At 73.7% G+C, this 55,238-nt stretch carries 52 protein-coding genes (1 of these 52 running past the window's edge); 27 read left to right on the top strand and 25 right to left on the bottom strand.

What is annotated here, in order from left to right:
* The 3 genes from ACWGH1_RS28295 to ACWGH1_RS28285 all read right to left on the bottom strand — a co-directional run.
* A protein-coding gene (locus ACWGH1_RS28295) for a tellurite resistance/C4-dicarboxylate transporter family protein (protein ID WP_453409119.1) crosses the window boundary here: on the bottom strand, positions 1 to 640 show its 5' portion. The gene continues 314 nt to the left of window position 1, outside the view; 640 of the gene's 954 nt are visible here — the first part of the coding sequence; its start codon is at positions 638 to 640; its stop codon lies off the left edge, out of view.
* Between the two features lie 95 nt (positions 641 to 735).
* Entirely contained in the window at positions 736 to 1,362 is a 627-nt protein-coding gene (locus ACWGH1_RS28290; RefSeq protein WP_453409118.1) for an alpha-ketoglutarate-dependent dioxygenase AlkB, read from the bottom strand.
* A 38-nt stretch (positions 1,363 to 1,400) separates the two neighbouring features.
* Positions 1,401 to 2,177: a LysR substrate-binding domain-containing protein gene (locus tag ACWGH1_RS28285; protein WP_453357792.1), complete on the bottom strand. Its 777-nt coding sequence runs from the start codon at positions 2,175 to 2,177 to the stop codon at positions 1,401 to 1,403.
* A 57-nt stretch (positions 2,178 to 2,234) separates the two neighbouring features.
* On the opposite strand from ACWGH1_RS28285, the gene ACWGH1_RS28280 reads away from it, so the two are divergent.
* On the top strand, positions 2,235 to 2,627 hold the full coding sequence (locus ACWGH1_RS28280; RefSeq protein WP_453357791.1) for a DUF5997 family protein: 393 nt from the start codon (positions 2,235 to 2,237) through the stop codon (positions 2,625 to 2,627).
* A gap of 68 nt (positions 2,628 to 2,695) precedes the next feature.
* Here the strand turns inward: ACWGH1_RS28280 and ACWGH1_RS28275 are convergent, their stop codons facing one another.
* Entirely contained in the window at positions 2,696 to 3,790 is a 1,095-nt protein-coding gene (locus ACWGH1_RS28275; RefSeq protein ID WP_453357365.1) for a carboxylate-amine ligase, read from the bottom strand.
* Between the two features lie 114 nt (positions 3,791 to 3,904).
* On the opposite strand from ACWGH1_RS28275, the gene ACWGH1_RS28270 reads away from it, so the two are divergent.
* Both ACWGH1_RS28270 and ACWGH1_RS28265 read left to right on the top strand, forming a co-directional pair.
* Positions 3,905 to 4,078 (top strand): CsbD family protein, encoded by a 174-nt coding sequence (locus ACWGH1_RS28270; RefSeq protein ID WP_453357364.1) that lies wholly within the window; start codon positions 3,905 to 3,907, stop codon positions 4,076 to 4,078.
* A gap of 81 nt (positions 4,079 to 4,159) precedes the next feature.
* Entirely contained in the window at positions 4,160 to 4,699 is a 540-nt protein-coding gene (locus ACWGH1_RS28265; protein WP_453357363.1) for a DUF6328 family protein, read from the top strand.
* A 458-nt stretch (positions 4,700 to 5,157) separates the two neighbouring features.
* Here ACWGH1_RS28265 and ACWGH1_RS28260 read toward each other — a convergent pair whose 3' ends face one another.
* Positions 5,158 to 6,642, bottom strand: a complete 1,485-nt coding sequence (locus ACWGH1_RS28260; protein ID WP_453357696.1) for an MFS transporter — start codon at positions 6,640 to 6,642, stop codon at positions 5,158 to 5,160.
* 186 nt (positions 6,643 to 6,828) lie between these two features.
* Here ACWGH1_RS28260 and ctaD point away from each other — a divergent pair, with 186 nt between their 5' ends.
* The gene (gene ctaD / locus ACWGH1_RS28255) at positions 6,829 to 8,502 is read left to right on the top strand and encodes an aa3-type cytochrome oxidase subunit I (RefSeq protein WP_453355366.1); all 1,674 of its coding nucleotides are present in this window, start codon (positions 6,829 to 6,831) and stop codon (positions 8,500 to 8,502) included.
* Complete coding sequence (gene ctaF / locus ACWGH1_RS28250; RefSeq protein ID WP_453355365.1) at positions 8,492 to 8,881, top strand: aa3-type cytochrome oxidase subunit IV; 390 nt, start codon at positions 8,492 to 8,494, stop codon at positions 8,879 to 8,881. The genes ctaD and ctaF overlap by 11 nt, the downstream gene beginning before the upstream one ends.
* 7 nt (positions 8,882 to 8,888) lie before the next feature.
* Here the strand turns inward: ctaF and qcrB are convergent, their stop codons facing one another.
* The gene (qcrB, locus tag ACWGH1_RS28245; protein ID WP_453355364.1) at positions 8,889 to 10,547 is read right to left on the bottom strand and encodes a cytochrome bc1 complex cytochrome b subunit; all 1,659 of its coding nucleotides are present in this window, start codon (positions 10,545 to 10,547) and stop codon (positions 8,889 to 8,891) included.
* A 200-nt stretch (positions 10,548 to 10,747) separates the two neighbouring features.
* On the opposite strand from qcrB, the gene ACWGH1_RS28240 reads away from it, so the two are divergent.
* Complete coding sequence (locus tag ACWGH1_RS28240) at positions 10,748 to 11,266, top strand: DUF1360 domain-containing protein (RefSeq protein ID WP_453355363.1); 519 nt, start codon at positions 10,748 to 10,750, stop codon at positions 11,264 to 11,266.
* A 9-nt stretch (positions 11,267 to 11,275) separates the two neighbouring features.
* Here ACWGH1_RS28240 and ACWGH1_RS28235 read toward each other — a convergent pair whose 3' ends face one another.
* Entirely contained in the window at positions 11,276 to 11,821 is a 546-nt protein-coding gene (locus ACWGH1_RS28235) for a cysteine hydrolase family protein (RefSeq protein ID WP_453355362.1), read from the bottom strand.
* A 205-nt stretch (positions 11,822 to 12,026) separates the two neighbouring features.
* On the opposite strand from ACWGH1_RS28235, the gene ACWGH1_RS28230 reads away from it, so the two are divergent.
* Genes ACWGH1_RS28230 through ACWGH1_RS28205 form a run of 6 tightly spaced genes read left to right on the top strand, consistent with a single transcriptional unit; the run spans position 12,027 to position 19,609 of the window.
* The gene (locus ACWGH1_RS28230; RefSeq protein WP_453409117.1) at positions 12,027 to 13,814 is read left to right on the top strand and encodes a thiamine pyrophosphate-requiring protein; all 1,788 of its coding nucleotides are present in this window, start codon (positions 12,027 to 12,029) and stop codon (positions 13,812 to 13,814) included.
* Between the two features lie 6 nt (positions 13,815 to 13,820).
* Positions 13,821 to 14,240 carry a hypothetical protein gene (locus tag ACWGH1_RS28225; RefSeq protein WP_453357569.1) on the top strand — a complete coding sequence of 140 codons (420 nt, stop codon included), beginning with the start codon at positions 13,821 to 13,823 and terminating at the stop codon, positions 14,238 to 14,240.
* A gap of 2 nt (positions 14,241 to 14,242) precedes the next feature.
* The gene (locus tag ACWGH1_RS28220; RefSeq protein ID WP_453357570.1) at positions 14,243 to 14,959 is read left to right on the top strand and encodes a gluconate 2-dehydrogenase subunit 3 family protein; all 717 of its coding nucleotides are present in this window, start codon (positions 14,243 to 14,245) and stop codon (positions 14,957 to 14,959) included.
* Positions 14,956 to 16,719, top strand: coding sequence for a GMC family oxidoreductase (locus tag ACWGH1_RS28215; protein ID WP_453409116.1), 1,764 nt, complete (start codon positions 14,956 to 14,958; stop codon positions 16,717 to 16,719). Before ACWGH1_RS28220 ends, ACWGH1_RS28215 begins: the two co-directional genes overlap by 4 nt.
* Positions 16,716 to 17,822: an enolase C-terminal domain-like protein gene (locus ACWGH1_RS28210; RefSeq protein WP_453356570.1), complete on the top strand. Its 1,107-nt coding sequence runs from the start codon at positions 16,716 to 16,718 to the stop codon at positions 17,820 to 17,822. Before ACWGH1_RS28215 ends, ACWGH1_RS28210 begins: the two co-directional genes overlap by 4 nt.
* Positions 17,823 to 17,833: 11 nt before the next feature.
* Positions 17,834 to 19,609, top strand: coding sequence for a glycoside hydrolase family 15 protein (locus tag ACWGH1_RS28205; protein WP_453409115.1), 1,776 nt, complete (start codon positions 17,834 to 17,836; stop codon positions 19,607 to 19,609).
* Here ACWGH1_RS28205 and ACWGH1_RS28200 read toward each other — a convergent pair.
* The 3 genes from ACWGH1_RS28200 to ACWGH1_RS28190 all read right to left on the bottom strand — a co-directional run bounded on the left by ACWGH1_RS28200 (position 19,590) and on the right by ACWGH1_RS28190 (position 22,247).
* Positions 19,590 to 20,432, bottom strand: a complete 843-nt coding sequence (locus ACWGH1_RS28200) for a class II glutamine amidotransferase (RefSeq protein WP_453353804.1) — start codon at positions 20,430 to 20,432, stop codon at positions 19,590 to 19,592. The two genes, ACWGH1_RS28205 and ACWGH1_RS28200, sit on opposite strands and share 20 nt — an antisense overlap.
* A gap of 64 nt (positions 20,433 to 20,496) precedes the next feature.
* The gene (locus ACWGH1_RS28195; protein ID WP_453353803.1) at positions 20,497 to 21,510 is read right to left on the bottom strand and encodes an iron-containing redox enzyme family protein; all 1,014 of its coding nucleotides are present in this window, start codon (positions 21,508 to 21,510) and stop codon (positions 20,497 to 20,499) included.
* On the bottom strand, positions 21,507 to 22,247 hold the full coding sequence (locus tag ACWGH1_RS28190; protein ID WP_453353802.1) for a HemK2/MTQ2 family protein methyltransferase: 741 nt from the start codon (positions 22,245 to 22,247) through the stop codon (positions 21,507 to 21,509). Before ACWGH1_RS28190 ends, ACWGH1_RS28195 begins: the two co-directional genes overlap by 4 nt.
* Before the next feature lie 137 nt (positions 22,248 to 22,384).
* On the opposite strand from ACWGH1_RS28190, the gene ACWGH1_RS28185 reads away from it, so the two are divergent.
* Entirely contained in the window at positions 22,385 to 23,569 is a 1,185-nt protein-coding gene (locus ACWGH1_RS28185; RefSeq protein WP_453353801.1) for a zinc-dependent alcohol dehydrogenase, read from the top strand.
* 21 nt (positions 23,570 to 23,590) lie between these two features.
* On the opposite strand, the gene ACWGH1_RS28180 is transcribed toward ACWGH1_RS28185, so the two are convergent.
* From ACWGH1_RS28180 to ACWGH1_RS28165, 4 genes are read right to left on the bottom strand one after another with little or no spacing between them, the layout of a single operon-like run.
* On the bottom strand, positions 23,591 to 24,631 hold the full coding sequence (locus ACWGH1_RS28180) for an NAD-dependent epimerase/dehydratase family protein (protein ID WP_453353800.1): 1,041 nt from the start codon (positions 24,629 to 24,631) through the stop codon (positions 23,591 to 23,593).
* Positions 24,628 to 25,350: an HAD family hydrolase gene (locus ACWGH1_RS28175; protein WP_453353799.1), complete on the bottom strand. Its 723-nt coding sequence runs from the start codon at positions 25,348 to 25,350 to the stop codon at positions 24,628 to 24,630. Before ACWGH1_RS28175 ends, ACWGH1_RS28180 begins: the two co-directional genes overlap by 4 nt.
* A gap of 37 nt (positions 25,351 to 25,387) precedes the next feature.
* Positions 25,388 to 25,711: a plasmid stabilization protein gene (locus tag ACWGH1_RS28170; RefSeq protein ID WP_453353798.1), complete on the bottom strand. Its 324-nt coding sequence runs from the start codon at positions 25,709 to 25,711 to the stop codon at positions 25,388 to 25,390.
* Positions 25,712 to 25,764: 53 nt separating this feature from the next.
* Positions 25,765 to 27,045, bottom strand: a complete 1,281-nt coding sequence (locus ACWGH1_RS28165) for a cytochrome P450 (RefSeq protein WP_453353797.1) — start codon at positions 27,043 to 27,045, stop codon at positions 25,765 to 25,767.
* Positions 27,046 to 27,193: 148 nt separating this feature from the next.
* Here ACWGH1_RS28165 and ACWGH1_RS28160 point away from each other — a divergent pair, with 148 nt between their 5' ends.
* Genes ACWGH1_RS28160 through ACWGH1_RS28150 form a run of 3 tightly spaced genes read left to right on the top strand, consistent with a single transcriptional unit; the run spans position 27,194 to position 28,787 of the window.
* Positions 27,194 to 27,460 carry a hypothetical protein gene (locus ACWGH1_RS28160; RefSeq protein ID WP_453353796.1) on the top strand — a complete coding sequence of 89 codons (267 nt, stop codon included), beginning with the start codon at positions 27,194 to 27,196 and terminating at the stop codon, positions 27,458 to 27,460.
* 17 nt (positions 27,461 to 27,477) lie between these two features.
* A complete protein-coding gene (locus ACWGH1_RS28155) occupies positions 27,478 to 27,765 on the top strand; it encodes a CDGSH iron-sulfur domain-containing protein (RefSeq protein ID WP_453353795.1) in 288 nt (95 codons plus the stop codon).
* The gene (locus ACWGH1_RS28150; RefSeq protein WP_453353794.1) at positions 27,762 to 28,787 is read left to right on the top strand and encodes an SDR family oxidoreductase; all 1,026 of its coding nucleotides are present in this window, start codon (positions 27,762 to 27,764) and stop codon (positions 28,785 to 28,787) included. The genes ACWGH1_RS28155 and ACWGH1_RS28150 overlap by 4 nt, the downstream gene beginning before the upstream one ends.
* 31 nt (positions 28,788 to 28,818) lie before the next feature.
* Here the strand turns inward: ACWGH1_RS28150 and ACWGH1_RS28145 are convergent, their stop codons facing one another.
* On the bottom strand, positions 28,819 to 29,469 hold the full coding sequence (locus ACWGH1_RS28145) for an ATP-binding protein (RefSeq protein ID WP_453409122.1): 651 nt from the start codon (positions 29,467 to 29,469) through the stop codon (positions 28,819 to 28,821).
* A 279-nt stretch (positions 29,470 to 29,748) separates the two neighbouring features.
* A complete protein-coding gene (locus tag ACWGH1_RS28140; RefSeq protein ID WP_453357863.1) occupies positions 29,749 to 30,183 on the bottom strand; it encodes a hypothetical protein in 435 nt (144 codons plus the stop codon).
* Positions 30,184 to 30,477: 294 nt separating this feature from the next.
* Here ACWGH1_RS28140 and ACWGH1_RS28135 point away from each other — a divergent pair, with 294 nt between their 5' ends.
* Positions 30,478 to 30,969 (top strand): STAS domain-containing protein, encoded by a 492-nt coding sequence (locus tag ACWGH1_RS28135; RefSeq protein ID WP_453409114.1) that lies wholly within the window; start codon positions 30,478 to 30,480, stop codon positions 30,967 to 30,969.
* A 37-nt stretch (positions 30,970 to 31,006) separates the two neighbouring features.
* Here the strand turns inward: ACWGH1_RS28135 and ACWGH1_RS28130 are convergent, their stop codons facing one another.
* The gene (locus ACWGH1_RS28130) at positions 31,007 to 31,546 is read right to left on the bottom strand and encodes a hypothetical protein (protein ID WP_453357498.1); all 540 of its coding nucleotides are present in this window, start codon (positions 31,544 to 31,546) and stop codon (positions 31,007 to 31,009) included.
* 1 nt (position 31,547) lies between these two features.
* Positions 31,548 to 32,087 (bottom strand): hypothetical protein, encoded by a 540-nt coding sequence (locus tag ACWGH1_RS28125; protein ID WP_453357497.1) that lies wholly within the window; start codon positions 32,085 to 32,087, stop codon positions 31,548 to 31,550.
* Positions 32,088 to 32,190: 103 nt separating this feature from the next.
* On the opposite strand from ACWGH1_RS28125, the gene ACWGH1_RS28120 reads away from it, so the two are divergent.
* Entirely contained in the window at positions 32,191 to 32,526 is a 336-nt protein-coding gene (locus ACWGH1_RS28120; RefSeq protein WP_453357496.1) for a YnfA family protein, read from the top strand.
* A 14-nt stretch (positions 32,527 to 32,540) separates the two neighbouring features.
* Here ACWGH1_RS28120 and grpE read toward each other — a convergent pair whose 3' ends face one another.
* On the bottom strand, positions 32,541 to 33,149 hold the full coding sequence (grpE, locus tag ACWGH1_RS28115) for a nucleotide exchange factor GrpE (RefSeq protein ID WP_453409113.1): 609 nt from the start codon (positions 33,147 to 33,149) through the stop codon (positions 32,541 to 32,543).
* Complete coding sequence (dnaK, locus tag ACWGH1_RS28110) at positions 33,146 to 35,029, bottom strand: molecular chaperone DnaK (protein WP_453409112.1); 1,884 nt, start codon at positions 35,027 to 35,029, stop codon at positions 33,146 to 33,148. The genes grpE and dnaK overlap by 4 nt, the downstream gene beginning before the upstream one ends.
* Before the next feature lie 258 nt (positions 35,030 to 35,287).
* Here dnaK and ACWGH1_RS28105 point away from each other — a divergent pair, with 258 nt between their 5' ends.
* On the top strand, positions 35,288 to 36,028 hold the full coding sequence (locus ACWGH1_RS28105) for a DUF72 domain-containing protein (RefSeq protein WP_453409111.1): 741 nt from the start codon (positions 35,288 to 35,290) through the stop codon (positions 36,026 to 36,028).
* Positions 36,029 to 36,130: 102 nt separating this feature from the next.
* Positions 36,131 to 38,701 (top strand): YfhO family protein, encoded by a 2,571-nt coding sequence (locus tag ACWGH1_RS28100; RefSeq protein ID WP_453409110.1) that lies wholly within the window; start codon positions 36,131 to 36,133, stop codon positions 38,699 to 38,701.
* On the opposite strand, the gene ACWGH1_RS28095 is transcribed toward ACWGH1_RS28100, so the two are convergent.
* Positions 38,688 to 39,983 (bottom strand): MFS transporter, encoded by a 1,296-nt coding sequence (locus ACWGH1_RS28095; RefSeq protein WP_453409109.1) that lies wholly within the window; start codon positions 39,981 to 39,983, stop codon positions 38,688 to 38,690. The two genes, ACWGH1_RS28100 and ACWGH1_RS28095, sit on opposite strands and share 14 nt — an antisense overlap.
* Positions 39,984 to 40,177: 194 nt before the next feature.
* On the opposite strand from ACWGH1_RS28095, the gene ACWGH1_RS28090 reads away from it, so the two are divergent.
* Entirely contained in the window at positions 40,178 to 42,826 is a 2,649-nt protein-coding gene (locus tag ACWGH1_RS28090; protein WP_453356185.1) for a SpoIIE family protein phosphatase, read from the top strand.
* A gap of 3 nt (positions 42,827 to 42,829) precedes the next feature.
* Here ACWGH1_RS28090 and ACWGH1_RS28085 read toward each other — a convergent pair whose 3' ends face one another.
* On the bottom strand, positions 42,830 to 43,288 hold the full coding sequence (locus ACWGH1_RS28085; RefSeq protein WP_453356183.1) for an Lrp/AsnC family transcriptional regulator: 459 nt from the start codon (positions 43,286 to 43,288) through the stop codon (positions 42,830 to 42,832).
* Between the two features lie 127 nt (positions 43,289 to 43,415).
* Between ACWGH1_RS28085 and ACWGH1_RS28080 the strand changes: the two genes are divergently transcribed.
* The 3 genes from ACWGH1_RS28080 (at position 43,416) to ACWGH1_RS28070 (ending at position 46,037) form a co-directional block, all read left to right on the top strand.
* Positions 43,416 to 44,411, top strand: a complete 996-nt coding sequence (locus ACWGH1_RS28080) for an EamA family transporter (RefSeq protein ID WP_453357212.1) — start codon at positions 43,416 to 43,418, stop codon at positions 44,409 to 44,411.
* Positions 44,404 to 45,591, top strand: a complete 1,188-nt coding sequence (locus tag ACWGH1_RS28075; protein WP_453357211.1) for an aromatic amino acid transaminase — start codon at positions 44,404 to 44,406, stop codon at positions 45,589 to 45,591. The genes ACWGH1_RS28080 and ACWGH1_RS28075 overlap by 8 nt, the downstream gene beginning before the upstream one ends.
* 101 nt (positions 45,592 to 45,692) lie before the next feature.
* Positions 45,693 to 46,037: a hypothetical protein gene (locus ACWGH1_RS28070; RefSeq protein ID WP_453357210.1), complete on the top strand. Its 345-nt coding sequence runs from the start codon at positions 45,693 to 45,695 to the stop codon at positions 46,035 to 46,037.
* A gap of 124 nt (positions 46,038 to 46,161) precedes the next feature.
* Here ACWGH1_RS28070 and ACWGH1_RS28065 read toward each other — a convergent pair whose 3' ends face one another.
* Both ACWGH1_RS28065 and ACWGH1_RS28060 read right to left on the bottom strand, forming a co-directional pair.
* Positions 46,162 to 47,607 (bottom strand): glyceraldehyde-3-phosphate dehydrogenase, encoded by a 1,446-nt coding sequence (locus ACWGH1_RS28065; protein WP_453357424.1) that lies wholly within the window; start codon positions 47,605 to 47,607, stop codon positions 46,162 to 46,164.
* Between the two features lie 188 nt (positions 47,608 to 47,795).
* Positions 47,796 to 48,128: a nuclear transport factor 2 family protein gene (locus tag ACWGH1_RS28060; RefSeq protein WP_453357423.1), complete on the bottom strand. Its 333-nt coding sequence runs from the start codon at positions 48,126 to 48,128 to the stop codon at positions 47,796 to 47,798.
* Positions 48,129 to 48,405: 277 nt separating this feature from the next.
* Between ACWGH1_RS28060 and ACWGH1_RS28055 the strand changes: the two genes are divergently transcribed.
* Positions 48,406 to 51,633 carry an AfsR/SARP family transcriptional regulator gene (locus ACWGH1_RS28055; protein WP_453409108.1) on the top strand — a complete coding sequence of 1,076 codons (3,228 nt, stop codon included), beginning with the start codon at positions 48,406 to 48,408 and terminating at the stop codon, positions 51,631 to 51,633.
* Between the two features lie 18 nt (positions 51,634 to 51,651).
* Here the strand turns inward: ACWGH1_RS28055 and ACWGH1_RS28050 are convergent, their stop codons facing one another.
* Positions 51,652 to 51,837, bottom strand: coding sequence for a hypothetical protein (locus ACWGH1_RS28050; RefSeq protein ID WP_453355680.1), 186 nt, complete (start codon positions 51,835 to 51,837; stop codon positions 51,652 to 51,654).
* Positions 51,838 to 52,165: 328 nt separating this feature from the next.
* Here ACWGH1_RS28050 and ACWGH1_RS28045 point away from each other — a divergent pair, with 328 nt between their 5' ends.
* The gene (locus ACWGH1_RS28045; protein ID WP_453355681.1) at positions 52,166 to 53,548 is read left to right on the top strand and encodes a helix-turn-helix domain-containing protein; all 1,383 of its coding nucleotides are present in this window, start codon (positions 52,166 to 52,168) and stop codon (positions 53,546 to 53,548) included.
* Between the two features lie 179 nt (positions 53,549 to 53,727).
* Positions 53,728 to 55,238, top strand: a 1,511-nt coding sequence (locus tag ACWGH1_RS28040) for a condensation domain-containing protein (protein ID WP_453355682.1), incomplete at its 3' end; no start/stop codon positions are given.

Here is a 55,238-nt window from a genome sequence, read left to right as displayed (position 1 = left end):
GGGGTGACGCGGTGAGCTTCGATCCCGCGAGGGCGCTGATGGACAGCGCCCCGCCGGCCACCCAGTGGTCGCCGGCGCCCGCCGTCACCTCGCGCAGGTCGAAGCGGGCGAGGGCGGTGCCGTACAGCAGCAGCCCGAGGCCGAAGAGGGCCAGGGCGGCCCGGCCGAGCCAGTCCTGGTGGCAGGCGGCGGACAGCTCCGCCGCGAGGACGGCCGGCGCCTGGGTGGCCACGCAGACGAGGAAGGCGGCGCCCGGCAGCCGTCGCCGGGGTGAGTGCCGGATGACCGCGTACAGCAGCCCGGGCCAGAGCGCCGCCGCCAGGGCCAGCAAGGCGGCGGCCGCCACCTGCCAGCCGAGCTGCGAGAGCCGGGCGCCGAGCACGGCGGTGGCGGCCACGGCGGTGAGGGCGGCCGGGGTGTCCGCCTCGGCCCGCAGCCGCCCCCGGTCGCCGGTCAGCCGCGCGGCGAAGCCGGCCGCGAGGGCCAGCCACAGCGCGGCGGTGACGGCGAGCGCGGCGAGGGAGAGCAGGTCGTGGCCGGTCAGGCCCAGGCCGACGGAAATGATGCCGGAGGCCATCACGGCGGCGCCGGCGGCGGGCGGCGGACCGGTCCACCACCGGCGCACGGGCAGGGGGCTCACCCCTCCAGCGGACACCAGCCGGGGACCGGCCGCCAGCCGGCCGGACCCCTCAGCCGGCCGCCCTCGGGCGCTCGGTCCCGGCGGGCCGCCTCGGGTCAGCCGACGCCCCGGGTACGGAACTGGATGCTGATGCGGGGTCCGACGGCCCTCGTGGACTTGGGCACCGCGTGTTCCATGGTGCGCTGGCAGGAGCCGCCCATCACCACCAGGTCGCCGTGGCCCAGCGGCAGGCGCAGCAGCGTGGGACCGCCGTCGCGGGGGCGGATCGCCAGGTCGCGCGGGTCGCCCACGGAGAGGATGGCGACCATGGTGTCCTCGGTGGCGGAGCGGCCGGTGCGGTCGCCGTGCCAGGCGACGCTGTCGCGGCCGTCACGGTAGAGGCACAGTCCGGCGGTGACGAAGGGCTCGCCGAGCTCGTCGGCGTAGTGCCGGCTCAGCGCCGTGCGGGCCTCGGTGAGGACGGGGTGCGGCAGCTCGTCCCCGGCCCGGTAGTAGGACAGCAGCCGGGGAACGGCGACCTCGCGTTCGTACATCCGGCGCCGCTCGGCCTGCCAGGGCACATCGGCGGCGAGCCGTTCGAACAGCGCGTCGGAACCGGTCAGCCAGCCGGGCAGGTGGTCCACCCAGGCGCCGGCCCCCAGGTCGGTGCGGCGCAGCCCGCGGGGCGGGCCGAGCCGGATCTCGTCGGTCTGGTCGAAGAGGGACCCCTGGAGCGCGTGCATGGCTCCAGCGTACTCCCCGGCCCGAACACCTGCTCGAATTACTGGCGCCCCCGGCGGGGCTTGCCGCGGCCGGTGCTCTTGGCGCCCCGGGCGCCGCCGGAGCCGCCGCGCGGGTTCTTGCCGGGGGCCGGCTTGCGGGCCGCGCCGGCCGCCTTGTCGGGGCGCTTGCCCTTCGGCTGCGCGGGGGTCTGCGCCGGGCTCGGCTTGCGTCCCCGCGTGCTGTTGACCGTACGGCCGCGGACGATCCCGATGAACTCCTCCACCAGGTCGGTGGTCTCCTCCTCTGGCCACGACAGCGCGACGCGGGATTCGGGCGCGCCCGTGACCGGCCGGTAGGTGAGGTCCCGGCGGTGGTGCAGCCGGGCGAGCGACTGGGGGACGACGAGCACGCCCACCCCGGCGGCGACCAGCTCGATGGCGTCCGCCGTCGTCTCGGGGCGCTCGATCGCGGGCCGGCCCGGCAGGCTCTCCCACTCCAGGGTGTCGTCCAGCGGGTGGAGCACGATCTCGTCGGCGAGGTCCCCGGTGGAGACCTCCTCCACCGCGGCGACGAGGTGGTCCTTCGGGACCACCACCACGGTGGTCTCGGTGTACAGGGGGATCGCGCTGAGTTCCGTACGGTCGATCGGCAGCCGGACGAAGCCCGCGTCGGCGCCGCCCGCCCGCAGTACGCCGGGCGCCTCGACCGGGGAGACGGGGACGAGGGTCAGCGGGACGTCGGGCAGCCGCTCGTTCCAGATCCGCACCCATTTGGTGGGCGTCACCCCTGGAACGTAGGCGAGCCGGAACTGGGGAGGTACTTCCGAGCCTGTCACCCGGCCAGATTACCGGCCGTGGTCAGAGGTAGCGCACATGCTCGATACCCTGGGGACATGACGTCGCACAAGACCGCCCAGACCATGAAGCCCGCGACCGCGGCGAAGAAGCTGGGTGTGTACCTAGAGGCCACACCCGCCGAGTTCCAGGAGGGTGTCGTCTCGCGCACCGAGCTGAACGCGCTCCAGGCCGATCCCCCCGCCTGGCTGCAGGAGCTGCGACGCAACGGCCCGCACCCCCGGCCCGTGGTCGCGGCCAAGCTGGGCATCTCGATCGCCGGTCTCGCCCGCGGCGGGGTCACCGAGGCGCTCACCACCGAGCAAATCGAGGCGCTCAAGGACGAGGCGCCGGAGTGGCTGCAGAAGGAGCGCGCCACGCAGGCGGAGGTCCGCAAGGAAGCGGTCCGGATCAAGGAGAAGCAGGCGGAGCGGGCGGCCCGCGAGAGCTGACCGCCACGTGTGCGCGAGGGGCCCCGGACCGGCGTCCGGGGCCCCTCGCGCGTGCGTGGTCCGGGCCGTCAGCCGGCCGGGCCCGAGGCCGTGATCAGGTCGGCGAGCGCGGCCATACCGCCCTCGGCGAGCGCGCGGCGCTGGCGGTCGGCCGGGGTGCCCTCGCGCAGCAGCCGGTGCACGAGCGCGCCGACCTCCCGCTGGTCCCCGGACTCCTCCAGGGCGGGGGCGATGTACCCGGTCAACTGGCACAGCACGTCGCCCGCGCTGTGCCGCTGCCCGCGCGGGTCCACGAGGGTGCCGTTCAGGCCGTGCCGGGCGGCGTGCCAGTTCGAGGCCTGCAGCAGTTCGTACGCGCACACGGGTGGTGGGGCTCCCGCGTTCTCCTCGGCGATCGCGGTGGCGACGAGCGCCCGCACGATGCCGGTGAACAGCACGGCGTCGTCCGCCTCCAGCTGGACGTCCAGGCAGCGCACCTCGATCGTCGGGTAGCGGTCCGACAGCCGTGCCTGCCAGTAGAGCTGGCCCCGGTCACCGATGACCCCCGACTCCAGCAGCGCCGCGATGCGCTTCTCGTAGTCCCCGAGGCCGTCGAAGAAGGGCGGCGGTCCGCTGACGGGCCAGCGTCCGAAGACGATGGTGCGCCAGCTGGCGAAGCCGGTGTCCTTCCCGTCCCACAGCGGCGAGTTCCCCGACATGGCGAGCAGGGTGGGCAGCCAGACGCGGATCCGGTTGAGCACGGCGACCCCCATCTCCCGGCTCGGGACCGCGACGTGCACGTGCATGCCGCAGATCAGCTGCTCGTCGACCAGCCGCCGGGCCTCCTCGTGCATCCGCAGGTAGCGCGGTTTCTGGGTGACGGCGGGGGGCGTGCCCTCCTTGAGGGGCGCGGTGGCGGACATCGCGACCCGGCAGCCCTTGGCCTCCGCCGCGGACGCCACGGCGTGCCGCAGGCGCAGCAGGTGGCCGCCCACTTCCCCGAGGTCCGTGCAGATGGGCGTGGCGACCTCGATCTGGGCCTGGAGGAGTTCGTCCTGTACTTCTCCCTCGTCCACGAACGACCCGAGGCCGGCCGCGGCGCGCACCTCTTCGACCAGGGGCATCGGCAGGTGGGTGTGCGGGTCCAGCAGGACGTACTCTTCCTCGACCCCGACGGTGATCATGTCCGTCGGCTACCCGTGGACCGCGGCATGAATTCCGCCCCTCCGCGTTTGCGGCGGCCGTTCGTGGTCAGACGCTTCAAGGTCCGCATTTCCCTTTCGGATGGAGTGAGAGCCATGGCTGGTGACGAGAAGGCGAAGTCCAAGGGCGAGCAGGCCAAGGGCAAGGTCAAGGAAGCCGCGGGGCGGGCCGTCGGAAACGAACGGCTGACCGCGGAGGGCCGCGCCGAGCAGGCCAAGGGCGATGCCCGGCAGGCCAAGGAGAAGATCAAGGACACCCTCAAGGACTGACTCCTTTCCTCCAGCTCTTCCCGTGCCTCCCGAGCGCCCTCGCGGCGCCGGGAGGCACCTTCCGTTCCCCGAGGAGGACCCATGCCGACCAGTGACGCCGGGGGCGAGGCCGACCGCGGTGCGCGGGACCCCCGCGACGGCCGCCGGGACGACGGCCGCCACGAGAGTCCCGAAGAGCGGGCGGACCGCCAGTGGGGCGAATTGGTGCAGGAGATCCGCGTGGCCCAGACGGGTGTGCAGATCCTCTTCGGCTTCCTCCTGACCGTGGCCTTCACCCCCGTCTTCCAGCGACTCGCCCAGACGGACCGGACGATCTACTTGGTCACCGTCATCCTCGGCTCGCTGGCGACCGGGGCCCTGATCGGCCCCGTCGCCTTCCACCGCATCGTCTTCCGCCGCCGCATCAAGCCGGAGGCGGTGACCTGGGCATCGCGGCTGACGATGACGGGCATCGTGCTGCTCCTGATGACCCTGTGCACGGCCCTGCTCCTCATCCTGCGGGTGGCGACGCACGACGCGCTCGTCCCGTGGCTGGTGTCGGGGGTGCTGGCCTGGTACCTGCTGTGCTGGTTCGCACTCCCGATGTGGGTGCGCCAACGGCACACCACCCAGCGCAACTAGTCGGGTGGTTCCTGCGCCGGAGGCTGTTCGGCGGGCGACGGCGCCGCGGGACCGGGGTCCGGCGGTGTCTTCCCCGGCTCGGCGGGCCGCGGGTCGCGCGGGACCGCGCCGGGGCCGGGGGCCGGCCCCGGGCCCTCGGGCTGCGGGGTCTTCGGGTCGTGGCCCGGTGTATCCGGCCGTTGGGCGGCCGGCTGCCGGTCCTGTGGCTCCCGGCCGGTCCGTGGTGGCTCAGTGGCCCGGTCCATGCGGTTCACCTCGGCTTTCCGTCTCGTGCGCGCGTCACCAGGTGCGGTCGACGCGTCCCTCCGCTTGCCCGGGGTCCCGGTCTCCAATCCACTTCACGCTGTGGTTCCGACGTTCCGAGTAGACCCGGTCCGGGCGGTTTCCGCATGGTTTCGTACGCGACTCGGCCCCCGGGGCCGTACGGCGGCTTCCGGGGGCCGGGGCGGGGCAGGGGTTCAGCCGCCCGCCGGGCGGGCGGCCGGGGCGGGCTGGGCGGCCCGGGCCGACAGCGGGGTGGCGATCTGCTCCAGCGAGCGGCCCTCGGCGGCGACGGCGAAGAAGACCGCCACCACCCCGGCCGCCACCATCAGGGAGGCACCCACGCAGAACGCGATCACCGCGTCGCTCACCACGCCGCTGGAGGTCAGCTCGGCGAAGAGCAGCGGGCCCGAGATGCCGCCGGCCGCCGTGCCGACGGCGTAGAAGAAGGCGATCGCCATCGCCCTGGTCTCCATCGGAAAGATCTCGCTGACGGTCAGGTAGGCCGAGCTGGCGCCCGCGGAGGCGAAGAACAGCACCACGCACCAGCAGGCGGTCATGGTCACCGCGCTCAGCCGGCCGGCGCCGAAGAGCCACGCCGTCCCGAAGAGCAGCAGCCCCGAGAGGATGTACGTACCGGCGATCATCGGGCGGCGGCCGGCGGTGTCGAAGAGCCGGCCCAGCAGCAGCGGTCCGAGGAAGTTGCCGAAGGCGATGACCGCGAAGTAGTAACCGGTGTTGCCGGACGGGACGTCGAAGAACCGGACCAGGATGCTGCCGAACCCGAAGGTGATCGCGTTGTAGAGGAAGGCCTGGCCGATGAAGAGCGACAGTCCGAGGACGGCCCGGCGGGGATAGTCCCGGAAGACCGTCTTGGCGATCTCGCCGAAGCCGGTGCTGCGCCGCTGGGTGACGGTGATGGCGTCGCCTGGCTCCGGCAGCGGCCGGCCCTTCTCCTCCTCCACGCGATGTTCGACCTCGGTGACGAGCTCCTCCGCCTCGGCCGCCTTGCCGTGGATGAACATCCAGCGCGGGCTCTCGGGTACGTGTCGGCGCACCAGGAGGATCACCAGGCCCAGGACCACGCCCAGCGCGAAGGTCAGCCGCCAGCCCAGCCAGGCCGGGAAGAGGTCGGTGTCGAGGGCGAGGACGGACAGCAGTGCCCCGGCGACCGCGCCGAGCCAGAAGCTGCCGTTGATGATGAGGTCGACGCGGCCCCGGTACTTGCTGGGGATCAGCTCGTCGATCGCAGAGTTGATCGCCGCGTACTCGCCGCCGATGCCGAATCCGGTGAGGAACCGGAAGACGAAGAACCACCAGGCGGAGAAGGAGAGCGCGGTCAGGGCGGTCGCCGCCAAGTAGAGGGCGAGCGTGATGAGGAAGAGCCTCTTGCGACCGAACAGGTCGGTCAGCCGCCCGAAGACCAGCGCCCCGGCGCAGGCGCCGGCCACGTACAGGGCGGCGGCCGTGCCGGTGACTTGGGCGTCCGTGATGTCGAGCCCGCTGCCCTGCTCGGAGAGCCGGCTGGCGATGTTGCCGACGATGGTGACTTCCAGACCGTCCAGGATCCATACGGTTCCCAGCCCGATCACGATCATCCAGTGCCATCGGGACCAGGGGAGCCGGTCCAGTCGCGCGGGGACCTTCGTGGTGACGGTCCCCTGTTCCACAAGATCAGCCATGCCCCGGCGTCTGCCCTGCGCGTCCGGCCGTAAACCCGCCGTAAAGGCGGCCGGCGGCAGCCTGCTCGGGCGACACGGGGCGCCGATTCGGGCGCGCCGCCGGTCCTGACGGCCCGTCGGCCTGTAGGGCAGACGTACGGCACGGGGGCCGCGGGCCCCCGGTGCCGCGAGGCTCCTGGAGGACGGATGACGTCGGTGGACCGCGCACCGGATGCGGCACCCCCGGATGACCGGCCGTCAGCCGGCACCGAGCGGCGGACCCGTCACGGCACGACCGTGCTGCGCTGGCTGTCGACCACCGACCACAAGGTGATCGGCAGCCTCTACCTCGTCACGGCGTTCGGGTTCTTCCTCCTCGCGGGTCTGCTGGCGATGGCGATGCGGGCCGAACTCGCCCGTCCGGGAATGCAGTTCCTGTCGAACCAGCAGTACAACGAAGCGTTCACCATCCACGGCACCATCATGATGCTGCTGTTCGCGACGCCGACCTTCACCGGCTTCGCCAACGCGCTGATGCCGTTGCAGATCGGCTCGCCCGACGTGGCCTTCCCCCGGATGAACGCCTTCACCTACTGGGTGTACCTGTTCGGCGGCCTGATGGTGCTGGGCGGGTTCCTGACGGCGGACGGGCCGGCCGCCTTCGGCTGGTTCGCGTACGCGCCGCTGAACGGCGCCGCGCACTCCCCCGGCACCGGGCCGGACCTGTGGGTCATGGGGCTGGCGGTGGCCGGGCTGAGCACGATCCTAGGGTCGGTGAACTTCATCGCGACCATCGTGTGCCTGCGGGCGCCGGGGATGACGCTGTTCCGGATGCCGATCTTCACCTGGAACGTGCTGTTCACCTCGATCCTGGCGCTGCTGGCCTTCCCCGTGCTGACCGCGACGCTGCTGGCCCTGGAGGCCGACCGGAAGTTCGGCGCCCACGTCTTCGACCCGGCGAACGGGGGCTCCCTGCTGTGGCAGCACCTCTTCTGGTTCTTCGGGCATCCGGAGGTGTACATCGTGGCCCTGCCGTTCTTCGGGGTGATCAGCGAGATCGTCCCGGTGTTCAGCAGGAAGCCGATGTTCGGCTACCGGGCCCTGATCGGGGCCACCATCGCCATCACGGGACTGTCGGCGACGGTGTGGGCGCACCACATGTTCGCGACCGGCGCGGTGCTGCTGCCCTTCTTCTCCCTGCTGTCCTTCCTGATCGCCGTCCCGACTGGCGTGAAGTTCTTCAACTGGATCGGGACGATGTGGCACGGATCGCTGTCCTTCGAGACCCCGATGCTGTGGTCCATCGGTTTCCTCGTCACCTTCCTGCTCGGCGGCCTGTCGGGGGTGCTGGTCGCCTCGCCGCCGCTGGACTTCCACCTGACGGACAGCTACTTCGTCGTCGCCCATCTGCACTACGTGCTCTTCGGGACGATCGTCTTCGCCACCTTCGCCGGCTTCTACTTCTGGTGGCCCAAGTTCACCGGGCTGATGCTGGACGAGCGGCTCGGAAAGATCCATTTCTGGACCCTCTTCACCGGGTTCCAGACGACGTTCCTGGTCCAGCACTGGCTGGGCGAGGCGGGTATGCCGCGCCGGTACGCGGACTACCTCGCGAGCGACGGTTTCACCGTGCTCAACTCGCTCTCCAGTGCGGGGGCCTTCCTGCTGGGCCTGTCCACGCTGCCCTTCCTCTACAACGTGTGGAAGACGCGGCGCCACGGCACGCCGGTCGGGGTGGACGACCCGTGGGGCTGGGGGCGTTCGCTGGAGTGGGCGACCGGATGTCCGCCGCCGCGGCACAACTTCCACGCGCTGCCCCGGATCCGCTCGGAGTCGCCCGCCTTCGACCTGCACCACCCGGAGGTGCGCCGTGAAGGCTGAGGCCTGGCTCTTCACCGGTACGGCCGCGTTCTTCGCGGTGACGACCGCCGTCTACGGCTGGTTCTCCCCCGATCCGGCGGGACGCGCCGCGCTGTGCGTGTCCTTCGTGATGTCGGCCCTGGTCGCCGCCTTCCTGTGGCGGCAGCGGGCACGGGGCGGCGAACGCCCGGAGGACCGCGGGACGGCCGAGGTGCTGGACACCGCCGGGCGGCGGCTCTACTTCCCCGCCCGCAGCTTCGCCCCGGTCCTGACGGCCGCGGGCAGCGCGCTGATCGGTCTCGGCGTGGTCGAGGGCCTGTGGCTGTGCCTGATCGGCTTCGGCGTGCTGCTGCCGGGGGTGCTCGGGTTCGCCTTCCAGGAGCTGGGCCACCCGGAATAGGGGCCGGTCAGCCGTGCCGCGGGGGCAGCGGCTCCTGGTCCGGGCCGGCGAGGGCCGCCGCGATCCGGTGGCGCTGCTCGGCCGTCTCCGGAAAGGGGATCCGGTCGCGGTAGTACCAGGCGCTGAGCGCCGTGCGCGTGCGCTGCGCGAGCCGCCGCGCCGCTCCGCCCGGCACCGGGCCGGCGGGCTCCAGGGGCCGGGGCAGGTCCCGTACGAGTACGGCGCGGCGGACGGAGCGGGGCGGGACCGCGTGCTCAGGGTGGAAGCCGCCTTCCGGGCCCTGGCGCACCAGGCCGGTCTCCTCACCCTCGGTCAGCAGGTCCCGGTCACGGGCCTGCAGGGCCAGGCAGAGCCGCTTGGTCAGCCAGAAGGCGCCCGCCGGCACGGCGAAGAAGCCGGCGCGCAGCACCCAGGTCACGCCCGAGACGGGGACGTCGAAGACGAAGGCGATCACGTCCTGGCCACCGGCGATGAGCAGTACGGCGTAACAGGACAGGGCCGCCACGCCCAGCCCGGTCCGGACGGGCCGGTTGCGCGGCCGGTCGCACAGGTGCCGTTCGCCCGTCGGGCCGGTGACCCAGCGCTCGAAGTAGGGGTAGGCGTACAGGACGGCGAAGAGCAGCCCGGGCAGGACCACCCCGGTCAGCAGCGGGTTCCACGACACGGTGTGCCCCCACAGCCGGGTCTCCACGCCGGGCATCAGGCGCAGCGCTCCCTCCAGGAACCCGACGTACCAGTCGGGCTGGGAGCCGGTGGAGACGATGTCGGGGCGGTAGGGGCCGTACGCCCAGACCGGGTTGACCTGCGCCAGCGCGCCGAGGGCCGCCAGCAGGCCGAAGACCATGAAGAAGAGGCCGCCGGACTTGGCGAGGTACTGGGGGAAGAAGGGCAGGCCGACGACGTTGCGGCCGGTCCTGCCGGGGCCGGGCCACTGGGTGTGCTTGAGGGTGACGACCAACAGGAGGTGCAGTGTGATCAGGCCCAGCAGCAGGCCCGGGACCAGCAGGATGTGGACCGGGTAGAGCCGCGGCACGAGGTCGTGGCCCGGGAACTGGCCGCCGAAGACGAACATGCCCAGGTACGTGCCGGCCACCGGGACGGAGAGCACGATGCCCTGGGCGATGCGCAGTCCGGTGCCGGAGAGCAGGTCGTCGGGGAGCGAGTAGCCGCAGAAGCCTTCCAGCAGGGAGAGCAGGAACAGGGTGACCCCGACGACCCAGTTGGCTTCGCGCGGGCGGCGGAAAGCGCCGGTGAGGAACACGCGCAGCATGTGGGAGCCGATCGCGGCGAGGAAGAGGATCGCCGCCCAGTGGTGGGTCTGGCGGATCAGCAGTCCGCCGCGCACGTCGAAGCTGATCCGGAGGGTGGAGAGGTAGGCCCGGGACATCCGTACCCCGTACAGGGGTGCGTAGGAGCCCCGGTAGGCGCTCTCGGTCATCGACGGCTCGAAGAAGAAGCTGAGGTAGACGCCGGTCAGCAGCAGGACGAGGAAGCTGTACAGGGCGAGCTCCCCGAGCAGGAACGACCAGTGGTCGGGGAACACCTTGCGCAGCGTCCCGCGTGCCAGTTCCGCCAGGGGCAGCCGGGCGTCGGCCCGGTGGGCGCCGCGCACCGCCGCGCGGCGCGCCCGGTCCCGCGGCCGAGTCCTGCGCCGTGATCCCAGCACCCGGGGGCACCTCCTGTCCGCGTGGTCGGCATCAGGGGCCACTGTGCCGGGCCCGGCGCCCGGGACCGGTCGGCGCGCCCGTAGGGGGACCGGCAGTCACCTGGTCAGGCATACCCGCGGGCGGGGGGGCGTGGGCGGGCCCGGTCCGGGTAGGCGCCGACGGACACCACGTCCGGCCACGGAGAAGTCTGGAGTCTTCTATGGACCTCACCCGAGCAGTGAGCGGTGCCCGGCGCCGCGCGGACCGCGAGGAGCGGGCCTACGCGGGCGACGAGGAGCGGCCGCTCAAGGGGTACCTCGCCCTCACGGGGGTGTACGGCGCGGGCGTCGCGGGGCTCGTGGCGGCGGCCCGGGCCGCGCGCAGGCCGGTGCCCAGGCTGTCCCCGTACGACGTGCTGCTGCTCTGCGGCGCCACGCACTGGGTGTCGCACACCCTCGCCAAGGATCCCGTCACCAGTCCGCTACGGGCCCCCTTCGCCCGCTACAAGGGCACTTCGGGTCCGGCCGAGCTGGTGGAGGACGTCCGGGGGTCGGGGGGCCGGCATGCCGTCGGCGAGCTGCTGACCTGCCCGTTCTGCCTGAGCTTGTGGGTCGGCACGGGGTTCGGCGCCGGGTACGTGTTCGCGCCCGCCCTCACCCGGTTCGCGGTCGGCTCGCTGGCGGCGCTGACGGGGGCGGACCTGCTCCAGCTCTGCCGCGCCCGGCTCCAGGACGGTTGACGGCCCCGCTCAGAGCGGCAGGTCGGGAGCGTCGGCGGACCGGATCCGGGCGGACATGTTGGTCTCCATCATCCGCAGGGCCGCCTCGGCGAGGTCCCGGTGCAGGTGCGCCACCGCGTCCCGTACGACGGTGACGTCCAGGTGGCGGATGTGGGCGTCCAGCGCGGAGTACAGCACGCACTGTTCGGTCGCCTGCCCGCACAGCACCAGGTGGTCGACGTCCAGCTGCCCGAGCAGGTAGGCCAGCGGCGTCTCGAAGAAGATCGAGTGGCGTGCCTTGAGCACGAAGAGGGAGTCCTCGTCCGGCAGCAGCGGCTTCACCAGGTCGGCGTGCGGGCCGTCGAGGGCGGTCTCCAGGATCTCGCCGTGATCGGAGCGCCACTGGCCGAAGTTGTCGTTGACGTAGAGGACCGGGGTGAGGCCGCCGCGCCTGGCGCGCTCCAGGAGGAGCCGGATGCGGGGCACGGCCCGGCGGGCGGAGGGCAGCAGCAGTTCCGCGTCGGCGTGCTCGTACCGGTTGATCATGTCGATGACGACGAGTGCGCTTCCTGCCATGTCCTGACCTCCCGTGCCTGCGCTGACGGTCCGCGAACGCACCTCCGGTCCTCGGCTGCTACCCGCCCCGCCGTCCCCGATGCCCCACGTGCACCCCCCGTCCGGGGGGTTTGTCCCGCCCGTGGCGGGTTAGCCGCGAAGCAGGGCGCGCAGCGCGCCCCCGGCCCCGTGGCCGGGCCGCAAAGTTGCGAACGGAGTCCGCGCGATGAAGGTCTCGGATCATCTGCTGGAACGGCTGCGCGAGTGGGGCGTGGAGTACGTCTTCGCCTACCCGGGGGACGGCATCAACGGCCTGCTCGGCGCCTGGGGCCGGGCCGGCGACAAGCCGCGCTTCATCCAGGCCCGGCACGAGGAGATGGCCGCCTTCCAAGCGGTGGGCTACGCGAAGTTCTCCGGACGCACCGGCGTCTGCGCCGCTACCTCGGGTCCGGGCGCCATCCACCTGCTCAACGGCCTCTACGACGCGAAGCTCGACCACGTGCCGGTGGTGGCCATCGTCGGGCAGACCGCGCGGACCGCGATGGGCGGCTCCTATCAGCAGGAAGTGGACCTGCTGGCCCTCTACAAGGACGTGGCCTCGGAGTTCTGCGAGATGGTCACGGTTCCGCAGCAGCTGCCGGGTGTCCTGGACCGGGCGATGCGGGTGGCGGCGGCCCGGCGCACGGTCACCGCGGTGATCCTCCCGGCCGACGTGCAGGACCTGGAGTACGAGGCGCCCACGCACGAGTTCAAGATGGTGCCCTCCAGCCAGGGCCTGGGCCGCTTCGCGCCGGTGCCGGCCGACGAGGAGCTGCAGCGGTGCGCCGAGATCCTCAACGCGGGCGAGAAGGTCGCCATGCTCGTCGGCCAGGGTGCGCGGCACGCGCGGGCGGAGGTGGAGGCGGTCGCCGAGGTACTGGGCGCGGGCGCCGCCAAGGCGCTGCTGGGCAAGGACGTACTGCCGGACACCCTGCCGTGGGTCACGGGCTCGATCGGGCTGCTGGGTACCAGGCCCTCGTACGAGATGATGCGCGACTGCGACACCCTGCTGGTGGTCGGCTCCAGCTTCCCGTACAGCCAGTTCCTGCCCGCCTTCGGGCAGGCGCGGGCGGTGCAGATCGATGTCGACCCCTCGATGGTGGGTCTGCGCTACCCGTTCGAGGTCAACGTCGTCGGCGACGCGACGGAGACCCTCAAGCGGCTGCTGCCGCTGCTGGAGCGCAAGACCGACCGGAGCTGGCGGGACGGCATCGAGCAGTCCACCGAGCGGTGGTGGGACGTGATGGAGCGCCGGGCGCAGGTGCCCGCCGATCCCGTCAACCCCGAGCTGGTGGTGCACGCGCTGGACCCGCTGCTGCCGGACGACGCGGTCCTCGCGGCGGATTCCGGCTCGGCCGCGAACTGGTACGCCCGCCACCTGCGGATGCGCGGTGCGATGCGCGGCTCCCTGTCGGGGACGCTGGCGACGATGGGGCCGGGCGTCCCCTACGTCATCGGGGCGAAGTTCGCCTTCCCGGAGCGGCCGGCGATTGCGATCGTCGGCGACGGCGCGATGCAGATGAACGGCATGGCGGAGCTGATCACGATCGCCAAATACTACCGGGAGTGGACCGACCCCCGCCTGATCGTGGCCGTGCTGAACAACCAGGACCTCAACCAGGTCACCTGGGAGATGCGGGCGATGGAGGGCATGCCGCAGTTCGAGCAGTCGCAGAAGCTGCCCGACGTGCGTTACGCCGACTTCGCCACCGGGATCGGGCTGGGCGGCGTCCGGGTCGAGGAGCCCGAGGGCGTGACCGCGGCCTGGCAGCAGGCCCTGGCGGCCGACCGGCCGTTCGTGATCGATTTCCGCACCGACCCCGCGGTGCCGCCGATTCCGCCGCACGCGACCTGGGACCAGTTCAAGGCCACCGCTGCCTCGGTGCTGTACGGCGACAGCGACCGCGGCTCCATGGTCAAGCAGGGACTCAAGTCGAAGATCCAGGAGTTCCTGCCCGGCAGCGGGAAGGAGTGAGGCGCGATGGCGCCGACCCTCCAGGACATCCGGCACGGCCGTTTCGAGCGGTCGCTGTCGCTGCTCGCCTCCGGGGGCGCCCTGGTGACGGCGGCCGAGATCTATCTGGAGCACGACCGGGCGAGCTTCGGCAACCGGATGATGTGGTGGCCGGTCGTACTCGGGCCGCTCGGCGCGGCCGCGGGGATCGCCGGGTTCTTCAGCCCCCGGGCGGCGCACACCGTGCTCCCGGCGGTCTCCGCGGCGATCTTCGCCAACGGGTTGCAGGGCACGTACCTGCACGTACGGGGCATCGCCCGCAAGCCCGGCGGCTGGTCCATGGCCCGCTTCAACGTGGAGACGGGCCCGCCGCTGTTCGCACCGCTGCTGGTCACCATGGTCGGCGGCATGGGGCTGCTGGCCTCCGTCCTGCGCCGGGAGCCGTGACGATGCGCCCGCGCGAGCGGCGCTCCGGGCCGCGGGACGGGTCGGCGCAGTCCCGGACGGTGCCGTCCGGCGAGTCGGGCCGGCGCTTCCCCCGGTTCGACGTGCTCGACCAGGCGGACACCTGGGACGGTGCCACCCGGGCCGTCGTGACGGGGCGCCTCACGCTCCAGCCCGACCTGCGGTTCTTCACGCCGGCCGAGGAGGCGGCCGCCTCCGCGCTCTTCGACCGGCTGCTCGCCCAGGACGGCCCGCCCGGCGTACCGAAGGTGCCGGTGCTCCAGATGGTCGACTCCCGGCTGGCGGAGGGGCAGACCGACGGCTGGCACCACCGGGACATGCCCGAGGACGGCGATGCCTGGCGCACCTCCCTGCGCGGGCTCGACGTGGCGGCCGCCGAGCGGTACTGGACGGACTCCTTCGCAGGGCTGCCGCCGCAGCGGCAGGACGAACTGATCGACGGCATCCGGGTGACGGCGCACGAGACACCCGGCAAGGAGTGGCACGGCATGCCGGCCGGGCACTTGTGGGACCTGTGGATGCGCTACGCCTGTACTGCCTTCTACGCCCATCCCTGGGCCTGGAACGAGATCGGCTTCGCCGGCCCGGCGTATCCCCGCGGGCACTCCCGGCTCGGCGTCGGCCTGCGCGAGCCGTGGGAGCACCCCGACGAGGCGCCCGAGGACCCGGCCGCGCCCGGCGGCGAGAGCCGGCCGCGGTGACGGGGCGCGGCGGGCCGCAGGGCCCGGGCGCCGCGGCCGCCGACCGGGCCCGGGCCCTGCGGGAGACCCTGAAGCTGACCGCGGGCCCGCAGCGGGCGGTACGGGAACGCAACGCCTCGGCCTGGCTGCTGCCCGACGGCGACGCCCGCTTCGACGCCCGCCTGGTGCGCGACATGCGCCGGTTCGAGGACGCCGACGAGGTCGATCTCGTCATCGTCGGCTGCGGGGCGGGCGGCGCCACCCTGGCCCAGCGCATGGCACGCGCGGGCTGGTCGGTGGTGTGCCTCGAGGCGGGCCCGTTCTGGGACCCGGACCGGCACTGGGTCAGTGACGAGGCGGGCTCCCACCACCTCTACTGGACGGAGCCGCGGGTGCTGTCCGGGACCGACCCCGTGCCCCTGGGTTCCAACAACTCGGGCCGGGGCGTGGGCGGTTCCACGGTGCACTTCGCGGGGTTCGTCCCGCGCCTGCACCCGTCCGACTTCTCGATGCTCTCCGACGACGGGATCGGCGCCGACTGGCCGCTGGCCTACGAGGACCTGCGCCCGTCCTACGAGCGGATCGAGCAGGAACTGCCCGTCGCGGGCCAGTACTGGCCGTGGGGCGACCCGCACGCCTACCCGCACGCGCCGCACCCCGTCGGGGGCAACGGCGAGGTCTTCCTGCGCGGCGCGGCGGCCCTCGGCATCGAGGCCCGGGTCGGCCCGGTGGCGATCACCAACGGCCGCTTCGGCAACCGCCCGCACTGCGTGTACCGCGGCTTCTGCCTCCAGGGCTGCAAGGTCAATGCCAAGGCGTCCACCCTGATCACGCACGTACCGGACGCGCTGGCCAACGGCGCGGAGATCCGTACGCACTGCATGGCGACGGCCGTGGTGACGGACGACGGCGGCCGCCTGGCCACAGGGGTGCGGTACCTGCGCGACGGCCGCGAGCACCTCCAGCGGGCCCGTACGGTGGCGGTCGCGGCGTACGCCATCGAAACGCCCCGGCTGCTGCTGAACTCCACCAGCCGCCGCTTCCCCGACGGGCTGTGCAACGACCACGACCTGGTCGGCCGGTACGTCATGGTCCAGGGGGCGCCACAGACCTCGGGCCGCTTCGCCGAGGAGATCCGCGCGTACAAGGCGCCGCCCCCCGAGGTCTCCACGGAGGAGTTCTACGAGAGCGACCGCCGCCTCCCCTACCGGCGCGGCTACTCGGTCCAGACGGTCTCCCCCATGCCCGTCACCTGGGCCGAGCACGTGGCCGCCCAGGGCCACTGGGGCCGCGACCTGCGCCGCTACATGCAGGACTACATCCACTGGGCCACGCTCGGCGCGCTCTGCGAGTTCCTGCCGCAGGCCACCAACCGGGTGACGCTCAGCGGGCAGCGGGACCGCTATGGGCTGCCCGTCGCCGAGTTCTCGCACAGCCTCTGCGACAACGACCGGGCACTCGTGGGCGCCGCCCGCACCACGATGGAGGAGCTCCTGCGCGCGGCGGGCGCGACGGAGGTGATGACCATCGAGCGGTTCGCCCACCTGGTCGGCGGCTGCCGGATGGGCCGCGACGCCCGGCACGGCGTCGTGGACGCCGACCTGCGCTCCTTCGCCGTCCCGAACCTGCTGATCACCGACGGCAGCGTGCTGCCCACCCAGGGCTCGGCGAACCCGGCGCTGACCATCATGGCGCTGGTCGACCGGGCCGCCTCGCGGCTGGCCGCCGGCGCCCGGAGCGGGCTGCGCGCTCCGCTCCCGGTGGAAGGAGGCCGGCGGTGAACGGACGCGCGGACGCCCCGGTGGAGCGGCTGGAGGCGCGGGTGCTGACCGTCCCGACCGACGGTCCGGAGGCGGACGGCACGCTGCGCTGGGACGCCACCACCATGATCCTGGTCGAAGCGGTCGCGGCGGGGGTGACGGGCCTGGGCTGGACGTACGGGGCCGGGGCCGCCGCCGATGTCGTGCGCGAGCCGTTGCGGGGGACGGTGCTCGGGCGCAGCGCGCTGGACGTGCCCGGCGCCCACGAGGCGATGGGCCGCGCCGTGCGCAACGCCGGTCGGCCCGGGCTGGTCGCGGGCGCCCTCTCGGCTGTGGACATCGCGCTGTGGGACCTCAAGGCGCGCCTGCTGGGGCTGCCGCTGGCCGCGCTGCTGGGCCGGGTCCGCCGGGAGGTGCCGGTGTACGGCAGCGGCGGTTTCACCACGTACGACCGACAGCGCCTGGAGGAGGAGCTGGGCGGCTGGCGGGAGCAGGGGATCCCCCGCGTCAAGATCAAGATCGGCGAGTCCTGGGGCTCCTGCGAGGACCGGGACCTCGCCCGGGTCGAGCAGGCGCGGCTGGCGGTCGGCGAGGACGCCGAACTGTACGTCGACGCCAACGGCGGCTACACCCGCAAGCAGGCCGTCCGGGTGGGGCGGGTGCTGGCGGGGCTGGGGGTGACCTGGTTCGAGGAGCCGGTCTCCTCCGACGACCTGACGGGCCTGGCCGTCGTACGGGACGGGGTCACCGCCGACGTGACGGCCGGCGAGTACGGCTACGACCTGCCGTACTTCGCCCGGATGGTGCCCGTCGTGGACTGCCTCCAGGCGGACGCCACCCGCTGCGGCGGGATCACGGGCTGGCTGCGGGCCGCGGCCCTCGCCGAGGCGCACTGCCTCCAGCTCTCCGGGCACTGCGCCCCGCACGCGCACGCCCACGCGGCGGCCGCCGTGCCGAACCTGCGCCACCTGGAGTGGTTCCGGGACCACGTGCGGGTCGAGGAGCTGCTCTTCGAGGGCACCCTCGCGGCGCGCGGCGGTGTGCTGCGGCCCGGCGCGGACGGGGCGCCCGGACTCGGTCTGACCCTGCGAGCCGACCGCGCAGCCGCCTACCGGACGGACTGAGGCGAGTCGCCGTGGTGCCGCGCTCCGATCCCCCGCCGCCCCGGTCGCTGCGCGACTACGCCCTGCTCGCGGACGGTGAGCGCGGCGCCCTGGTGGGCCCGGACGGGGACCTGGTGTGGCTGTGCGTGCCGCGCTGGGACAGCGACGCGGTGTTCGCGGCGCTGATCGGCGGCCCGGGCTGGTACCGGATCGCGCCGGAGGAGCCCGGTGTGGGCAGCGGCCGCTACGAGGAGGGCTCACTGATCTGGCGCGGCCGCTGGGTGGGGCGGACCGGCATCACCGAATGCCGCCAGGCACTGGCCTACCCGGCCGACCCGCACCGCGCGGTGGTGCTGCGGCAGGTGCGGGCGGTGGACGGACCGGCCGACGCGGCGGTGTCCCTCCAGTTGTCGGCGGAGTTCGGTGCCGCGCCCGTACGAGGACTGCGGCGCGCGGAGGACGGCAGCTGGACTGCGCGGGCCGGCGGGCTCCACCTGCGCTGGTCGGGCGCGCCGGGGGCGCGGGTCGAGGAGGGCGGCGACCGGCCGCTGCTGGCCGCGCGGCTACGGCTGGCGGAGGGCGGCGTCCACGATCTCGTCCTGGAGTGCTCGGACCGGCCGCTCGGGCCGCCCGAACCCGCCCACCGGCTGTGGCGGGCCACCGAGGCCCACTGGCGCGAGCGGGTGCCTGACGGCCCCGGCGGCGTACTGGGGGCCCGCGACGCACGCCTCGCCCACACCGTGCTGCGCGGGCTGACGGGCCCGGGCGGGGGCACGGTGGCCGCGGTCACCACCAGCCTGCCCGAGGGGGCCGAAGAGGGCCGCAACTACGACTACCGGTACGTGTGGATCCGCGACCTCTGCTACGTCGGGCAGGCGGTGGCGGCAGCCGGTCCCGGTCCGCTGCTGGACGACACCGTGCGGTTCCTGACCGCCCGGCTGCTGGAGCACGGCGCCCGGCTGCGGCCGGCCTACACCTCCGTCGGCGGGCCGGTCCCGGGCATCCGGCGGCTGGACCTGCCGGGCTATCCCGGCGGGTACGACGTCGTCGGCAACCTGGTCAACCGGCAGTTCCAGCTCGACGTGTTCGGGGAGGCACTGCTGCTCCTGGCGGCCGCCGCACGGCACGGCGCCCTGGACGACGACGGCCGGCGGGCCGTACGGATCGCCGCGGACGCGATCGCCGAGCGGTACGTGCGGCCGGACGCGGGGATCTGGGAACTCCGGGAGGCGCATTGGACCCACAGCCGCCTCATCTGCGCCGCCGGCCTGCGCGCCGCCGCCGCGCACTGCGCGGCCGGCGCGGGCCGGGCGGCCCGCTGGGCGGCCCTCGCCGACCACATCGTGGCCCGGACCGCCGCGGAGGGCCTGCACCCGAGCGGCCGCTGGCAGCGCTCCCCCGAGGACCCGGGCTGTGACGCGGCGCTGCTGCTCCCGGCGCTGCGCGGCGCCCTTCCGGCCGACGACCCGCGCAGCCGGGAGACGGTGCGGGCGGTGGCCGCCGAACTCGGCCGGGACCACTACCTCTACCGGTTCCGGCACGACGACCGGCCGCTACAGGACGCGGAGGGAGCCTTCCTGCTGTGCGGGTTCCTGATGGCGCTGGCCGAGCACCAGCAGGGCCGGCCGGTGGAGGCCGCGCGGTGGTTCGAGCGCAACCGCTCGGCCTGCGGGCCGCCCGGTCTGTACGCGGAGGAGTTCGACGTCGGGCGGCAGGAGCCGAGGGGCAACCTCCCCCAGGCCTTCGTCCACGCGCTGCTGCTCGAATCGGCGGTACGGCTAGGGGGTGTCAGGGGGGCTCGGGGATGAAGGGGAGGTACTCCTCCTCCTCGTCGCCCGTCGGGAGGACGACGTAGCTCGCCTCGGGCAGTTCGTTCCACACGCCGGGCAGATCGCCGAGCGGTTCGGAGACCACCAGGCGGGTCTCGTCGGAAACCTTCCGCAGGTAGGGCAGCTCCGGGTAGAGCTCGCGCACGGTGTCGGCCCTGCTGCTGTAGAACAGCGAACGGGACCGGCCCTGGCTCGAGTAGCGGAACGCCCAGACCTTCTTCCCGTCACTGACGGCGACCGTCATCTGGAGCGGGTCGTCGACCCCGTGCTCCTTCCCGAGGCGTTCGACGAGGCCGGCCATCCGGGCCACCGCTCCCGGCACGTCCTGGTCGAGGCCGAAGGTGACGGCCAGGTAGAACATGACCTCGGAGTCCGTCGAGCCCTCGATGGAGGAGAAGAGCGCCGGGTCGACGGCCATGCACAGGTCCCGCTGGAGCCGGTGGAAGTCCGTGATCGCCCCGTTGTGCATCCACATCCACCGGCCGTGCCGGAAGGGATGGCAGTTGGTCTGCTGGATGGCGGAACCGGTGGAAGCGCGGACGTGGGCGAAGAAGAGCCGCGAGCTGACGTGGGCCGCCAGCTCGCGCAGGTTCCGGTCGTTCCAGGCCGGTCCGATGTCACGGAACACCGCAGGGGTGCCGTCGCCGTGCTCGCTGTACCAGCCGATGCCGAAGCCGTCCCCGTTGGTCGTCTCGACGCCCATCCGGGCATGCAGGCTCTGGTTGATCAGCGAGTGCTCGGGTCGGTAGAGGACGGTGTCGAGCAGGACCGGCGATCCCGAGTACGCGAGCCAGCGGCACATCGGCGGGCACCCCTTTCAGCACATGGTTCGAGCCTAACGCGGTGGGCGGCGGCGGGCCCGGCGGTCACAGGGGTGTCCGCAGCGCGCTCACCCCCCGCCGCCACCGGTCCAGGAGCAGGGCCCCCAGGCGGTCCTCCAGCAGCACGGTGGCGTCGGCGCCGAAGGCGATGTCGCCCTCCAGACCGGGCTCGTCCTCCAGCAGGCCGGCGATGACCTCACGGCGCACGAGCTGCTCGTGGACGGCGTCGGCCTCCACGTGCTCGGCGTAGAAGTGCTCGGCGGCGGGCCCGGCGTCCAGGCGGCGCATCGCCGCCGCCAGCCGGCGCGAGCCGGGCGAGGAGGTGACCTCCACGCAGCCGAAATGGCCCACGAGCGCTCCGCGCAGCGCCCGGTGCAGGCCGAAGAGGGACATCATGTTCACGATCGCGAGGGCCTCGGCGGGCGCCGCGTCGAGGTAGTGGCCGTAGTCGGTGTTCAGGCCCAGGTCCGCCATCAGACGGGCGAAGAGCTCGGCGTGCACGCGGTCGGCGTGCCCGGCGCCGAACTCGTCGTACTCGATGGCGACCATGGCGGCTTTCGCCCGCCCGCGCAGCCGCGGGACGACCCAGACGTGGGGGTCGGCCTCCTTGAGGTGGTACAGGGAGCGCAGGGCGGCGTACTCGCGCACCTGCCCCAGGTCACCGTCGTGCTCCAGGTACCCGCTGACGCTGCCCGAGTGGTCGACGGGCTCCACCAGCAGCTCGCCGAAGGCCTGGTCGACGGTGCGGCCGGCGGGGGAGTCGGCGCGCAGGGCGGTCAGGAAGCACCGCTCCAGACCTTGGCGCAGGGCCAGCAGCTGCGGGTCCCACTCGCGGGTGTCCTCCACGGCCTCGAAGCCCCGGTAGTGCAGCTCGTAGAGCAGGTACAGGGCCAGCTGCAGGTCGTCCCCGTACGGGTCGGCGGCGCCGGCGGCGGCCGGGTCCGGGAGCGGGGCGGCCGGGTCGCGCAGGGCCGCGGCCACCGCGGCCGAGAGGGGTCCGCGGGGTGACGGGAGCCGGGGGGCGGTGGACGTGCGGGGGCGGGTGGTGCTCGCCGTCACGGGTGGATCCTCCTCAGGTGCCGGTGGCGGGCGCGGGGTGCGGGGGCGCCGGGCGCGACGGCCCGGATGACGACCAGTTCCTCCGTGCTCTCCTGCGGCCCCAGCAGGCCCCGCTGGCGCAGCCACGGCAGCCGGGAGCGCAGCACCGGGCCGAAGGGGATGCGGGCCCGGTCCACGACCTCGGCGCGCATCCCGGCGGCGGTCAGCCGGCGGAGCGTCGTGTCGGTCCCGCACAGGGCCGAGTGCACCATCAGCAGGATGCCGTGCGGTTTGAGGAGGCCGGGGGCGGTGGCGCAGAGCCGGTCGACGATCTCGCGCCCGTCGTGGCCCGCGTCCCAGGCGCGGGCGGGCCCCCGGGTGGGCAGGCGAGGGTCGGGGGCGGGTACGTAGGGCGGGTTGCTGACGACCAGGTCGAAGGGGCCGAGGGCCTGCGCGGCCGCCACGCTCCCCCGCCGGACGGTGACCGGCTGGCGCATGCGCAGGGCGTTGAGCCGTACGGTCAGCGCCGCGCGCCAGGAGATGTCCACCGCGCTCACCCGGGCCCCCAGGCGCGCCGCGTACAGGGCGAGCGCGCCGCTGCCGGTGCCGACGTCCAGTACGTCCATGCCCGGTGCGACCTCGCCCCGCACGGCTTCGGCGAGGAGGCACGTGTCCTCTTGGGGGGCGTAGACCCCGGGAAGGGTCCACAGGCGGGCGAATTCATGGCGCGCCCGTGGGAATCCGAGGCTCAGCGACATCCAGCACCTCCGTTGTCGGTCGGTCAACGGGCGGCTACCCCGTCCCGGGCACACCACACGTACCGGCCAGGTGTGCGGCGGCGTGAGGTGGGGAGGCGCGGAAGAGAGCAGTCCACTTCGTTGACGGAGGGAAGACCATGCGCGCATTGACCTGGCAGGGGACGCGGGACGTGCGGGTGGAGACCGTCCCGGACCCCGGGATCAAGGACCCGACGGACATCGTCGTCAAGGTGACGTCCACCGGTATCTGCGGCTCCGACCTGCACCTCTACGGGGTCCTCGGGCCGTTCCTGGAACCGGGGGACATCCTCGGCCACGAGGCCATGGGCGTGGTCGAGGAGGTGGGTCCGGACGTGACGACGCTGCGGCGCGGCGACCGGGTGGTCGTGCCGTTCAACGTCTCCTGCGGCGACTGCTACATGTGTGACCGGGGGCTGCACTCGCAGTGCGAGACCACCCAGGTCCGGGAGTACGACAAGGGCGCCTCGCTGTTCGGCTACACCAAGCTCTACGGGCAGGTGCCCGGCGGGCAGGCGGAGTACGTGCGGGTGCCGTTCGGGGACACGCTGCCGGTGAAGGTGCCCGAGGGGCCGCCGGACGAGCGTTTCGTGTACCTGTCCGACGTCCTGCCGACCGCCTGGCAGGCCGTGCAGTACGCGGCCGTCCCGCCGGGCGGCAGCGTCGCCGTCCTCGGTCTGGGGCCGATCGGCCAGATGGCCGCCCGGATCGCCCTCCACCGGGGTGCGGAGCTGGTCATCGGCGTGGACCTGGTGCCGGCCCGGCTGGAGCGGGCGAAGGCCTCCGGAGTCCACGTGCTGGACCTCAAGGAGCAGGGCAAGCACCTGGTGGCGGCCGTGCGCGATCTGACCGGCGGCCGCGGCCCGGACTCCGTCATCGACGCCGTCGGCATGGAAGCCCACGGGGCTCCGCTGGCCTCCGCCGCCCAGCGCTTCACGGGGCTGCTGCCGGACGCCGTGGCCAGGCCGCTGATGGAACGGGCCGGAGTGGACCGGCTGACCGCGCTGCACACCGCGATCAACCTGGTCCGCCGCGGCGGCACCGTCTCCGTCTCCGGCGTGTACGGGGGCGCGGCGGACCCGATGCCGCTGCTGACCATGTTCGACAAGCAGATCCAGCTGCGGATGGGCCAGGCGAACGTCCGGGCCTGGGTGAACGACATCCTGCCGCTGCTGGAGGACTCCGACCCGCTGGGCGTCGAGGGCTTCGCCACCCACACCATGCCGCTCGACGAGGCGCCCCGGGCCTACGCCATGTTCCAGGCCAAGGAGGACGGCATGATCAAGACCCTGCTGAGGCCGTGAGCCGCGAGGGCCCCGGGCGAGTCACGGTGCGAGGGGCGCGGTGTCCATTCCCGCGCCCTCGCGCAGGCCCGCCAGGAACTCCCGCACCGCCTCCACCGAGGTGTGGCGCGGCTCCCAGCCCAGTTCGGCCCGGGCCCGGGTGCTGTCCAGCAGCGGCAGCCGCAGCACCGCGTCGAACAGGTCGGGGGACGCGGGTACGGCGCGCAGCCGCCAGGCGGCGGAAAGCGCGGCCCGCACCGGCGCGGCCGGCATCCGGACGGTCCGGGCCCCGAGGATCTCGGCGAACCGCGCCGCGTCCAGCGGCGGGTCGGCGGCGAGGTTGAAGGCACCCCGGACGGGCCGGGTGACCGCCGCGGCGTAGGCCGCCGCCGCGTCGTCGGTGTGCAGTGCCTGCATGCGCAGGCCCGGCAGGTCGGGGACGACCGGGATCAGGCCGGGCCGGACCAGCCGGCCGGGCAGCAGCCGGCCCGCGAAGATGCGGCGCTGTTGGGAGGCGGACTCCCGCTTGAAGAGGAACCCCGGGCGCATGCGCACGACGCGGATGTCGGGGTGGGCGCTCTCGTAGGCGTCCAGGACCCGCTCCAGGTACGACTTCTCCCGGGTGTACGCGGCCTGCGGCCAGCCGTGGGTGGGCCAGCTCTCGTCCACGGCACGGTCCTTGGGGCCGGGCGAGTACGCGCCGACCGACGAGGCGTGGACGAGGGCGGGCACCCCGGCGGCGGCCACGGCCTCGAACACGCGGATGCTGCCGAGGACGTTGGTCCGCCAGGTCTCGGCGGGGTCGTGCGTGGGCTGGAACTTCCAGGCCAGGTGGACCACCGCGGCGGCGCCCTCGAAGAGCGGGACGAGGTCGGCGCCGCCGGGTTCGATGTTCACGGCGCGCCAGTCGGTGCCGTCCGGCCGCCAGTCGGGGAGCCGGCGCGCGAGGCCCAGGACGGAGCCCACGGCGGGGTCGTCCGTCAGGGCCCGCACCACGCTGGTGCCGACGTTCCCGGTGGCGCCCACGACGACGACGCGCAGGCCGGCCGCCGCGCCGGACTCGGCCGGGGGTGTGGCGGTCATGCCGGTCCCCTTCCAGCGGAGAGGCCCGGGGAGCCGGCCCCGGAGGGCTGCTCCTGCGGGACTTCCGCGAACGGACTGTCATCGAGGCGGGCGAGCAGTTCCGCCGGGTCCGCGTACACCGCGCGGGCCCCGGCCTGTTCCAGGTCGCGGCGCGGGATGCCGCCGCAGAGCAGGCCCACGCAGGCGACCTCGGCCCGGGTGGCGGCCTGCATGTCCCACACGCTGTCGCCGACGAACACGGAGGCGTGGGCGGGCGCGTCGGCGAGGTCGAGCGCGTGGTGCACCGGGTCGGGGGCCGGCTTGCCCGCGCTGACGTCGTCGGCACTCGCGGTGGCGGTGATGGCCTCGTCGGCGCCGATCGCCCGCCGCAGCGCCTCCAGTTCGGTGCTTCCGGCCGAGGTGACCAGCACCACCCGCCAGCCGCGCCCGTCCAGGGCGCGCAGCAGTCCGGCTGCGGAGTCGAAGCCGGGCAGCCGGTCGAAGTAGGTTCCGTACAGGGTGTCGTGGGCGGCTTTCAGCGCGTCGTCCTGACCCGTGTCGCGGTCGTCGCCCAGCAAGTGGGCGATCAGGTCCTCACCGGGCAGGCCGATCGCGCGGTGCACGGCGTGCATCGGCACGTCGTGACCGGCCTGCCGCAGCGCTTCCCACCACGACGTCACGTGCAGGTGATTGGTGTCGGCGAGGGTGCCGTCGACATCGAACAAGGCGGCGCGGTTCATGGGGTTCCTCCCGTGCGGACCGGACGATGGCCGGGGCTCACTTGCCCAGCTTCTCCTTCAGCTCGGCCTTGTTCATGGACGAGCGTCCGTGCAGGTTCTTGCGCTTGGCCTCCTCGTAGAGCTGGTCGTACGTCGGCCCCTGCGCGCCGCTGTGGGAACGCCGGCCGCCGCGCTCGGACGAGGACATGTCCTCCAGCGAGGTCTTGCTCGCCGTCTTCGACTCCCCCGCCCGGGCGCGCTCCTTGTTGACGGTGCGGGCGGCGATCTCCTCGGCGCGCTCGGTGCTCTCGCCGCGCTCCTCCGCGCTCTCCTTGATGTGCTCGTACTGCCGCTCGCGCTTGGGGCTGGATCCGGCGGGCATGGCTACTCCTTCGGTCGTTTGCGGTTCCCGACGTGTGGGGTTGGGTTCCGGCTTCACTGGTGCGGGGCCCGCGGGCCCCGGGACGGCACGCCGTCGGCGCGGACCGCCGTGCGCGCGTGGGCGACGATGAAACCGCTGCGCGGGCGGGTGGGCATGCGGTGGAGCGGGATCGTCAGATCCTGCTCCGGGACCTCGCAGTCCAGCTGGGCGAGGGCGGCGACGATGGCCGTCAGCAGGCTGACGGTGATGTCCTCGCCCGGGCAGCGGTGCCCGGTGCGGGCGTCTCCACCACCCTGGGCGACGAGGTCGTTCGGCACCGGTTCGCGGCCGACGAAACGGCAGGGGTCGAAGTCGCAGGGCTTCGGCCACACGTCCGGGTCGTGGTTGCGCCCGTACAGGTCGAGCAGGATCAGGCTGCCCTCGGGGACGGCGGTGCCCCGCCACGTCAGGTCACGGACCGCGAGACCGCCGACGAAGGGCGCGAAGGGGTAGAAGCGGCGGACCTCGTGGGCGAAGGCCCGCGCGTACGTCCCGTCGTCGCCCTGGAGCCGGTCCCGGTGGACGGGGGCGCTGTGCAGGGCGTGCGCGGCGAAGACCGTGAACCAGGACAGGGCCACCGTGGGGCGGATGATGTTGAGCAGTTCCACGGCCGCGGTACGCGGGTCCAGGAGGCGCCCGTCGGCGTCGCGGTGCCAGGCCACCGCGGCCAGGGCCGACCGGGGCCGTCCGTCCGCCCGGACGGGATCGGCCGCCGCGCGCAGTTCCGTCACGACGCGGCACAGCGCCCGCTCCTGGCGGGCCCGGGCGCGCCGGGCCTTCCAGTGGCGGGGGCCGGCGGTGGCGAAGCCGTCGACCGTGGCCACGCAGTCCTCGGCCAGTGAGCGCGCCGCTCCCTCCGAGAGGGGCAGCCCCACCCAGTCGCAGACGGTTCCGGCGAGGACGGCGCTGACTTCGTCGAAGAGCACCACCTCGCGCCCGTGCCAGCCGGCCACGGCGCGCGGCCAGCGGGCGGCGAAGCGTTCGGTGAGCGCCGTGATGCCGCCCTCGGCCATGAGGAGGGAGACGAACATGTCCTTGCGGACGCCATGGCGGTCACCGTCGAGCGTGTGCACCGCGCCCCGGCCGAACAGGGTGTCGAGGACGGGGCCGGGGAGGGCGCCCTCGCGGCGGACGTGCTGTTCGTCGTAGAAGAACTCCACCGCTCCCGGCCCGTCCAGGACGACCGTCCGCCGGCCCATGAGCCGGGTGACGACCGGTTCTTCCCCGGCGCGCTGCTGCAGACCGGGCAGCCAGGCGTAGCCGCGGGCCAGTAGCGAGGCGGTGCTGTCGATCACGGAAGCGAACATATGCGGCGCCTACCCGCTCCGCCGCCCGGCACTCCTGCCCGCTCGGGTGGGCGGGGCGTGCGGGCGCGTCCGTTCGGGGTAGGCGCACGGGTGGAGGGTCCGCGAGGACCCGGAGACTGCGACGAGGAGGCCGACGATGAGCGGTACGGGGCGAACGGGCGGGCCGGAGGCGGGCGGCGGGATGCGGGACAAGGCCCAGCGGCCCGGGATCGGCCGCGAGGAGCAGGTCGGCGAGGCCCCCGAGCCGGACCGCCGCACCCGCGGCCGGAGCAAGGAGGAGTCGACGCGGCGGCGGCCCGGGGAGCCGCTCGGACCGCAGGCGGACCGCGCGGGCGGGGGCGGGTCGCAAGACACGGACGAAACAACCGGCGCACACGGCCGAACGGGTTTCGACGGACCGTGACCGGCAAGGCGGACCCCATGAACGCGAAGCGATCCGAGGCGTACGCCGCGCCGGGGGCCCCGACGCCCGCCGGCAGCGGCGACCCGGTGCGGCACATCACCGAGCCGGACGGCCCCGAGCTGGTGGCGGGGCCGGTGGAACGGCCCCGGCGGGACGGTTCCACGGCCCGCTCCGAGCGCCCTGTCGTGGCCCTGTGCACCTGTCGGCGGAGCCGGATCTTCCCTTGGTGCGACACCAGCCACCGGGCGCGGACCCGCGCGGACGACGGCGCCGACGGGCCGGAGCGGGAAGGAGGGCAGCCGTGAGCACCTCCCCCGCCCCGGGCCGGGTCGTGGTCGTCACCGGCGCCAGCGGCGGCGTCGGGCGCGCCGTCGCCCGGGCCTTCGCCGCCCGCGGCGACCGGCTGGTGCTGGTCGCCCGTGGCGGGGCCGGCCTGGAAGGAGCCGTGCGGGACGTGGAGGCGCTGGGCGCGAAAGCCCTGGCGATCGAAGCGGACGTGGCCGACCCGGAGGCGGCCGAGGCCGCCGCCCAGCGGGCCGAGGACACGTTCGGCCCCCTCGACGTCTGGGTCAACATCGCCTTCTCGTCGGTGTTCGCGCCGTTCACCGAGATCAGCCCGGACGAGTTCCGCCGCGCCACGGAGGTCACCTACCTCGGGTACGTGTACGGGGCCCACGCGGCCCTGCGCCGGATGCTCCCGCGCGACCGCGGCACGCTGGTCCACGCCGGCTCCGCGCTCGCCTACCGCGGCATTCCGCTGCAGAGCGCGTACTGCGGCGCCAAACACGCCATCCAGGGCTGGCACGAAGCGCTGCGCTGCGAACTGCTCGCCTCGGGTACCGGTGTCCGCACCACGATGGTGCAGCTCCCCGCCCTGAACACCCCGCAGTTCGACTGGCTGCTCTCGCGGCTGCCGGGGCGCGCCCGGCCCGTGGCGCCGATCTACCAGCCGGAGCTGGCCGCCCGGGCCCTCCTGTACGCCGCGGACCACCCGGCGCGGCGGGAGTACTGGGTCGGGGCCAGTACCGCGGCGACGCTGCTGGCCAACGCGGTCGTGCCGGGACTGCTCGACCGGTACCTGGCCCGGACCGGCTTCGACTCCCAGCAGGGCGACGCGCCGCAGGGGCACGATGAGCCGGCGAACCTGTGGCAACCGGCCGACACCCGGCGGGACTTCGGGGCACACGGCCGCTTCGACGCGTCCGCGCGGCCGCGCAGCTTCCAGTGGTGGGCCACCCGCCACCGGGGCGCCCTCGCGGCGGCGGCGCTGTGCGGGGCGGGGGCCGCGGCCCTCGCCCGGACCCGGCGCACCGGCCGGGGCCGCTAGGGGGTGTCCGGAAAGGTCCAGCCGCGTCCGCTCAGGAGACCAGCGGGAGCCGGACCCGGATGCTCTTGCCGCCGTCCGGGAGCAGGGTGACGGCCACCTGGTCGGCCAGCAGGCAGACCAGCTGCCAGCCGAAGCCGCCCTCCGACATGGCGTGGTGGGTCGACGCGGTGCGCGGGACGTCGTCACTGGCGTCGCTGACGGTCAGCGTCACGGTTCCCCGGCCGAGTCCGGCGGCGAATCCGGTGAGGCCGCCGCCGTGGCGGAACGCGTTGGTGACCAGTTCGGAGGTCACGAGGAGGATGTCGGCCCGGGCGGTGCCTCTCACCGGAAATCCGGCCCGGTCCGGAGCGGCGTCCAGGAGATCCGCCACGACGGAGCGTGCTTCAGCCGCGTCGGACGGCACCGGCCGTTGCGTCCGGCGCTGCGCATGCTCCCCGGCCGTCACACCATCCCACCCGCCTCTCTCCGTAGGATCGTCGCTCCCCCACTCCGTGTGCCCCTCCCCATGAGGCCCATACCCGCCCACGGCCCGGGCCTCGCCGGCCCGGCTGCCGACGGCTGGTCGTCGGAACACGGTCCTTCCCGCGATCACGTCACGGGCGGGCTCGTTCTGCCCGTGGGAGAAGGCGTGGGCCCTGAGCCGGGCCAGCGCCCGGTGGGGGTCCGCGTCCAGCCGGACCATCAGCATTCCGGTCGCCTGGCGGACCTCCCCGTGGTCCGTCTCGGCCGCCACCAGCCGGCCGGCGGCCGGGCGGCGCGCCCCGGGCCGCTCCTCATGGAGGGCGAGCAGCGCGACGGTGATCGACTCGGCCGCGGGCAGGGCCAGGGCGAGATGGCGGGGGCTGAGGGCGCCGGGCGGGCCGTGGTAGCAGCGCCGTCCCGATCGGGACGGCGCTGCTACCAGCGGCAGGGAGAAGACGGCCCGGCTCCGGCGCGGCAGCGCCCGGGGGCGTCCTGCCCCTCAGTCGCAGGGGTGGGTGCCGCGGCGGGCGCTGCGGATGCCGTGCGCACGCTGTTCGAGGGCGCGGACGTACACCGCGTGCCGCAGCAACGTCAGGGCCTCGTCGGAGCCGGGCCGGGGCGGCCCGAGCGTCGGGGTGAGGTGCGGCAGGGCCGGGAGGACGCCGACCCGCTCGGCGATGACGGCCACCGGGACGGCGTGCTCGGACCCGTACGCCCCCGCCAGCCGGAGCAGCCCCGCACCCGCGCCGCTGGAGCTCGGCCCGTACTCGATGTCCAGCACGATCGCCTCCAGGTCCGCGGGCAGCTCCCGGAGGGCGGCGTCGAACGCGGCCTCGGCCTGCGGTCCGTCGGCGCCCGCTCCGCAGCAGGTCAGGAATGCGGTCCTGCCGTGGACCCGGACCTGGATCCGCATGGGCTTCCACATGGCGGGCATCGCGCGCTCCCCGGACAGAGTCGGGTAGCAGCCCAGAGCCGCAGCAGGCGCTGGTTACCGGCACCGGCGGCTGCCGGGTGCGGTCCAGCGTCCAAAGCCGCGACGGCGCGTGCACACGCGCCCGTGTACGGCCCGCGTTCCAGCGGGTCCCCGTAGCCTCGAATCGACGGAACCAGGCTGATCGGTCCCCTTCAGGGTCCCACCCGCGGCGCGCCCTGACCAGGGGTGCGGGCCGCCGCCCGGGGCCCCGAGGCCAAGGGGTCAAAACGGTCGCCCAGGCTCGATGATGGAAGGGTGCCGTACGCGTTCGGGATCGGGATCGGGCGGCAGGGGAACACCCTGCTGGTGACCCCTCACGGCGCGATCGACCACCGGGCGGAGCCGGAGCTCGCCCGGCTGGTGGCGGGGCTGCCGTCGGACGTACGCGTGGTGGTCCTGGACATGCGGGACGTCCCGTTCATGGACCTGACCGGCCTGCACTTCCTGGTGCGCGTGTACCGGCACGCCGAAGCGCACGGGCAGCAGCTGACGGGGCTGGGGTGGCAGCCCCAGCCCCGTCAGCTGCTGTACACCGTCCTGGACCGGGATCACGCCGTCGACGACGGCGCGCCGGTGGGCCGACCAATCCTGGAGGTGCGCCGGACGCTGCGTGAACGCGCCGAGGTGCGGCGCGGCCGGGGGCGCGAGCGGGCCCGCGCCGCCCGGGAGCCGGCCGACGGGGCGCGCCGCTGGCTGCCCGCGGCACTGGCGGACGTGCTGCGCGAGGGGTCCGGCCGGACCCCGTGAGGGCGCCCCGCCGACCTTCGCGCCGCGCCAGAGGCGGTCAGGTGGTGAGGAGGCGGTTGAAGAAGGAGCGGTAGCGCTGGAGCGCGATCCGCAGGTCCTCCGTCACCACTTCCTCGCCCTTGCTCCACTGCCCCTCCAATTCCTCCTTGTGTGAGGCGAAGGTGCGGGCCAGCGTCTGCATCACCTCTGCGACGAGGGTGTCCGCGGATCTGACCGCGTCCTGCGGGTCGTCGACGAAGCGGCCCTGGATCTCGCTCCACCGCGTGCGGAACTCCTCCGCTTCGGTGGGCGCGAGCAGCGGTTCGTCCGTCCCGCCGTCCGTCGCGCCCGTGCCGGCGGCCGTCCTGTCCGCTCCTGCCCGGTCGTCTCCCCGTACGCCTTCCCGTACGTCTTCGCCTGCGCCTTGTCCGGTCGCCTCCGGGGCGCGCTCGTCGGCGACTGCGCCTCCATCGCGGTCGCCCGTCGCCTCCCCGGGGTAGACGGCGGTGCTCCGCTCGTCGGATCCCGGATGCGCGAGGCTCTCCGTGGTCAGGCCGCCCTCGTCGGGCCGGCCGGCCGTCTCGTCGCGGTCCTGCATGTCAACGGCCTCCTTGGTCGCCGAGCAGCTCCTGGAACAGGGCGCGGTAGTGCACCATCGCCCCGCGGAGCTCCTCCGTAGTCGCCTGTCCTCCGCTGCTGCGCGCGTTGACCGCGTGGGCGGAGCGGTAGTGCTCCAACGTGCTCGCGTGCTCGACCGACAGGTCGCGCACCTGGTCGCCGAACCCGTTGGTGGGGTAGCCGCGTTCCCTCATGAGCCGCGTCACCAGGTCGTCCGCCTCGGCCACGGCCCCTTCGGGGCGGTCCACGAAGTGCTCCTGGACCCCCTGCCACTCCTCGGCGTACTGGGTCCGGCGCGCGGGGGGCAGTTCCTTGACGTCCAGCTTGTCGTGCCGCTGCTCGCGGGCGCGCAGTTCACGCTCGGCGGCCAGCCGGCCGCCCTCGTCCTCGACCGTGCGGTCGTACTCGGGTCCGAACCGCTCCCGCAGGTGCCGTCGGCGCGAGACGAACCAGAACCCGGCCGCGATGGCGATCAGTACCACTACGGCAACGATGATCGCGATGAGCGTGCTTGTCGACATTGCGGGCCTCCACTCGGGGCCGTCTCTCGTCGGTGTCGTCATTGGCGCGTGCCCGCGTTCGGGTGGCGCAAACCGTGGTGCGGCCGCCCGTTACAGTCGGCGCGTGAACGTAGTCCGCTCCATCGCCCTGTTCGTCGTGGCCGCCCTCCTGGAGATCGGCGGTGCCTGGCTGGTCTGGCAGGGCCTGCGGGAGCACCGGGGGCGGCTGTGGGTCGGCGCGGGGTTCGTGGCCCTCGGGCTGTACGGAGTCGTCGCCACTCTCCAGAGCGACGAGAACTTCGGCCGGATCCTCGCCGCGTACGGGGGCGTCTTCGTGGCGGGTTCCCTCGTCTGGGGCATGGTCGCGGACGCGTACCGGCCCGACCGCTACGACGTCACCGGCGCCTTGGTCTGCCTCGCCGGCATGGCCGTGATCATGTACGCGCCGCGCGGCCACTGAGGCGCTCCCGTCGGTCAGGGGCCGGGCTCCGGTCCGGCGACCGCCACTTGGGCGGGGCGCAGCAGGCGGCCGCCCACCCGGTAGCCGGGGCGCAGGACGCGGGCGCAGGCCGGGGTGGTGCGGTCGGGGTCGGGGGCGGAGGTGACGGCTTCGTGGACGCGGGGGTCGAAGGGGTCGCCGGGTTCGCCGAAGGCCTCCAGCCCGAGGGCGGCGAGGCGGGATTCCAGCAGACGGGCGACGGCTTCGAGACCTTCACCGGCTTCGCCGTGCGCGCGGGCGGCGTCCACGGCGTCGAGCACCGGCAGCAGCCCGCCGAGCACGTTGGAGACGGCCGCCTCGCGTACCGCGAGCCGGTCGCGCCGCACCCGTTTGCGGTAGTTGTCGTACTCCGCTTTGAGCCGTTGCAGGTCGGCGGTGCGCTCGGCGAGCACGCGGACCGCTTCCGGCGTTCCCGCGGCCCCGGCCGGGCGGCCGGGCGCCGGGTCGGGGAGGCCGGCCCGGTCCGGGTGGCCCGGGGTGCGGGGGGTGAGGGCGGGCGGCCCGGTCCGGCGCCGGTCGCGCAGGACGACGACCGCGGCGGCGTCGGGGCGTTCCCGGCGCGGGGGCTCGGCCGGGTGGTTCATGCCGTGTCTCCCTTGGGCTTCTCGTCGTCGACGATCTCGGCGTCGACCACGTCGTCGTCGGCCGCGCCGTCCTCGGCCCCGCCGGTGGTGGCCGCGCCGCCGGCGGCCCGGTCCGCCTGCGCGTCGGCGTAGATCGCCTGGCCGAGCTTCTGGCTGACCGCCGCGACCTTCTCCGTGGCGGTACGGATCGCGGCCGTGTCACCGCCCTCGGCGGACTCGGCCTTGAGCTTCTCCTTCAGCTCGGCGACGGCCGCCTCGACCTCCGTCCTGACGTCACCGGGGACCTTGTCCTCGTTGTCCTTGACGAACTTCTCCGTCTGGTACACGAGCTGCTCGGCCTGGTTGCGGGTCTCCGCGGCCTCCTTGCGGCGGCGGTCCTCCTCGGCGTGCTGTTCGGCGTCGTGCACCATGCGCCGGATGTCGTCCTTGGGCAGTGAGGAGCCGCCGGTGACGGTCATCCGCTGTTCCTTGCCCGTGCCGAGGTCCTTGGCCGTGACGTGCATGATGCCGTTGGCGTCGATGTCGAAGGTCACTTCGATCTGCGGGACCCCGCGCGGGGCCGGCGGCAGACCGGTCAGCTCGAACATGCCGAGCTTCTTGTTGTACGCCGCGATCTCGCGCTCGCCCTGGTAGACCTGGATCTGCACCGACGGCTGGTTGTCCTCGGCCGTCGTGAACGTCTCCGACCGCTTGGTCGGGATGGTCGTGTTGCGCTCGATCAGCTTGGTCATGATGCCGCCCTTGGTCTCGATGCCGAGGGACAGCGGGGTCACGTCGAGCAGCAGGACGTCCTTGACCTCACCCTTGAGCACACCGGCCTGCAGGCTCGCGCCGATGGCGACGACCTCGTCCGGGTTGACGCCCTTGTGCGGGTCCTTGCCGGTGAGTTCCCGGACCAGGTCGGTCACGGCCGGCATCCGGGTGGAGCCGCCGACCAGGATGACCTCGTCCACGTCGCCGACCTTGATCTTCGCGTCCTTGACGGCCTGGTGGAAGGGGGTCTTGCAGCGCTCCAGCAGGTCCGCGGTCAACTGCTGGAACCCGGTGCGGGTGAGCTTCTCCTCCAGGTGCAGCGGCCCCTCGGCGGAAGCCGTGATGTAGGGCAGGTTGATGTTCGTCTCGGTGGCGGAGGACAGCTCGATCTTCGCCTTCTCGGCGGCCTCGCGCAGCCGCTGGAGCGCCATCCTGTCCTTGGTCAGGTCGATGCCGTGGCCGTTCTGGAACTGCTTCGCGAGGTGGTCGACGATCCGCTGGTCCCAGTCGTCACCGCCCAGGTTCGTGTCGCCGTTGGTGGCCTTCACCTCGACGATCCCCTCGCCGATCTCCAGCAGGGACACGTCGAACGTGCCGCCACCGAGGTCGAAGACGAGGATCGTCTGGTCGTTCGCCTTGTCCAGTCCGTAGGCCAGGGCGGCGGCCGTCGGCTCGTTGACGATGCGCAGGACCCTCAGGCCCGCGATCTCGCCGGCTTCCTTGGTGGCGGTGCGCTGCGTGTCGTTGAAATAGGCCGGGACGGTGACCACCGCGTCGGTGACGTCCTCGCCGAGGTAGGCCTCGGCGTCCCGCTTGAGCTTCTGCAGGACCCGCGCGGAGATCTCCTGCGCCGTGTACCGCTTGCCGTCCACGTCCCCGTGTTCCGGGAAGCGCCACTGCGGGTCGCCCATGTGCCGCTTGACCGAGCGGGCCGTACGGTCCACGTTGGTGACCGCCTGGCGCTTGGCGATCTCCCCGACGAGGACCTCACCGCCCTTGGCGAAGGCCACGACCGAGGGGGTGGTCCTGGCCCCTTCGGCGTTGGGGATGACGGTGGGCTCGCCGCCCTCCAGGACGCTGACGACCGAGTTCGTGGTTCCGAGGTCGATGCCGACCGACCGTGCCATGGTCCGCTCCCTTCGCGGCTGCGGGCCGGTCACTCGCGTCGGCGCGGGAATCCCCCTGTCCCGCAGGACGGTTGCGGACAGCCGGCGGTGCGTGCGGGCCGGCCCTCACCTCCTGGATACGTCGGCGCCACCCGCCTGTCAACGCGCCCTGCCAACGCGCCCGGGAACCCGCCCGCCCCGCCCGGAGGAACCGTTTCGGCGGGGCCGCTCCGGGCAGGCGCCCGTCGCACAGGTTCCGTCGCGTCAGCGGAGGTGGCCATGCCCGTGTTCGTCGGGACGTCCGGCTGGCAGTACCGCGACTGGGCGGGGACCTTCTATCCGCCGGACGTGCCGCAGCGCCTGTGGCTGGAGGAGTACGGACGGCACTTCGCCACGGTGGAGAACAACAACGCCTTCTACCGGCTGCCCGCCCCCGAGACTTTCGCGGCGTGGCGCGCCCGCACTCCGGACGGTTTCGTGATCGCCGTCAAGGCCAGCCGCTTCCTGACCCACATCAAACGGCTGCGCGACCCCGAGGAGCCGGTACGCCGGCTGATGACGCACAGCGCCGCCCTCGGGCCCCGGCTGGGGCCCGTCCTCCTCCAGCTGCCGCCCACCCTGCGCGCGGACGCGCGGACCCTTGACGCCTGCCTCGCCTGCTTCCCGGCCGGGGTGCGGGTGGCGGTGGAGCCCCGGCACGAGTCGTGGTGGACGGATGAGATCCGGTCGGTCCTCGCCGGGCGGGGCGCCGCCCTGTGCTGGGCGGACCGGCACTCGCGGCCGGTGACGCCGCTGTGGCGGACCGCCGACTGGGGGTACGTACGGTTCCACGAGGGCCGTGCACAGCCGTGGCCCCGGTACGGGCCGGGCGCGCTGCGCTCCTGGGCGGGGCGGATCGCGGACACCTGGCCGGCGCGGGCGGACGTGTTCGCCTACTTCAACAACGACCCGGGCGGGGCCGCCGTCCGGGACGCCGAGGCGTTCCGCCGGCTGGTGGGCGCGGCGGCCGTGCCGGCTTGAAGGGGCGGCGGTTCACCCGTCCGCTCCGGCTAGACGGGCGGACGCGGAGCGGCCACGGGGGTGTCGGGGCGCGCACCGCCCGGCACCTGGGAGTCTGACGGCATGGTGCTGACGACCACCCCTTCCCTCACCGGCCAGGAGCAGCATCAGCGGGTACGGCGCAGGCCGGGGGCGCAGAGCGCGGCCGCTGCGGTTTCCGCGGCGGTCTCGATGGGCGCGTACTGCCTGGCGATGGCGGTGCACGGGACGTATCCGTTCGGCGGCCGCTCCCGGGCCGTCAACGACCTGGGCAATCAGTTCGTGCCGTTCCACGCCCATTTGTGGGACCTGATGCGCGGGGGCACCGAGGGCGATCTCCTGTTCAACTGGGGCAGCGGTTACGGGGTGCCCTTCCTCGCCGACTTCTTCACGTACCTGATGAACCCGTTCTCGTGGCTGGTGGCACTGTTCCCCCGCGACCGGGTGGAGCTGCCGGTCTTCCTCGTCACCCTGCTGAGCATCGGTCTGGCGACCGCCCTGATGACGCTCTGGCTCGGCCGGTTGCGGCCCGGCCCGGCCTGGCCGCGCGCGGCCCTGGCGGTGGGCTACGGCGTCGGCGCCTGGACGGTGTCGAACGGTTTCGCCGACCCGATGTGGATGTGGGGGCTGGTCGCCTTCCCGCTGACCGGGTTCGCGTACGACTGGTGCCTGCACGGACGGCGCTGGGTGGCGGGCACGCTGCTCGTCGCCGTGTCGTGGGCCGGCAACTTCTACACCGCCGCGATGGCCACCCTGGGCATGGGGCTGGTCCTGCTGGTCAGGCTGCTGCTCGACGGGCGGCCGTGGCCCGTTCGGCGGGGCGTCCTGCTACGGGCCGCGGCCATGACGGCGGCCGGGGTGGCGCTGGTCGCCCCGGTGCTGACGGTCACGTTCCCGGCCTCGCGGGCGTCGCAGCCCGGCCCGGAGGTCCACTACCCCGGCCCGCCCGCGCTCCGCGACTACCTCGCCCACCTGCTGCCGGGCGGCTTCCACACCAGCGCGCCGCAGGTCTCGGTGGGGATGCTGCCGCTGCTGCTCGTCCTCGCCTACCCGTTCGTCCGCCGGGTGCCGGGCCGGGAGCGGGCCGCCTGGTGCGTGCTGCTCGTCCTGGTGGCGCTGTCCTACGTCTGGACGCCGACGATCCTCCTGTGGCACGGCCTCGCCCTGCCCAACGGGGGCCCCTACCGGGCCTCGTTCACCCTCGCCGGGATGCTGGTGGCCGTGGCCTGGCTGGCTCTGGCGGCCCGGCCGCGTCCCCGGGAGCTGCTGGCGGGGGCCGGGGTGCTGGGTGTGCTGCTCGTCCTCGCCGGGTCCAGTGCGTACTTCACCGCCGCCACCTGGTTGCTGACCCTGGCCGGGGGCGCGGTGCTGACGGTCCTGCTGGTCCTGCTGCCGCGGGTCCGTGGCCGGGCCGGGCGGGTCACGGTGGCGGCGGCGCTGATGGGCGCGGTCTTCGTCTCCACGGTCTGCACGGTGCTGTCGGTGACCGCGCAGCGGGACCGGGAGGAGTGGTGGCGTCCGAAGCGGACCCTGGACGCGCAGTCGCTGGCGGCGCGGCGGGCGGTACGGGCCCAGGACCGCTGGCCGGACCTGCGCAGTGAGCCCGGTCCGCACGAGTTCGCCGACAACGACCCGCTCCTGCTGGGCGGTCAGGGCGGCGCGTACTACAGCAGCTACCTGCCCGCGCGTACCGCCGAGACCCTGCGGCGGCTGGGGGCGGGCTGGTACATGGGGGGCCGGCACACGGTCGGCTTCGAGGACCCGGTCGGCCGGGCGGTCATGGGCGTGGGCAGCTACCTGGACCACGGCGGCGCGGGCGGGTTCACCCGGCGGACGGCGGACGCGGCCCCGGTGGTGACCCTGCGCAAGGACCTGCCGCCGCTCGCGGCGGACACCGTGTTCGCCCGTCAGGAGCAGGTGCTGGGGGCCCGGGTGTACACGGTGCCCGCTGCCCGTCCGGTGGGCGGTGCGGCGGCCACGGCGCGGCCCGACGGGAACTGGCGGCTCGCGCGCGGCGCCCGGACCGCGTTCGTCGTCAGTTGCGCGCCGGGGAGTTCCGCTGTCGCGTACGTGCCGTGGTTCTCCGGCACCCTCGACGCGCTGGGCGGCCACGAACGGCTGTCGGCCGGGTTCCCCGTGACGAACAACGGGCTGGTGCCCCTGGGCCGGGTCCCGGCCGGCGGCGAGGTGGTGCTGACGCTCACCGCCGACCGCGCCCAGGACGTCCCCCGCTTCCCGGTGGGCTGCCTGGACCAGCGCGGACTCGGCACGGCGGTGGCCCGCTTGCGGGAGTCCGCCCCCGGCCGGGTGACGGCCGGCGGCCATACGATCGAAGCCGTCTTCCCGGCGCGGTCGACCGGCACCGTCGTCGTGGCCGTTCCCGCCGTGCGGGGCTGGCGGTGCTCCGTGGACGGGGCGACGGCGAGAGCGCCCGGCACACTGGGCGGGCTGATCGCCGTGCCACTGGGGTCGGGGGCGTCCCGGGTGGCCTGTGCGTACCGCACTCCGGGTCTGACGGCCGGGCTCGTGGTGAGCGAGGCGACCCTGGCCGCGCTGCTCGCCGCGGTCCTGGTCTCCTCGGCGCCGCCGGGCGGGCGCAGCCGCGCACTGTTCGAGCGCGCGGCCCGGCGACTGCGGCGGCTCAGGACACGCTGACGGCGGCTGCGCCCTGCATCGTCCGCAGCCGCCGCAGGGAGGCACGGCGCTGGACGACGGACAGCGCCGCGACCGCCGCGCCCAGCACCACCCAGCCCGCCGGTCCGGCCGGCAGCACCGCGCCCGTCAGCAGCAGCGGGCCGGCCGACTTCTGCACCGACTGGGACATCCCCGCCACGCCCAGGTAGGAGGCCCGGGCCCGGGCCGGTGCGAGGGAGACCGCCAGCTCCCATGAGCTCACCGAACGCATCAGCTCCGCCCCGGTGGCGAGCACCGCCGCGAGGAGCAGCCCGGCCGACGCGGCCCAGGTCCCGGCGCCGGTGGACAGCGCGAGCAGCAGGCAGCAGCCGAGCAGCGTCAGCCCGCACAGGGCCACCGCTCCGGCGGCCTGCCGCGGTTGCCCGGCCTTGGCCGACACGCGCAGCTGGAGCACCACGACGAGCACGGTGTTGATCACGAGGAAGGCCGGGACGAGGGCGTGCGGCGCATCGGTGCGGGTGACCAGCCACAGCGGCAGCCCGACCGCCAGGATCGAGTCGTCCAGGTTCATCGGGATGTCCAGCAGGACGAACCGGAGGTAGCCGCGGTCGCGCCAGGGGCTCGTCGGGGCCGGCGGCGGGTCCGCGGGCTCGCCGGTCCGCGCGGCGGCGCGACCGTGTTCACGCGGTTCGCGGGTGCGCCGGACGAGCACGGCGGCGGCGAGGAAGGAGAGGGCGTTGGCCAGGATCAGGGCCTGGTAGGCCTGCCGGGTGCCGACGGCGAGCCCGATCGCGGCGACGCCCGCGCCGAGGGCGTAGCCCGCGTTGGCCGAGCTGCGGGCGAGCGCCTGGTAGGTGGCGCGGCGGTCGCCCGCCACGCGGGTGGCGAAGAGTATCTCCAGCGTCTTGGCGGCCCGGTCGCCCAGGCTGGTGAGGGCCACGACCGCCAGCAGCACCTCGTAGCGGGTGACGACGAGGAGGGCCAGGAGCGTGCCCAGGCGCAGGAGGTGGGCGGCGATCAGCAGGTGCCGTACGGGGAACCGCCCGGCGAGGTGCCCCGCGAGCGGGGAGCCCGCGATGCCGGCCACTCCGGCGGCGCCGAGCAGGACCCCCAGCTGGCGGGCGTCCAGCCCGGCCACGAAAGTGAAGTAGAGGACGCAGGCGGCTGCCCAAACGCCCGTTCCCGACCGGTCGAGGAACTGCGCGAGGAGCATGATCCGCGCGTCCCTGCCCCCGGGCGGTCGCCGCAGCTGCCCCAGCAGCCCCTCCGGCCGTGCCTTCCGGGTCTTCGTGCCGCCCCGCATCCCCGTTCTCCGTTCCCCCGCGCCATGTATCTCGATGTCGAGATACACGCAGGAGACTGCCCCATGACAATCTTGACGTCAAGATATTTCCGGGTGGTCGGAGGCACTCGCCGCCCCACCGCCACGCCGACGGCCGCCGACAGTGCTACAACTGGGTGCGTGACCGATCCTTGCCACCCGTGCCGGGGACGTCGGTGCGGTCACTGAGCAGAAATCGCCCGCGAAGCGTCGCCCGACAGGTATTCGTCCTCCAGGTGGCGATCGTGGTGCTGCTCGCGGCCGGTGCCGTCCTGGCCCTCGTGCTCCAGTCGAGCCACGACGTCGACCGCGAGGCGCGCAACCGCTCCGTCGCGGTCGCCGAGACCTTCGCGCACTCGCCCGGGCTCCAGCAGGCGCTGAGCTCCCCCGACCCCACCAAGGTCCTCCAGCCCGTCACCGAGGCCACCCGTACCGGGGCCGGGGTGGACTTCATCGTGGTGATGGACACCAACGGGATCCGCTACACCCACCCGCTGCCCGACCGGATCGGCAAGCGCTTCGTCGGCAACATCGGCCCCTCCCTGGGCGGCCGCGTCCTCACCGAAAGCGTGAACGGCCCCCTCGGGAAGGAGATCCAGGCCGTGGTGCCGGTCTTCTCGCCGGACCACAAGATCGTGGGCCTGGTGTCGGCGGGCCTCAAGGTGAAGAACGTCACCGGCGTCGTGAACCGGCAGCTCCCCGTCATCCTCGGCGCCAGCGCCGTGGCCCTCGCCCTGGCGACGGCCGGATCGGCACTGATCAGCCGGCGCCTGCGGCGGCAGACCCACGGCCTGGGCCCGCTCGAGATGACGCGGATGTACGAACACCACGACGCGGTGCTGCACGCCGTACGGGAAGGCGTGCTGATCACCGACGGGACCGGGCGGCTGCTGCTCGCCAACGACGAGGCCACCCGGCTGCTGCGCCTCCCGCCGGACGCCGAGGGCCGGCTCGTCGGCGAGCTGCCGGGGCTCGACCGGCAACTGGCCGAGCTCCTGAAGTCCGGCCGGGAGGCCACCGACGAGATGCACGAGGCCGGGGACCGCCTGCTCGTCATCAACCAGCGGCCGACCCACCTGCGCGGCCGGTCCGAGGGCACCTCGGTGACCATCAGGGACTCCACCGAGATGCGGGTCCTCAGCACCCGGGCCGACGCGACCCGCAGGCGGCTCAAGCTGCTGTACGACGCCGGCGTCGGCGTCGGAACCACCCTCGACGTGGAGCGCACGGCCCAGGAACTGGCCGACGTGGCCGTCCCGCGCTTCGCCGACTTCGTCACCATCGATCTGGCCGAGCCGGTCCTGCACGGCGACGAGCCCACCTCGGCGGCGGACCTGCGGCGCACCGCCGTCAGCGGGATCCGGGACGACTCACCGCTCTACCCGCGCGGCATCCTGATCGACTTCCTGCCCTCCACCCCCCAGGCCCGCGGCCTCAACAGCGGCCGGGCGGAGGTGGTGACCGACCTCGCCGACGCGCCCGGCTGGCACGCCCAGGACCCGCCCCGGGCCCAGGCCATCATCGACTACGGCATCCACTCCTTGATCACCGCTCCCCTCAAGGCCCGGGGCGTGGTCCTCGGGGTGGTCAACTTCTGGCGCTCGGGCAAGCCCGAGCCCTTCGACGAGGAAGACCTGTCGCTGGCGGAGGAACTCGTCGCCCGGGCCGGGATCACCATCGACAACGCGCGCCGCTACACCCGTGAACACGCGCTCGCGGTGACCCTCCAGCACAGCCTGCTGCCCCGCGACCTGCCGGAGCAGAACGCCGTCGAAGTGGCGCACTACTACCTGCCCGCGCAGTCCGGGGTCGGCGGCGACTGGTTCGACGTGATCCCGCTCCCCGGCTGCCGGGTCGCGCTCGTCGTGGGGGACGTCGTCGGACACGGCCTGCACGCCGCCGCCACCATGGGCCGGCTGCGCACCGCCGTGCTCAACTTCTCCTCCCTCGACCTGCCGCCGGACGAGCTCCTCGCCCGCCTCGACGACCTCGTCCAGTACATCGACCAGAGCACGGACGGCGAGGGCAGCGGTGCCGGCCTGCTCGGGGCCACCTGTCTGTACGCCGTGTACGACGCGGTCACCCAGCGGTGCACGATCGCCCGGGCCGGGCACGTACCGCCGTTCGTCGTGCGCCCCGACGGCCGGGTGGAGATGCCGGAACTGCCGCCCGGCGCCCCCCTGGGGCTGGGCGGGTTCCCGTTCGAGTCGGCCGAGCTGGACCTGAGCGAAGGCACCCAGCTGGTGCTGTACACGGACGGGCTGATCGAGGACCGGGCCAGGGACATCGAGGAGGGACTCGACCTGGTCCGCGCGGCGCTCGGACATGCCGACCGGGAACCGGAGGAGACCTGCCGGGCCCTGCTCAAGGCGATGCTGCCGGTACGCCCCCGCGACGACGTGGCCCTCCTGGTGGCGCGAACGACGGCGCTCGGCGCGGACCGCATCGCCGAGTGGGAGGTCCCCTTCGAGCCGAGCGCGGTCGCGGAGATGAGGGCCCTGGCCGCCCGGAAGCTGGAGGAGTGGGGCCTGGAGGAGCTCGCCTTCGGCACCGAACTGGTGCTGAGCGAGCTCGTCACGAACGCCATCCGGCACGGCGTCGCCCCCGTCCGGCTCCGCCTGCTGCACGACCGCGTACTGACCTGCGAGGTCTTCGACAGCAGCAGCACCTCGCCGCACCTGCGGTACGCCGCCACGACGGACGAGGGCGGCCGGGGGCTCTTCCTGGTGGCGCAAATCAGCCGCAGGTGGGGCGTGCGGTACACCCCCGAGGGCGGGAAGGTCATCTGGTCCGAGCAGCAGCTGCCGGACGCCGGGAGCCCGTGACGCTCACTTCGGGCTCGGATACACGCGGGACTGCTTGACGCTGCCGTAGGCGAAGCTCGACTCGATGGACGCGATGCCGGGGATGGCGTGGATCCGGTCGCGCACCAGGGCTTCGTACGCCTGGAGGCTCTCGATGACGACGCGCAGCAGGTAGTCGCTGCTTCCCGCCATCAGATAGCAGTCCTGGATGTGCTCGATGACGGCGACGTGCTCCTCGAAGCGCCGGACCGCCTCCCCCGTGTGCCGTTCCAGCCGTATCCGGACGAACACGGTGATCGGGAGTCCGAATCCGACCTGGTCGACCATCGCCGTGTAGCCGCGGATGAGTCCGGCCTCCTCCAGCCGGCGGACCCGGCGCAGGCAGGGCGACGGGGAGAGCCGTACCCGGTCGGCGAGGTCCTGGTTGGACAGCCGGCCGTCGGCCTGCAATTCGCGAATGATCTGGAGATCGACCGCGTCCATCGTCACTCCTTGGCAGATTCTGCCCCCAAGGTATGTGCGGAGGGCAGAAGTGGCAATCGGCTGCCCCGGAAAAAGCCCTAGCGTTGCCTTGTGGCCGGATCCGGCCCTTGAGGCTGGAGGAATCTCCTTGGCAACGACGCGAAGCCGTCCCGCGGCGGCGTCCCCGCGCATCGCGGGCCCGCCCGCCGGACGGGTCTCGCCGCAGGCGCGCGGCATGCTGGCGCTGGCGGCGACCGTGACGATCTGGGCCGCCTTCGCGCTCAGCGCGCGGGCCCTGAGCACCTCGTCCCTGCTGCCCGCCGACGCGGCGCTGCTGCGCTTCGGCGTGCCCGTCGTGGTCCTCGCACCCGCGCTCTGGCGCCGTCGCCGCGCCATCGCCGCCGTCCGGCCGGCCACCGCGGCGAAGATCATCTGCGGGGCGGGCGTGCCGTTCTTCCTGGCGGCGATGTACGGCGGCTCCCTGACCTCCGCGGCCTTCGTGGGCTCCCTGATCCCCGGCATGGTCCCGCTGTTCGTCTCCGCGCTCATGGTGGCCGGCGGGCGCGGCGCGCCGCGCGGCACGCAGGCGGCGGGGCTCGCGCTGATCGCGGCGGGCGTCCTCGCCCTCGTGTGGCGCTACGTGGTGCCGGTGGACGCGGCGGTGCTGGCGGGAGCCGGGGTGCTGCTGCTGGCGAGCGGACTCTGGGCGCTGTACACGGTGGGGCTCCGGGAGGTCGCGCTCGATCCGGTCGGATCGATCGGTCTGCTGTGCGTGCCGTCGTTCGCCGTGATGGCACTGCTGGTGCTGACCGGTGTGCTGCCCACCGGTCTGGCGTCGGCGGCGGGCGGTGACATCGCCCTGTTCCTGGTGGTGCAGGGGCTCGGGGTCGGGCTGTGCGCCGGTCTGCTGTACGCGTTCGCCATCCGGCGGCTGGGCGCCGAACGCAGCTCCGTGTTCGGCAGCCTCAGCCCCGTTGCCGTCGTGCTGCTCGCCGTTCCGCTGCTGCACGAGGCGCCGACGCCGAGCGTGCTCGTCGGCGTACCCGTGATCACCGCGGGCGTGGTCCTCGCCAACCGGCGCCCGGCCCCCGCGACCGTCCCCCTGTCCGCCTCCGCCACCCCCGAGGATGCCGTAGATGCTTGAGCTCCTCCTCCCGCCGCCCGTGGACCCGCTGTGGGACCTGACGGAGGCGTACAGCGCCGACACGCGGCCCGAGCGGCTGAACCTGGTCCTCGGCGTGTACCGCGACGAGAGCGGCGCCACGCCGGTCATGGCAGCCGTACGCGAGGCCGAGATACGCCTGGCGGAACGTTCCGCCTCGAAGGAGTACCGGGGACTCTCCGGCAACCTCGCCTTCAACCGCGCGATGCTGTCGATGGTGCTCGGTCCGGACGGCCCGGTTGAGCGGGCCGTGGCGGTCCAGACCGTGGCCGGCAGCGGCGCCCTGCGCCTGCTGGCCGACCTGATCTGCCGGACCCGGCCGGGCACGACCGTGTGGGTCAGCGACCCCGCCTACGTCAACCACCGGCCCATCCTGGAGGCGGCGGGCCTCACCGTGCGCACGTACCGCTGGCTGGACCAGGACGGCATGCTGCGCGACCTGGCCGGGGCGCGCCGGGACGACGTGGTGCTGCTCCAGGGGTGCTGCCACAACCCGACCGGGGTCGACCCGGCGCCCGGCGCCTGGGAGGCGCTGGCGGCGCTGGCCGTGCGCGAGGGCTGGGTGCCGTTCGTCGACCTGGCCTACCATGGGCTCGGCGACGGCCTGGAGGCGGACCTGGCGGCGACGCGGATGCTGGCGGAGCGGGTGCCGGAGATGCTGCTCGCCATCAGCTGCTCGAAGAACTTCGGCCTCTACAGCGACCGCACCGGCTGCGCCGTCGTCCTCGGGGCGTCCCGGGCGGCCCTGCGGCACGCGGAGACGGCCCTGCAGAACGCGGCCCGCACCCAGTACTCGATGCCGCCGGAACACGGCGCGGCGGTCGTGACGGCCATCTGGGAGGACCCCGGGCTCCAGGCTTCCTGGCGCCGCGAGCTGGACGCCATGCGGGGCCGGATCTCGGCCAACCGGACCGCCCTGGTGGAGCAGTTGGACGCGCTCGGCCGGGGCGCCGAGGCGGCCTCGCTGGCGCGGCAGAAGGGGATGTTCTCGATGCTGCCGCTCTCTCCCGCGCAGATGCTCCGGCTGCGCGGGCGGTTCGCCATCTACGGGACGACCGCCGGCCGGGTGAACATCGCCGGCATCGGCCTCGAACGGGTCCCCTGCCTCGCGCAGGGCATCGCGGGGGTCCTGGAGGAGCGGGGCGCGGTCCTGGCCGGCTAGCGGCCGTCATCCCATCGGGTGCGCAGCGGATGCCTCGCGGCGCGCGGCGGGCGAGGCTGCGGTGACGGGCAAGCCATCACCGCACAGACGAGGACCGAGCCATGTCCCACCTCCGGCGCATCGGCGTCATCACCGGGGCGGCGCTGCTGCTCACGGCCACGGCCTGCTCGGCCGGCAAGACCACCGTGGGCAGCCTCAGCTTCCGCGCCCAGGACGGCCCGGTCGAGCTCGCCTACCTGAACACTCCCGTCCAGGGCTGCCACAAGATCGGTCTGCCGCGCGGCGCGGCGCACGTGGAGAACAACACCCTGGTCGACGTCATCGTGTACCGGACGCCGGAGTGCCAGAAGACCGAGAAGGCGCCGGGGATCTACGTCCCGACCTCCAGCTCGAACGTGACCGCCCCCGGCAGCCTGCCGTGGCGCAGCTTCAGCGTCGTCCACTGACCGGTTCCGGGGCCGGTCCGTGCGCACACGCGGAAGCGGGGCGGCGCCGGGCGGCCGGCTCCCTGTCGGGAGCCCGCCCCGGTCACCGCCCCGCTTCACGGGACAGCCGGCGGGCCGTACGCGGTCAGACCGCGGGGGCCGGGTAGGTCGGGTACTCCACCCCGGAGACGTGCTGGACGACCCGGATGACCTGGCACGAGTAGCCGAACTCGTTGTCGTACCAGAGGTAGAGGATGGCGTTGTCGCCGTCGACCTTGGTGGCGCCCGCGTCGACGATCGAGGAGTGGCGCGAGCCGACGAAGTCCATGGAGACGGCGTCGGGCGCGGTGGTGAAGTCGATCTGGCGCTTCAGCGGCGAGTTCAGCGAGACGTCGCGCAGGTACTCCAGGACCTCTTCGCGGGTGGTCTCGCGGCCCAGGCGCAGGCTGAGGATCGCGATCGAGACGTCCGGGACGGGGACGCGGATCGAGCTGCCGGTGATCGGCGCCTTGAGGTCGGGCAGCGCCTTGGCGACGGCGGAGGCGGCACCGGTCTCGGTGATGACCATGTTCAGCGGCGCGGAGCGGCCGCGGCGGTCCGCCTTGTGGTAGTTGTCCAGCAGGTTCTGGTCGTTGGTGAACGAGTGGACGGTCTCCACGTGGCCGCGCAGCACGCCGTACTCGTCGTCCATGGCCTTCAGCGGCGGGACGATCGCGTTGGTGGTGCAGGAGGCGCAGGACAGGATCTGCTCGTCCGGCTTGATCGTGTCGTGGTTCACGCCGTGCACGATGTTCGGGACGTCGCCCTTGCCGGGGGCGGTCAGGACGACCTTGTCGATACCGGGGCGCAGGTGCTTGGAGAGGCCCTCGCGGTCGCGCCACTTGCCGGTGTTGTCGATGAGGATGGCGTCCTTGATGCCGTACGCCGTGTAGTCGACCTCGGACGGGTCGTTGGCGTAGATCACCTTGATGGTGTTGCCGTTGGCGATGATCGTGCTGTTCGCCTCGTCCACGGTGATGGTGCCCTGGAACTGGCCGTGGATGGAGTCGCGGCGCAGCAGCGAGGCGCGCTTGACGAGGTCCTGCTCGCCGCCGCCGCGCACGACGATGGCGCGCAGCCGCAGCCCGTTGCCGGAGCCGGACTTCTCGATGAGCAGGCGGGCGACGAGGCGGCCGATGCGGCCGAAGCCGTAGAGGACGACGTCGCGCGACGCGCCGCGCTCGATCTTGTTGGCACCGGTGGCGCCGGCGACGGCCTCGGCGGTGAACTCCTCGACGGACAGGCCGCGGTCATCGGCCTTGTACGTGGCGGCGAGCATGCCGATGTCGATCTGGGAGGGGCCGAGATCGAGCGCGGAAAGGGCCTGGAGGAACGGCAGCGTCTCGGTGACCGAGAGCTCCTCGCCGTCGATCTGCCGGGCGAAGCGGTGGGTCTTGAGGATGCTGACCACCGACTTGTTCACCAAGGAGCGGCTGTGGAGGAGGACGGTCACGTCCCGCTCCCGGTGCAGCTTCCCGATGATCGGGATCATCGACTCCGCGATCTCCTCGCGGTTCTTCCAGTGGGTGAACGAGTCGTCGTTGACAGTCACAGGTTTATCTTTCGAGCTAGGCGGCGCTCAGATGCTAACCCACCACCCGTTCGGGCCTTCGAACGGGTGCCCCGGAGCAGGCCTCCCACGGTTCGGTTTGCACCAGAGGCTCCCGGTTCGGGCGGTGCGCCGGGCGGCCCGTGCGAGCCCGTCTCGACCCCCGCCCCATCGCGTCGGCCTCCGTCCCGTCAGCGGGCAGGACCGGCGTAGTAGCGGCGGCAGGCGCGGAGCATGCCCTCCGCGGAGAGGGTGAAGACGTCCACGAAGTCGCGCTGCTGCGGGGCGACGCGGCCCATCGCCACCACACAGTCCCCGTCGGCGACGATCCGGGTGATGTGGTGGCGGGCCCCGAACGCGGGGCGCTCCAGCTCGGCGACGCCGAGCAGGCCCGCGTGCAGGAGGGAGCCGTAGCCGTCGAGGTCGCCCGAGTCGAGGTAGTGGTAGGCCAGGCGTACGTGGTCGACTCCCGAGTCGGTGACCACTGGACTCGGCGGAACCCGCCCGGCGTGCCGGCTGTTCATCTGGGACGTCCTTTCGACCTGCCGCACCCCGTCCGGTGGCGGCAAGTACACCGTGCGCCGGGCCCGCAACCCGGGGCTATCCCGCCCCTATCACCGCACCCGCCGGGCGCGCGCGCGTGCCGCGGGCCCGCGCGCGAAGGGCGGCGGTGCGTGAGCGGCACCTCACCCTCGGTTTACGATCACGCAATCTCCACACCATGGACAACCGTAGAGGTGTTCGGGGAGACTGACCCTCCCGCTCCACCGTTCCTCTGGCGTTCCCCCAGCTGGGAGACTCATGACCGTTTCGCCCGGCGGCGCTGCCGACATCCCGGATGCGGTGGTTTTCCGGATCCTCGGCCCTTTACAAGTGGCCGGTCAGAGCGGGCCGGTGCGGATCCCGCCGGGCCGGCAGGAGGTCATCCTCGCCGCCCTGCTGCTGGAGACGAACCGGGTGGTCAGCACCGACTACCTGGTTGACCTGATCTGGGACGACGAGCCGCCGGACACCGCGCGCACCCAGGTGCAGATCTGCGTGTCCCGGCTGCGCAAGCTCTTCACCAAGGCGACGATCGCCGCCGCCATCACCACCCGGCCGCCCGGGTACGTCCTCAAGACCGAGGGCGACCTGGTGGACGCGGCCGTGTTCGCGCGCCGCGTGGCGGACGCACGGACCCTGAGCCGTCAGGGGGCGACGGCCGAGTCCGTGGAACTCCTGCGCGCGGCAGGTGAGCTGTGGCAGGGCGACTGTCTGAGCGGGGTGTCGAGCGAGACGCTGCGCAGCAAGGCGCTGCAACTGGACGAGGAACGGCTGACGGCGGCCGAGACCCGGATCGAGCTGGAGCTGGCCCTGGGCCGGCACCACCAACTGGTCGGGGAGATCCAGCTGCTGGTACGGGTGCACCCGCTGCGGGAGCGGCTGCGCGGGCAGTTGATGCTGGCGCTGTACCGCTCGGGACGGCAGGCGGAGGCGCTGGAGAGCTACCGGGTCGGGCGCGAGCTGCTGGTGGAGGAGCTCGGGCTGGAGCCGGGGACGGAGCTGCGCCGCTTGGAGTCCGCGATCCTGTCGGGCCGGGTCCCGCCGGTCGCGCCGGCCGGAACGGGCGGCGGGTACGGCTCCGCACGGGGCGCGAGCCCGGCGGGCGACGACGGCGGGGCCGAGGGCACGGGCGCGGACCCGGGCGGCAGCGGGGGCGGCGCGGGCGCCACCGGTTCGGGCACCGGCGGTCACGGCGGCCCGGTGACGCCGGGCGGCGGCGGCCCGGCGAACCGGGAGAGACCCGACGGCCGCGCTCCCGCCCCCGCCGGCAGCGCGCCGGCCGCCGGGTCGCCGTACCGCGAGGAGGTCCCCCGGCAACTGCCCTCCGACACTTCCGACTTCGTCGGCGACGAGGAACAGATCAGCCACATCGGGCAGACCCTGCTGGGCGAAGGGGGCCGCCGCGCCGTCGGCCTGGCCGTCATCGTCGGCAAGCCCGGTACCGGCAAGTCCACACTCGCCACCCACATCGCGCACCGACTCGGCGAAACCGGCTTTCCCGACGGGCAGTTGTACTGCGACCTGCGCGGCACCGGGACCCCCGCCACCTCCACCGAGGTCCTCGGCCGGTTCCTGCGTGCGCTCGGCATCCCCGGGCCCGTGATCCCCGAGTCGCAGGACGAGCGGGCCGAGATGTACCGCACCCTGCTGGCCTCCCGGCGCGTCCTGGTCGTGCTCGACGACGCCGCGTCCGAGAGCCAGATCCGGCCCCTGCTGCCGGGCAGCAGCCGGTGCGCCGTCCTCGTCACGAGCCGGGTCCGGCTCACCGGCCTGCCGGGGGCGCACCGGGTCGAGCTGGACGTCATGAGCACCGAGCACGCCCTGGACCTGCTGGCCCGCGTCGTCGGCGCGGACCGCGTGCGGTGCGAAGAGGTCGCGGCCGAGGCGCTGATCCGGACCGTGGGCAGCCTGCCGCTCGCGCTGCGGATCGTCGCGGCCCGACTGGCGGCGCGCCCGCACTGGACGCTGGCGTCCATGGTGCACCGCCTGGCCAACGAGCGGCACCGCCTCGACGAACTCACCCACGGCGAGATGACGATGCGCGCCAGCCTCTGCCTGACCCATGACGGGCTGGCGCCCGGAGACCGGCGGCTGCTGCGGCTGCTGAGCCTGGCGAAGGGCCCGACACTGCCCGGCTGGCTGGCCGGGGCGCTGCTCGACGACCGCCGGCCCTTCCCGTCCGACCTGCTGGAACCGCTGGTCGACGTACAGATGCTGGACGTCGTCGGCGTCGAGTCCACGGGCGGGTTCCGCTACCGCTTCCACGAGATCATCAGGGTGTTCGCGCGCGAGCAGCTCGCGGCGCACGACGAGCCGGCGGCGCAGTCCGAGGCCCTCGCCCGGATGCTGGGCGGGTGGATGTCCCTGGCCGAGCAGGCCCACCGGCGCATCTACGGCGGGGACTTCACCGTCCTGCACGGCACCGCTCCGCGCTGGGAACCGCCGCCGAGCTGCGTCGACGAGCTGCTGGTGGACCCGCTGGAGTGGCTCGACAGCGAGCAGGCGAACCTGGTCCAGGCCGTCGAGCACGCCGCCGAACACGAGATGCACGAGCTGTGCTGGGACCTGGCGACGACGCTGACCACCCTGTTCGAGGGGCGCGGCTACTTCGACGAGTGGGAGCGTACGCACCAGCTCGCGCTGGGGGCCGTACGGGCGGCCGGCAATACCCGCGGCACGGCGGCCCTGCTCGGTTCGCTGGGCGTGCTGTACCTGGGCCGCAGCCAGCTGGCGGAGTCCCACGCCTCGCTCACCACGGCGCTCGGGCTGTTCCGGGAACTCGACGACCGCCAGGGCCTGGCCCTGTGCCACCGCGACCTCGCGCTGCTGGAGCGGATGCGGGGCGACGAGGAGTCGGCGCTGACGTTGTACGACCGGGCGCTGCGGGATTTCGACCGGGTCGGCGACGTGGTGGGCCGGGCCATCGTGCTGACGCAGAGCGCGCAGATATGGATGCGGCGGGGACAGCCGGCGGCCGCCCAGAGCCGGCTGGACGAGGCCCTCGGCATCTACCGCTCCGTGGGTTACACGGGCGGTCAGGCCAGGACCCTGCGCCGGGCGGGGCAGTTGCAGCAGGCCCAGGGTGAACACGAGCAGGCCCTGCGGACGTTCACCGAGGTGCTCCAGCTGTGCCGGGACAGCGGGGACGTGATCGGGGAGGGGCATCTGCTGCGGGACCTGGGTGCCGCGCACGCGGAGATGGGCCGGGGCGAGGCGGCGCGGGGCTTCTACGCCCAGGCGCTGTCGGTGCGCGAGCAGATCATGGACCTGGGAGGGGCCGCGGTCATCCGGCTGGATCTGGCCCGGCTGCTGGCCGCGAGCGGCGGGGCGGGCGAGCGCTCACGCTCGCGGGAGCTGCTGGAGAGTGCCGTACGGGCCTTCCGCGAGCGGCGGATGCAGCCCGAACTCGCCGAGGCCGAGCGGATGCTGGGCACCCGGGCGGTCGTGCTGCGCGCGCCGGCGACGGAGACCGCCGCCGGGGTCTGAGGTCCGCTTCGTCGCGGGTCAGTCCCACGGGTTGGTCTGGCCGGTCGCGGTCGGCGACGGCGAGGACTGGGGGGCGGTCACGCCGGTCGTGGCGGCCGGGGTGGTGGAGCCGCCGTCGGCCTGGGCGACCTGGGCGCCGAGGGCGGCGGCTCCGGCGATGGCGGCGGTCACGAGGGCGGCGCGGAAGGCGTTGGTGAGGCTCATGTCGGTCCCTCTCGTCGGTGCGCTCCGGTCGTCCGGGGCGCTTCGTTCTTTCTGGACACCAAGTTAGGAACAGCGGGAATCCCCGGACCGGCCCCGCTCCTATCGCCGCGTTATCACGGCCCGCTCGGGCGGCGCTCGCACGGTGATATCGGGATGCCGGAGGCGACGGGCGGGGGCCGGCGCGATAGCGGGACCCCGCAGGGCGATAGCGGGCGCCGTCGGCATCACGATGCCCGGGGGATAGCGCGCTGCCGACGATGGGAAACAGGAACCGGGCCACTTCCGCCGAGGCCCCGCCGTTCCCCCACCGTCTTCGCCGGGAGCGCACATGACCGCCCAGTTGCACGTACTGCCGCCGACCAGAACCTCCGAGCCCGCGTCGGCGCCGCCCGAGTCCTCGCAGGTGGGCTCCCTGATCCGGGCGCACCGGCTGCGGATCGGGCTCACCCAGCGGGAGCTCGCCGACCTGTCCACGATCAGCGTGCGGGCCATCCGCGACCTGGAGCAGGGCAAGGCGCGCCGGCCGCGCCCCGACACGGTGCGGCTGATGGCCGACGCGCTGCGGCTGGGCCCGCGGGCCCGTACGGCGCTGGAGGCCGCGGCCCAGCAGGGCCGGACCGGCGGGCACGGGCCGGCCGAACCGCCGGCCCCGCCGACCGCACTGCACGCGATAGTGGGACGGGATGCGGAGATCACCGTCATCACGGGGGAGCTGGCGACGGGGACCGAGCGGCTGGTGCACCTGGTCGGGCTGACCGGGATGGGCAAGACCCGGCTGGCGCTCGAAGTCGCCGACCGGCTGCACGCGACCGGGATGCCGGTGCTGTGGCACGCCTTCCAGGGCGCGAGCGCCGACCACCTCGGCCCCGACGAGGGCCCGTGGTCGGCGCGGGTCGCGGCGGCGGTCTCCGCGCTGTGCCCCACGGCGCCCGGAGCGGCGGCGGACAGTGCCGGGGACCCCGTGGCCGGGCTGGTCGAACTGCTCGGCGAGCAGCCCGCGCTGCTGGTACTGGACGGGGCGCCGGCCGGGGCTCCGAGGTTCGAGCGGCTCACCGGGCTGCTGCGCTCCTGCCCCGGACTGCGCCTGCTCGTCACCTCCGACCAGCCCTGGCGGACACCGGGCGAGCGGATCTTCCTGCTGTCCCCGCTGGAGGTACCGGCCGAGGACACCGGCGACGGGGACGGCACCGCCGCACCGGCCGCCGTACAGGTCTTCCTCGGGCACCTGCGCCGGGTCCGGCCGGAGTTCGTCCCCGGCCCGGCCGACCTGCGCTGCGCCGCGCGGGTGTGCCGCGGCCTCGACGGACACCCGGGGGCGCTGGCCGCCGCCGCGTCGTGGCTGGTGGTGTGCGACCTGCCGGCCCTGTGCCGCAGCCTCGACGCCGACCCCACGGCGCTGCTCGACCACCTCGGCGGCGGTGAGGGGGCAGAGGACTTCCGCCGCGCGCTGCGGCTGCGGCTCGACCGGCTGCCGGCGGACGCGTCCGCGCTATTGGACGCCCTCTGCGCGGATCCGGCGGCCGAGTACGAGCTGGCCGACATCACCGCGCTGACCGGGCGGAGCCTGCCCGAGTGCGGCCGGACGCTGCGGGAACTGCTGCTGTCCGGCGCCGTCCGGGCGACCCACGAGGGCGGTGGCTCCCGGTTCCGCGTCCTCGGTCTGGTGCGGGCCGTGTGCCGCGGGCGGGCTGCGACTGCCGCCCGGGGGTGAACTGCTTCCGGAGTGCCGGAGCAACTGCCGCCGGGCCCGGTGGCCCGCGGGTTGGATGACGTACAGCCGCAAGGAGGGCCGGCCCGCGAACGCAGCGCCCGGCCCGCCGCCGCCCCACCCCCTCACCGCCGCCGCACCCCCTCACCACCGCCGCAGCACCGATCCCGAGGAGCTTCCGCATGTCCCCCAACGCGTCCCCACCGGACACCGCGCACCGGCCGGCCGCTGTGCGGCTGCCCCTGTCGGCGGCGCAGCGCGACATCTGGATGGCCCACGGCCTCGACGCGTCGGGCTGCCGTTACAACATCGGGGAGTACCGGGAGATCCTGGGAACCCTCGATCCGGCGCTCTTCGCCCGGTGCTGGTACCGACTGGCCCGCGAAGCGGACGTCCTGCGCATCCAGGGCACCGGATCCGACGAGGACGGCGGGCTGTGGCAGGAGTTGTGGGCCGAGCCGGGCGAGCGGGCGCTGCGGATGCTCGACCTCAGCGGCGAGCACGACCCGGCCGCGGCGGCGCGCGCCTGGATGCGGACCGAACTGGCCCGGCCGTTCGACCTGGCGGCCGACTGGCTGACCCGGCACGTACTGATCCGGGCGGGCAGCGACCCGGCGGGCGAGGAGCGGTGGTTCTACTTCCACGCCTTCCACCACCTGGCGATCGACGGCATGGGCGTGGCGCTGCTCGACCAGCGCCTGGTCGAACTGTACGAGCAGGCGTCCGCGGGGCAGCCGTGGGGCCCGGGCCCCTTCGGGACGCTGGCCGACCTGCTGGCGGAGGACGACGCCTACCGGGCCTCCGCCGAGGGGGCGCGGGACCGCGCGCACTGGGCGGCCCACCTCGCCGGGCTGCCGCCCACGCCCCGCCTCGCGGAGGGCCGGACCGGCCGCCCGGCCCCCGGGGAACTGCCCTTCGTCCGGCGCACGGTGGTGCTGGACCCGGTGCGGGCGGACCGGCTGAAGGAGGTGGCCCGGACGCACCGCGCGCCGTGGACCATGCTGATGATCACGCTCGTGGCGGCGTACGTGCACCGGGTCAGCGGAAGCACCGAGCTGGCTCTCGGCCTCCCGGTGACGGGCCGCCGCAGCGAACTCGCGCGCCGTACGCCGGGCATGCTGTCGAACGTCATACCCCTGCGGCTCCGGGTCGCTGCGGACGCGACGCCGGCCGGGCTGCTGGGCGCGGTGGTCGCCGAGACCCGCCAGGGCCTGCGGCACCAGCGGACGCGGTACGAGGACGTCTGCCGCGACCTGGGTCTGGCGGAGACGGAGCGGCGGATCACGGCGCCGCTGGTCAACATCATGGCGTTCACGCCGGGCATGCGGTTCTGCGGTTTCCCGACCACCCAGCACAACCTGAGCAACGGGCCGGTGGAGGACCTTGCGGTCGGCGTGTACGACCTCGGGCCGGAGGGCGGCCTGCGCGTCGACTTCGACGCGGCGCCCGAGGTGTGTGACATCGCGGCGGCCGCGAGCCACCAGGACCGGTTCGTCCGGTTCGCGGAACAAGTCCTGGATCACTTCGCACTCCCGCTGTCCGCATTCGAGTTGCTGGGCGACGTGGAGCGGCGTCAGGTGCTGGAGGAGTGGACGGGAACCCGCCGCGAGATCGGGGAGCGGACGCTGACGGACCGCTTCGAGGAGCAGGTCCGGCTCCTCCCCGACGCACGGGCGGTGCTCTTCGAAGGACG

This window comes from Streptomyces sp. NPDC054883, from assembly GCF_053610645.1.
This window is presented reverse-complemented; position numbering and strand designations above follow the sequence as displayed.

Coding starts and splice junctions, on each gene's coding strand:
- ACWGH1_RS28290 (WP_453409118.1), bottom strand. CDS start 1,362: ATGCACGCGCTCCAGGGGTCCCTCTTCGACCAGACCGACGAGATCCGG.
- ACWGH1_RS28280 (WP_453357791.1), top strand. CDS start 2,235: ATGACGTCGCACAAGACCGCCCAGACCATGAAGCCCGCGACCGCGGCG.
- ACWGH1_RS28275 (WP_453357365.1), bottom strand. CDS start 3,790: ATGATCACCGTCGGGGTCGAGGAAGAGTACGTCCTGCTGGACCCGCAC.
- ACWGH1_RS28270 (WP_453357364.1), top strand. CDS start 3,905: ATGGCTGGTGACGAGAAGGCGAAGTCCAAGGGCGAGCAGGCCAAGGGC.
- ACWGH1_RS28265 (WP_453357363.1), top strand. CDS start 4,160: ATGCCGACCAGTGACGCCGGGGGCGAGGCCGACCGCGGTGCGCGGGAC.
- ACWGH1_RS28260 (WP_453357696.1), bottom strand. CDS start 6,642: ATGGCTGATCTTGTGGAACAGGGGACCGTCACCACGAAGGTCCCCGCG.
- ctaD (WP_453355366.1), top strand. CDS start 6,829: ATGACGTCGGTGGACCGCGCACCGGATGCGGCACCCCCGGATGACCGG.
- ACWGH1_RS28240 (WP_453355363.1), top strand. CDS start 10,748: ATGGACCTCACCCGAGCAGTGAGCGGTGCCCGGCGCCGCGCGGACCGC.
- ACWGH1_RS28235 (WP_453355362.1), bottom strand. CDS start 11,821: ATGGCAGGAAGCGCACTCGTCGTCATCGACATGATCAACCGGTACGAG.
- ACWGH1_RS28230 (WP_453409117.1), top strand. CDS start 12,027: ATGAAGGTCTCGGATCATCTGCTGGAACGGCTGCGCGAGTGGGGCGTG.
- ACWGH1_RS28225 (WP_453357569.1), top strand. CDS start 13,821: ATGGCGCCGACCCTCCAGGACATCCGGCACGGCCGTTTCGAGCGGTCG.
- ACWGH1_RS28220 (WP_453357570.1), top strand. CDS start 14,243: ATGCGCCCGCGCGAGCGGCGCTCCGGGCCGCGGGACGGGTCGGCGCAG.
- ACWGH1_RS28200 (WP_453353804.1), bottom strand. CDS start 20,432: ATGTGCCGCTGGCTCGCGTACTCGGGATCGCCGGTCCTGCTCGACACC.
- ACWGH1_RS28190 (WP_453353802.1), bottom strand. CDS start 22,247: ATGTCGCTGAGCCTCGGATTCCCACGGGCGCGCCATGAATTCGCCCGC.
- ACWGH1_RS28185 (WP_453353801.1), top strand. CDS start 22,385: ATGCGCGCATTGACCTGGCAGGGGACGCGGGACGTGCGGGTGGAGACC.
- ACWGH1_RS28180 (WP_453353800.1), bottom strand. CDS start 24,631: ATGACCGCCACACCCCCGGCCGAGTCCGGCGCGGCGGCCGGCCTGCGC.
- ACWGH1_RS28175 (WP_453353799.1), bottom strand. CDS start 25,350: ATGAACCGCGCCGCCTTGTTCGATGTCGACGGCACCCTCGCCGACACC.
- ACWGH1_RS28170 (WP_453353798.1), bottom strand. CDS start 25,711: ATGCCCGCCGGATCCAGCCCCAAGCGCGAGCGGCAGTACGAGCACATC.
- ACWGH1_RS28160 (WP_453353796.1), top strand. CDS start 27,194: ATGAGCGGTACGGGGCGAACGGGCGGGCCGGAGGCGGGCGGCGGGATG.
- ACWGH1_RS28155 (WP_453353795.1), top strand. CDS start 27,478: ATGAACGCGAAGCGATCCGAGGCGTACGCCGCGCCGGGGGCCCCGACG.
- ACWGH1_RS28145 (WP_453409122.1), bottom strand. CDS start 29,469: ATGGTCCGGCTGGACGCGGACCCCCACCGGGCGCTGGCCCGGCTCAGG.
- ACWGH1_RS28140 (WP_453357863.1), bottom strand. CDS start 30,183: ATGCCCGCCATGTGGAAGCCCATGCGGATCCAGGTCCGGGTCCACGGC.
- ACWGH1_RS28130 (WP_453357498.1), bottom strand. CDS start 31,546: ATGCAGGACCGCGACGAGACGGCCGGCCGGCCCGACGAGGGCGGCCTG.
- ACWGH1_RS28125 (WP_453357497.1), bottom strand. CDS start 32,087: ATGTCGACAAGCACGCTCATCGCGATCATCGTTGCCGTAGTGGTACTG.
- grpE (WP_453409113.1), bottom strand. CDS start 33,149: ATGAACCACCCGGCCGAGCCCCCGCGCCGGGAACGCCCCGACGCCGCC.
- dnaK (WP_453409112.1), bottom strand. CDS start 35,029: ATGGCACGGTCGGTCGGCATCGACCTCGGAACCACGAACTCGGTCGTC.
- ACWGH1_RS28105 (WP_453409111.1), top strand. CDS start 35,288: ATGCCCGTGTTCGTCGGGACGTCCGGCTGGCAGTACCGCGACTGGGCG.
- ACWGH1_RS28100 (WP_453409110.1), top strand. CDS start 36,131: ATGGTGCTGACGACCACCCCTTCCCTCACCGGCCAGGAGCAGCATCAG.
- ACWGH1_RS28095 (WP_453409109.1), bottom strand. CDS start 39,983: ATGCGGGGCGGCACGAAGACCCGGAAGGCACGGCCGGAGGGGCTGCTG.
- ACWGH1_RS28085 (WP_453356183.1), bottom strand. CDS start 43,288: ATGGACGCGGTCGATCTCCAGATCATTCGCGAATTGCAGGCCGACGGC.
- ACWGH1_RS28075 (WP_453357211.1), top strand. CDS start 44,404: ATGCTTGAGCTCCTCCTCCCGCCGCCCGTGGACCCGCTGTGGGACCTG.
- ACWGH1_RS28070 (WP_453357210.1), top strand. CDS start 45,693: ATGTCCCACCTCCGGCGCATCGGCGTCATCACCGGGGCGGCGCTGCTG.
- ACWGH1_RS28060 (WP_453357423.1), bottom strand. CDS start 48,128: ATGAACAGCCGGCACGCCGGGCGGGTTCCGCCGAGTCCAGTGGTCACC.
- ACWGH1_RS28055 (WP_453409108.1), top strand. CDS start 48,406: ATGACCGTTTCGCCCGGCGGCGCTGCCGACATCCCGGATGCGGTGGTT.
- ACWGH1_RS28050 (WP_453355680.1), bottom strand. CDS start 51,837: ATGAGCCTCACCAACGCCTTCCGCGCCGCCCTCGTGACCGCCGCCATC.
- ACWGH1_RS28045 (WP_453355681.1), top strand. CDS start 52,166: ATGACCGCCCAGTTGCACGTACTGCCGCCGACCAGAACCTCCGAGCCC.